This window comes from Actinacidiphila sp. bgisy160 (assembly GCF_057707815.1).
The window spans coordinates 225,188-282,288 of the sequence record NZ_JBYIQW010000001.1 but is presented as its reverse complement, the minus strand read 5'-3'; the positions used below and the strand labels follow the sequence as shown (position 1 = coordinate 282,288).

The 57,101-nt window shown below is 70.2% G+C and carries 52 protein-coding genes, 1 tRNA gene and 1 pseudogene (1 of these 54 cut by a window edge); 22 read left to right on the top strand and 32 right to left on the bottom strand.

The annotated features are described in order from the left end of the window. Positions 1-24: 24 nt before the first annotated feature. The 10 genes and pseudogenes from AC3EUJ_RS01340 to dnaA form a co-directional block, all read right to left on the bottom strand. Positions 25-165, bottom strand: coding sequence for a DLW-39 family protein (locus tag AC3EUJ_RS01340; protein WP_018559211.1), 141 nt, complete (start codon positions 163-165; stop codon positions 25-27). A gap of 155 nt (positions 166-320) precedes the next feature. Further along, positions 321-394: transfer RNA gene (locus tag AC3EUJ_RS01335), tRNA-Ile, on the bottom strand. A 53-nt stretch (positions 395-447) separates the two neighbouring features. Continuing rightward, positions 448-1,104 carry a DUF3566 domain-containing protein gene (locus AC3EUJ_RS01330; RefSeq protein WP_431959219.1) on the bottom strand — a complete coding sequence of 219 codons (657 nt, stop codon included), beginning with the start codon at positions 1,102-1,104 and terminating at the stop codon, positions 448-450. A 60-nt stretch (positions 1,105-1,164) separates the two neighbouring features. Next, positions 1,165-3,750, bottom strand: coding sequence for a DNA gyrase subunit A (gene gyrA / locus AC3EUJ_RS01325; RefSeq protein WP_431958975.1), 2,586 nt, complete (start codon positions 3,748-3,750; stop codon positions 1,165-1,167). Between the two features lie 43 nt (positions 3,751-3,793). Then, positions 3,794-5,836, bottom strand: coding sequence for a DNA topoisomerase (ATP-hydrolyzing) subunit B (gene gyrB, locus AC3EUJ_RS01320; protein ID WP_431958974.1), 2,043 nt, complete (start codon positions 5,834-5,836; stop codon positions 3,794-3,796). A 270-nt stretch (positions 5,837-6,106) separates the two neighbouring features. Next, positions 6,107-6,655: a DciA family protein gene (locus AC3EUJ_RS01315; RefSeq protein WP_431958973.1), complete on the bottom strand. Its 549-nt coding sequence runs from the start codon at positions 6,653-6,655 to the stop codon at positions 6,107-6,109. Then, on the bottom strand, positions 6,652-7,782 hold the full coding sequence (recF, locus tag AC3EUJ_RS01310; RefSeq protein WP_431958972.1) for a DNA replication/repair protein RecF: 1,131 nt from the start codon (positions 7,780-7,782) through the stop codon (positions 6,652-6,654). The genes AC3EUJ_RS01315 and recF overlap by 4 nt, the downstream gene beginning before the upstream one ends. Before the next feature lie 32 nt (positions 7,783-7,814). After that, a pseudogene (gnd, locus tag AC3EUJ_RS01305) lies at positions 7,815-8,696 on the bottom strand (phosphogluconate dehydrogenase (NAD(+)-dependent, decarboxylating)); the annotation flags it as partial. A 79-nt stretch (positions 8,697-8,775) separates the two neighbouring features. Further along, positions 8,776-9,906, bottom strand: a complete 1,131-nt coding sequence (dnaN, locus tag AC3EUJ_RS01300) for a DNA polymerase III subunit beta (protein ID WP_431958971.1) — start codon at positions 9,904-9,906, stop codon at positions 8,776-8,778. An 833-nt stretch (positions 9,907-10,739) separates the two neighbouring features. Then, entirely contained in the window at positions 10,740-12,500 is a 1,761-nt protein-coding gene (gene dnaA / locus AC3EUJ_RS01295; RefSeq protein ID WP_431958970.1) for a chromosomal replication initiator protein DnaA, read from the bottom strand. 386 nt (positions 12,501-12,886) lie between these two features. Between dnaA and rpmH the strand changes: the two genes are divergently transcribed. From rpmH to AC3EUJ_RS01250, 9 genes are all read left to right on the top strand, one after another. Continuing rightward, positions 12,887-13,024 carry a 50S ribosomal protein L34 gene (rpmH, locus tag AC3EUJ_RS01290; RefSeq protein ID WP_003975051.1) on the top strand — a complete coding sequence of 46 codons (138 nt, stop codon included), beginning with the start codon at positions 12,887-12,889 and terminating at the stop codon, positions 13,022-13,024. A gap of 26 nt (positions 13,025-13,050) precedes the next feature. Continuing rightward, the gene (gene rnpA, locus AC3EUJ_RS01285) at positions 13,051-13,425 is read left to right on the top strand and encodes a ribonuclease P protein component (RefSeq protein WP_431958969.1); all 375 of its coding nucleotides are present in this window, start codon (positions 13,051-13,053) and stop codon (positions 13,423-13,425) included. Next, on the top strand, positions 13,422-13,742 hold the full coding sequence (yidD, locus tag AC3EUJ_RS01280) for a membrane protein insertion efficiency factor YidD (RefSeq protein ID WP_431958968.1): 321 nt from the start codon (positions 13,422-13,424) through the stop codon (positions 13,740-13,742). The genes rnpA and yidD overlap by 4 nt, the downstream gene beginning before the upstream one ends. A 2-nt stretch (positions 13,743-13,744) precedes the next feature. Further along, positions 13,745-14,791, top strand: a complete 1,047-nt coding sequence (yidC, locus tag AC3EUJ_RS01275; protein ID WP_431958967.1) for a membrane protein insertase YidC — start codon at positions 13,745-13,747, stop codon at positions 14,789-14,791. Positions 14,792-14,806: 15 nt separating this feature from the next. Beyond that, the gene (locus AC3EUJ_RS01270; RefSeq protein ID WP_431958966.1) at positions 14,807-15,304 is read left to right on the top strand and encodes a Jag family protein; all 498 of its coding nucleotides are present in this window, start codon (positions 14,807-14,809) and stop codon (positions 15,302-15,304) included. A 103-nt stretch (positions 15,305-15,407) separates the two neighbouring features. Beyond that, entirely contained in the window at positions 15,408-16,124 is a 717-nt protein-coding gene (gene rsmG, locus AC3EUJ_RS01265; protein ID WP_431958965.1) for a 16S rRNA (guanine(527)-N(7))-methyltransferase RsmG, read from the top strand. 253 nt (positions 16,125-16,377) lie between these two features. Then, positions 16,378-17,427, top strand: a complete 1,050-nt coding sequence (locus tag AC3EUJ_RS01260) for a ParA family protein (protein ID WP_431958964.1) — start codon at positions 16,378-16,380, stop codon at positions 17,425-17,427. Continuing rightward, entirely contained in the window at positions 17,424-18,533 is a 1,110-nt protein-coding gene (locus AC3EUJ_RS01255) for a ParB/RepB/Spo0J family partition protein (protein WP_431958963.1), read from the top strand. Before AC3EUJ_RS01260 ends, AC3EUJ_RS01255 begins: the two co-directional genes overlap by 4 nt. 300 nt (positions 18,534-18,833) lie before the next feature. Beyond that, positions 18,834-19,451, top strand: coding sequence for a GNAT family N-acetyltransferase (locus tag AC3EUJ_RS01250; protein WP_431958962.1), 618 nt, complete (start codon positions 18,834-18,836; stop codon positions 19,449-19,451). A 59-nt stretch (positions 19,452-19,510) separates the two neighbouring features. Here AC3EUJ_RS01250 and trxA read toward each other — a convergent pair whose 3' ends face one another. From trxA to AC3EUJ_RS01215, 7 genes are all read right to left on the bottom strand, one after another. Continuing rightward, positions 19,511-19,840 carry a thioredoxin gene (trxA, locus tag AC3EUJ_RS01245; protein ID WP_431958961.1) on the bottom strand — a complete coding sequence of 110 codons (330 nt, stop codon included), beginning with the start codon at positions 19,838-19,840 and terminating at the stop codon, positions 19,511-19,513. Positions 19,841-19,888: 48 nt separating this feature from the next. Continuing rightward, positions 19,889-20,875 (bottom strand): thioredoxin-disulfide reductase, encoded by a 987-nt coding sequence (gene trxB, locus AC3EUJ_RS01240; RefSeq protein ID WP_431958960.1) that lies wholly within the window; start codon positions 20,873-20,875, stop codon positions 19,889-19,891. Between the two features lie 109 nt (positions 20,876-20,984). Beyond that, positions 20,985-21,848, bottom strand: a complete 864-nt coding sequence (locus AC3EUJ_RS01235; RefSeq protein ID WP_431958959.1) for an anti-sigma factor — start codon at positions 21,846-21,848, stop codon at positions 20,985-20,987. Further along, the gene (gene sigM / locus AC3EUJ_RS01230) at positions 21,845-22,537 is read right to left on the bottom strand and encodes an RNA polymerase sigma factor SigM (RefSeq protein ID WP_431958958.1); all 693 of its coding nucleotides are present in this window, start codon (positions 22,535-22,537) and stop codon (positions 21,845-21,847) included. Before sigM ends, AC3EUJ_RS01235 begins: the two co-directional genes overlap by 4 nt. Positions 22,538-22,556: 19 nt before the next feature. Next, on the bottom strand, positions 22,557-24,290 hold the full coding sequence (locus AC3EUJ_RS01225) for a protein kinase family protein (protein ID WP_431958957.1): 1,734 nt from the start codon (positions 24,288-24,290) through the stop codon (positions 22,557-22,559). Between the two features lie 121 nt (positions 24,291-24,411). Beyond that, positions 24,412-26,475: a murein biosynthesis integral membrane protein MurJ gene (gene murJ / locus AC3EUJ_RS01220; protein WP_431958956.1), complete on the bottom strand. Its 2,064-nt coding sequence runs from the start codon at positions 26,473-26,475 to the stop codon at positions 24,412-24,414. 33 nt (positions 26,476-26,508) lie between these two features. After that, the gene (locus tag AC3EUJ_RS01215) at positions 26,509-28,935 is read right to left on the bottom strand and encodes a DUF6049 family protein (RefSeq protein ID WP_431958955.1); all 2,427 of its coding nucleotides are present in this window, start codon (positions 28,933-28,935) and stop codon (positions 26,509-26,511) included. A 140-nt stretch (positions 28,936-29,075) separates the two neighbouring features. Between AC3EUJ_RS01215 and AC3EUJ_RS01210 the strand changes: the two genes are divergently transcribed. Next, the gene (locus AC3EUJ_RS01210; RefSeq protein WP_431958954.1) at positions 29,076-30,491 is read left to right on the top strand and encodes a CCA tRNA nucleotidyltransferase; all 1,416 of its coding nucleotides are present in this window, start codon (positions 29,076-29,078) and stop codon (positions 30,489-30,491) included. A gap of 84 nt (positions 30,492-30,575) precedes the next feature. Here AC3EUJ_RS01210 and AC3EUJ_RS01205 read toward each other — a convergent pair whose 3' ends face one another. From AC3EUJ_RS01205 to AC3EUJ_RS01190, 4 genes are all read right to left on the bottom strand, one after another. After that, on the bottom strand, positions 30,576-31,025 hold the full coding sequence (locus tag AC3EUJ_RS01205) for an LppU/SCO3897 family protein (RefSeq protein WP_431958953.1): 450 nt from the start codon (positions 31,023-31,025) through the stop codon (positions 30,576-30,578). A 94-nt stretch (positions 31,026-31,119) separates the two neighbouring features. Then, positions 31,120-32,409, bottom strand: coding sequence for an MFS transporter (locus AC3EUJ_RS01200; protein WP_431958952.1), 1,290 nt, complete (start codon positions 32,407-32,409; stop codon positions 31,120-31,122). Positions 32,410-32,508: 99 nt separating this feature from the next. Further along, the gene (locus AC3EUJ_RS01195) at positions 32,509-33,591 is read right to left on the bottom strand and encodes an inositol-3-phosphate synthase (protein ID WP_431958951.1); all 1,083 of its coding nucleotides are present in this window, start codon (positions 33,589-33,591) and stop codon (positions 32,509-32,511) included. A 23-nt stretch (positions 33,592-33,614) separates the two neighbouring features. After that, a complete protein-coding gene (locus tag AC3EUJ_RS01190; protein ID WP_018558161.1) occupies positions 33,615-34,265 on the bottom strand; it encodes a PadR family transcriptional regulator in 651 nt (216 codons plus the stop codon). Positions 34,266-34,614: 349 nt separating this feature from the next. On the opposite strand from AC3EUJ_RS01190, the gene AC3EUJ_RS01185 reads away from it, so the two are divergent. Together AC3EUJ_RS01185 and AC3EUJ_RS01180 are read left to right on the top strand one after the other, a co-directional pair. Continuing rightward, positions 34,615-37,326 (top strand): transglycosylase domain-containing protein, encoded by a 2,712-nt coding sequence (locus tag AC3EUJ_RS01185; protein ID WP_431958950.1) that lies wholly within the window; start codon positions 34,615-34,617, stop codon positions 37,324-37,326. A gap of 140 nt (positions 37,327-37,466) precedes the next feature. After that, on the top strand, positions 37,467-39,050 hold the full coding sequence (locus AC3EUJ_RS01180; RefSeq protein ID WP_431958949.1) for a glycosyltransferase family 87 protein: 1,584 nt from the start codon (positions 37,467-37,469) through the stop codon (positions 39,048-39,050). 31 nt (positions 39,051-39,081) lie between these two features. Here AC3EUJ_RS01180 and AC3EUJ_RS01175 read toward each other — a convergent pair whose 3' ends face one another. The 3 genes from AC3EUJ_RS01175 to AC3EUJ_RS01165 form a co-directional block, all read right to left on the bottom strand. Next, the gene (locus AC3EUJ_RS01175) at positions 39,082-40,113 is read right to left on the bottom strand and encodes an alanine racemase (protein WP_431958948.1); all 1,032 of its coding nucleotides are present in this window, start codon (positions 40,111-40,113) and stop codon (positions 39,082-39,084) included. Positions 40,114-40,164: 51 nt separating this feature from the next. After that, entirely contained in the window at positions 40,165-41,286 is a 1,122-nt protein-coding gene (locus AC3EUJ_RS01170) for a lipid II:glycine glycyltransferase FemX (protein WP_431958947.1), read from the bottom strand. Positions 41,287-41,428: 142 nt separating this feature from the next. Then, the gene (locus tag AC3EUJ_RS01165; protein ID WP_431958946.1) at positions 41,429-41,764 is read right to left on the bottom strand and encodes a hypothetical protein; all 336 of its coding nucleotides are present in this window, start codon (positions 41,762-41,764) and stop codon (positions 41,429-41,431) included. A 291-nt stretch (positions 41,765-42,055) separates the two neighbouring features. Here AC3EUJ_RS01165 and rpsF point away from each other — a divergent pair, with 291 nt between their 5' ends. The 4 genes from rpsF to rplI all read left to right on the top strand — a co-directional run bounded on the left by rpsF (position 42,056) and on the right by rplI (position 43,734). Further along, positions 42,056-42,346 (top strand): 30S ribosomal protein S6, encoded by a 291-nt coding sequence (gene rpsF, locus AC3EUJ_RS01160; protein ID WP_018558167.1) that lies wholly within the window; start codon positions 42,056-42,058, stop codon positions 42,344-42,346. Positions 42,347-42,407: 61 nt separating this feature from the next. Next, positions 42,408-42,986, top strand: coding sequence for a single-stranded DNA-binding protein (locus AC3EUJ_RS01155; RefSeq protein ID WP_431958945.1), 579 nt, complete (start codon positions 42,408-42,410; stop codon positions 42,984-42,986). A 44-nt stretch (positions 42,987-43,030) separates the two neighbouring features. Then, the gene (gene rpsR, locus AC3EUJ_RS01150) at positions 43,031-43,267 is read left to right on the top strand and encodes a 30S ribosomal protein S18 (RefSeq protein WP_026250812.1); all 237 of its coding nucleotides are present in this window, start codon (positions 43,031-43,033) and stop codon (positions 43,265-43,267) included. A 17-nt stretch (positions 43,268-43,284) separates the two neighbouring features. Then, positions 43,285-43,734, top strand: coding sequence for a 50S ribosomal protein L9 (gene rplI / locus AC3EUJ_RS01145; RefSeq protein ID WP_319161432.1), 450 nt, complete (start codon positions 43,285-43,287; stop codon positions 43,732-43,734). An 84-nt stretch (positions 43,735-43,818) separates the two neighbouring features. Here the strand turns inward: rplI and AC3EUJ_RS01140 are convergent, their stop codons facing one another. Further along, on the bottom strand, positions 43,819-45,162 hold the full coding sequence (locus AC3EUJ_RS01140; RefSeq protein ID WP_431958944.1) for an MATE family efflux transporter: 1,344 nt from the start codon (positions 45,160-45,162) through the stop codon (positions 43,819-43,821). A gap of 439 nt (positions 45,163-45,601) precedes the next feature. On the opposite strand from AC3EUJ_RS01140, the gene dnaB reads away from it, so the two are divergent. After that, a complete protein-coding gene (gene dnaB / locus AC3EUJ_RS01135) occupies positions 45,602-47,077 on the top strand; it encodes a replicative DNA helicase (RefSeq protein ID WP_431958943.1) in 1,476 nt (491 codons plus the stop codon). Between the two features lie 160 nt (positions 47,078-47,237). Here the strand turns inward: dnaB and AC3EUJ_RS01130 are convergent, their stop codons facing one another. Continuing rightward, positions 47,238-48,122 (bottom strand): GNAT family N-acetyltransferase, encoded by an 885-nt coding sequence (locus tag AC3EUJ_RS01130; RefSeq protein WP_431958942.1) that lies wholly within the window; start codon positions 48,120-48,122, stop codon positions 47,238-47,240. A gap of 84 nt (positions 48,123-48,206) precedes the next feature. On the opposite strand from AC3EUJ_RS01130, the gene AC3EUJ_RS01125 reads away from it, so the two are divergent. From AC3EUJ_RS01125 to AC3EUJ_RS01110, 4 genes are all read left to right on the top strand, one after another. Continuing rightward, positions 48,207-49,160 (top strand): LysR family transcriptional regulator, encoded by a 954-nt coding sequence (locus AC3EUJ_RS01125; RefSeq protein WP_431958941.1) that lies wholly within the window; start codon positions 48,207-48,209, stop codon positions 49,158-49,160. After that, complete coding sequence (locus AC3EUJ_RS01120) at positions 49,121-49,753, top strand: HAD family hydrolase (RefSeq protein WP_431958940.1); 633 nt, start codon at positions 49,121-49,123, stop codon at positions 49,751-49,753. The genes AC3EUJ_RS01125 and AC3EUJ_RS01120 overlap by 40 nt, the downstream gene beginning before the upstream one ends. Positions 49,754-50,007: 254 nt before the next feature. Next, positions 50,008-51,447 carry a globin domain-containing protein gene (locus tag AC3EUJ_RS01115; RefSeq protein WP_431958939.1) on the top strand — a complete coding sequence of 480 codons (1,440 nt, stop codon included), beginning with the start codon at positions 50,008-50,010 and terminating at the stop codon, positions 51,445-51,447. Positions 51,448-51,488: 41 nt separating this feature from the next. Next, complete coding sequence (locus AC3EUJ_RS01110; protein WP_431958938.1) at positions 51,489-52,148, top strand: pyridoxamine 5'-phosphate oxidase family protein; 660 nt, start codon at positions 51,489-51,491, stop codon at positions 52,146-52,148. 12 nt (positions 52,149-52,160) lie between these two features. On the opposite strand, the gene AC3EUJ_RS01105 is transcribed toward AC3EUJ_RS01110, so the two are convergent. From AC3EUJ_RS01105 to AC3EUJ_RS01080, 6 genes are all read right to left on the bottom strand, one after another. After that, a complete protein-coding gene (locus AC3EUJ_RS01105; RefSeq protein ID WP_431958937.1) occupies positions 52,161-52,688 on the bottom strand; it encodes an NUDIX domain-containing protein in 528 nt (175 codons plus the stop codon). 103 nt (positions 52,689-52,791) lie between these two features. Next, positions 52,792-53,688 carry a LysR family transcriptional regulator gene (locus AC3EUJ_RS01100; protein WP_431958936.1) on the bottom strand — a complete coding sequence of 299 codons (897 nt, stop codon included), beginning with the start codon at positions 53,686-53,688 and terminating at the stop codon, positions 52,792-52,794. Between the two features lie 226 nt (positions 53,689-53,914). Continuing rightward, entirely contained in the window at positions 53,915-55,051 is a 1,137-nt protein-coding gene (locus tag AC3EUJ_RS01095; protein ID WP_431958935.1) for a cystathionine gamma-lyase, read from the bottom strand. 81 nt (positions 55,052-55,132) lie between these two features. Beyond that, entirely contained in the window at positions 55,133-56,020 is an 888-nt protein-coding gene (locus AC3EUJ_RS01090; RefSeq protein ID WP_431958934.1) for a fructosamine kinase family protein, read from the bottom strand. Continuing rightward, on the bottom strand, positions 56,017-56,550 hold the full coding sequence (locus tag AC3EUJ_RS01085) for a low molecular weight protein-tyrosine-phosphatase (RefSeq protein WP_431958933.1): 534 nt from the start codon (positions 56,548-56,550) through the stop codon (positions 56,017-56,019). The genes AC3EUJ_RS01090 and AC3EUJ_RS01085 overlap by 4 nt, the downstream gene beginning before the upstream one ends. 24 nt (positions 56,551-56,574) lie before the next feature. Next, on the bottom strand, positions 56,575-56,952 hold the full coding sequence (locus tag AC3EUJ_RS01080) for a phage holin family protein (RefSeq protein WP_431958932.1): 378 nt from the start codon (positions 56,950-56,952) through the stop codon (positions 56,575-56,577). Between the two features lie 57 nt (positions 56,953-57,009). Here AC3EUJ_RS01080 and AC3EUJ_RS01075 point away from each other — a divergent pair, with 57 nt between their 5' ends. Continuing rightward, positions 57,010-57,101, top strand: partial view of a cupin domain-containing protein gene (locus AC3EUJ_RS01075; RefSeq protein WP_431958931.1) — the start only. The gene runs 226 nt beyond the window's last position; 92 of the gene's 318 nt are visible here — the first part of the coding sequence; the start codon lies at positions 57,010-57,012; its stop codon lies off the right edge, out of view.

Here is a 57,101-nt window from a genome sequence, read left to right as displayed (position 1 = left end):
ATCCTTTGTCCGGGCTGAGCCGTCTCAGACGCTCGCGCCGGAACCCGCCGGAACAGAGTCCGTGGCCTCCGTCCACAGGTCCTGCTCGGCGCGGTCCGCCTGGATCTGGCGGTACACGAGGAGACCGCCGATGGCGGCCAGTGCGACCAGGAGAAACTTCTTCACCGCGCGACCTCGTCCTTCTTGCGTTGGGGGTCTTCCGACGGGCCCGACTATACACACCGGTCGATATCGAACGGTGACCTGCCACCGGAACCAACTCCGCCGGCGCGCTCAAGGAAACGGCCCGTACGGATCATCCGTACGGGCCGTTCACGCGGTGGGGCTAACAGGACTTGAACCTGTGGCCTCTTCCTTATCAGGGAAGCGCTCTAACCGTCTGAGCTATAGCCCCGCGCTGCGTTGCGTTGAAAGATTAGCGCACACGGGGCCGTGGCCCAAAATCGGTTACTCGTCCTCCGCCAGCGTCAGCTCGATTCCGCCCACCATGCCGGCCGACATGTTGTAGATGAAGGCGCCGAGCGTCGCCAGCGCCGTGGCCAGCACGACGTCGATGACCGCGATGACCGCCGTGAAGGTCAGCACGCGCGACAGCGACAGGAACGACACCAGGTCGAAGCCGCCGTCCGAGCCGGACGAGGTGGCCTCGCTTAGGGTGCCGCCGACCGTGGTGAAGACGCCGATGGCGTCCATCACCATCCACAGCACCGCGACCGCGATGACCGTGCAGATGCCCAGCGCGATGGAGAGCAGGAAGCTGACCTTCATCACCGACCACGGGTCGGCCTTCGCCACCCGCAGCCGCGCCTTGCGCGTGCGCGGCACGGTACGGGCCGCCGGACGCGGCTGGCGGACGCCCGCGGCGGCGGGCGGACCGGCCGGGGGCGCGTACGCCTGGGGCGGCTGGTGCGGGCCCTGGGGCGCCTGCTGCGGCTGCTCGGCGACCGGGCCGCCGGGCACGCCGCCGCCATACGTCTGCTGCTGCACGGCGTGCTGGTGCTGCGATGGACGGGTGTCAGTCACGGTGATTCCCCCCTGGTGCGGGCCGTTGTCCGTACGTGGGCCAGGGGCACCGCCGATCGCGTCCGGAAGGGCGGCCGGCATCGGCTGCCCCCCGTCCGCGCCCGTCCCACCCGCGGCGCCCTTGGCTCCACTCACGGCTGTTTACTCCTCCGACTCGGCGGCCACGGGCTGCTCGCCCTCGGCCTCTTCGGTGGCGACGACCTCTTCGGCCTCCGCCCCCGCCTCGGCATTGCGGGCGACGCCCACGACTGCATCCTTTTTACCGAGGTTGATCAGTTGGACGCCCATGGTGTCACGCCCGGTTTCCCTGATCTCGTTGACACGGGTGCGAATCACACCGCCGCCGAGGGTGATGGCGAGGATCTCGTCGGTCTCCTCCACCACCAGCGCCCCGACCAGGGAGCCCCGGTCCTCGACGATCTTGGCCGCCTTGATGCCGAGTCCGCCGCGCCCCTGAACCCGGTACTCGTCCACACTGGTGCGCTTGGCGTACCCGCCATCGGTGGCGGTGAAGACGAACGTACCCGGTCGCACGACATTCATCGAGAGCAGTTCGTCCCCTTCGCGGAAGCTCATGCCCTTCACGCCCGAGGTCGCACGGCCCATCGGGCGCAGCGACTCGTCCGTCGCGGTGAACCGGATGGACTGCGCCTTGCGGCTGACCAGCAGCAGGTCGTCGGCCGGACCGACCAGCTCGGCGCCGATCAGCAGGTCCTCGCTGCCGTCCTCGGTCTCCCGCAGGTTGATCGCGATGACACCGCCCGAGCGGGGGGAGTCGTAGTCCTTCAGCGGGGTCTTCTTCACCAGGCCCGACCGGGTGGCGAGCACCAGGTAGGGCGCCGCATCGTAGTCGCGGATGGCCAGCACCTGGGCGATCTGCTCGTCCGGCTGGAAGGCCAGCAGATTCGCCACGTGCTGCCCGCGGGCATCGCGGCCGGCGTCCGGCAGCTCGTACGCCTTGGCGCGGTAGACCCGGCCCTTGTTGGTGAAGAACAGCAGCCAGTGGTGGGTGGTGGTGACGAAGAAGTGGTCGACGATGTCGTCTTCCCGCAGCTTCGTGCCGCGCACGCCCTTGCCGCCGCGCTTCTGCGAGCGGTAGTCGTCCGTCTTGGTGCGCTTGACGTAGCCGCCACGGGTGATCGTGACGACGATGTCCTCCTCGGCGATCAGGTCCTCGATGGACATGTCGCCGTCGAAGGGCACCAGCGCCGAGCGCCGGTCGTCGCCGAACTTCTCGACGATCGCCGTGAGTTCCGCGCTGATGATGCCGCGCTGCAGCTCGGGCGAGGCCAGGATCCGGTTGTACTCGTCGATCTTCGCCTGGAGCTCGTCGTGCTCCTGGACGATCTTCTGCCGCTCCAGGGCGGCCAGGCGACGGAGTTGCATCTCCAGGATCGCGTTGGCCTGGATCTCGTCGATCTCCAGCAGGCCCATCAGGCCCTCACGTGCCACATCGACCGTGGCGCTGCGCCGGATCAGGGCGATGACCTCGTCGATCGCGTCCAGGGCCTTCAGCAGACCGCGCAGGATGTGCGCGCGCTCCTCGGCCTTGCGCAGCCGGAAACGGGTCCGGCGGACGATGACCTCGATCTGGTGGGTCACCCACTGCTTGATGAACTGGTCGAGGGAGAGCGTGCGCGGCACGCCGTCGACCAGCGCCAGCATGTTGGCGCCGAAGTTGGTCTGCAGGTCGGTGTGCTTGTAGAGGTTGTTCAGCACGACCTTGGCCACGGCGTCGCGCTTGAGCACGATCACCAGGCGCTGGCCGGTCCGGGAGGAGGTCTCGTCCCGGACGTCGGCGATGCCGCCGATCCGGCCGTCCTTCACCAGGTCGGCGATCTTCTGGGCCAGGTTGTCCGGGTTGACCTGGTACGGCAGCTCGGTGACGACCAGGCACTGCCGGCCCTGGATCTCCTCGACCTCGACCACCGCGCGCATCGTGATGGAGCCGCGGCCGGTCCGGTAGGCCTCCTCGATGCCCTTGCGGCCCACCACCAGGGCGCCGGTCGGGAAGTCGGGGCCCTTGATGCGCTCGATGAGCGCGTCCAGCAGCTCCTCGTTGGTCGCCTCGGGGTTGGCCAGGTACCACTGGGCGCCTTCGGCGACCTCGCGCAGGTTGTGCGGCGGGATGTTGGTCGCCATGCCGACCGCGATGCCGGCGGAGCCGTTGATCAGCAGGTTGGGGAAGCGCGACGGCAGGACCGTCGGCTCCTGGTTGCGGCCGTCGTAGTTGTCCTGGAAGTCGACGGTCTCCTCGTCGATGTCCCGGACCATCTCCATCGACAGCGGCGCCATCTTGCACTCGGTGTACCGCATGGCGGCGGCCGGGTCGTTGCCCGGGGAACCGAAGTTGCCGTTGCTGTCGACCAGCGGCATGCGCATCGACCACGGCTGGGCCAGGCGCACCAGCGCGTCGTAGATCGAGGAGTCGCCGTGCGGATGGTACGTACCCATGACGTCACCGACGACGCGGGCACACTTGTAGAAGCCGCGTTCCGGGCGGTAGCCGCCGTCGTACATCGCGTACAGCACACGGCGGTGGACGGGCTTGAGACCGTCCCGGACGTCGGGCAGCGCGCGGGACACGATGACGGACATCGCGTAGTCCAGGTAGCTGCGCTGCATCTCCGTCTCGAGGCCCACGGCCTCGATCCGCGTCGTGGTGTCCGCCTCGGCGGCGGCGCCCTCCGGGGTGCCGGGCGTGACAGGGGTGTTTTCGTCGGCCATTGCTGGTCAAAGTCCTTTCGGGCGGCGGCTGATGGGGGCCGACTCAGATGTCGAGGAAGCGGACATCCTTGGCGTTGCGCTGGATGAAGGAGCGCCGGGCCTCGACGTCCTCGCCCATCAGCACCGAGAACAGGTCGTCGGCGAGGGCCGCGTCGTCCAGGGTGACCTGGCCGAGCACGCGGTGGTCGACGTCCATCGTGGTGACCCGCAACTCCTCGGCGTTCATCTCGCCGAGGCCCTTGAAGCGCTGGATCGAGTCCTCGCGCACACGCTTGCCGTTCTGGCGGCCCAGTTCGATCAGGGCGTCGCGCTCGGGATCGGAGTACGCGTACTCGAAGTCGTCCCGGCCCCACTTGATCTTGTAGAGCGGCGGACGGGAGAGGTACACGTGGCCCGCCTCGACCAGCGGGCGCATGAAGCGGAACAGGAAGGTGAGCAGCAGGGTGTTGATGTGCTGGCCGTCCACGTCGGCGTCGGCCATCAGGATGATCTTGTGATAGCGCAGCTTGGAGATGTCGAAGTCCTCGTGCACACCGGTGCCGAAGGCCGAGATCAGCGCCTGGATCTCCTGGTTCTGCAGGATCTTGTCGATCCGCGCCTTCTCCACGTTCAGGATCTTGCCGCGGATCGGGAGGATCGCCTGGTACTGCGGGTTGCGGCCGGACTTGGCCGAGCCGCCGGCGGAGTCACCCTCGACGATGAAGATCTCGCACTTGCTCGGGTCGTTGGACTGGCAGTCGCTCAGCTTGCCCGGCAGCGACGCCGTCTCCAGCAGGCCCTTGCGGCGCGTCAGGTCGCGCGCCTTGCGGGCCGCGACACGGGCGGTGGCCGCCTGGATCGACTTGCGGATGATGTCCGCGGCCTCGTTGGGGTTGCGGTCCAGCCAGTCCGTCAGGTGCTCGTGCACGACCTTCTGGACGAAGGTCTTCGCCTCGGTGTTGCCGAGCTTGGTCTTGGTCTGGCCCTCGAACTGCGGCTCGCCCAGCTTGACCGAGATGATGGCGGTCAGGCCCTCGCGGATGTCCTCGCCGGTGAGGTTGTCGTCCTTCTCGCGGAGCAGCTTCTTCTCGCGCGCGTACTTGTTGACCAGCGTGGTCAGCGCGGCGCGGAAGCCCTCCTCGTGAGTACCGCCCTCATGGGTGTGGATGGTGTTGGCGAAGCTGTAGACGCCCTCGCTGTACTGGGTGTTCCACTGCATCGCGACCTCGACGGAGAGCATCCGCTCCTTGTCCTCCGCGTCGATGTCGATCACCGACGGGTGGACCGTCTCGCCCTTGCGCGAGTTCAGGTACTTCACGAAGTCGACGATGCCGCCCTCGTAGTGGTACGTGACCGAGCGCGGCTGGCCCTCGTTCTCCACGTCCGCGTGCTCGGGGCGCTCGTCCGTCAGCGAGATGGTCAGGCCCTTGTTCAGGAAGGCCATCTCCTGGAACCGCCGCGAGAGCGTCTCGAAGGAGTACTCGAGGGTCTCGAAGATGTCCCCGTCGGCCCAGAAGGTGACCGTGGTGCCGGTCTCCGACACCTCGTCGTTCTTCTGCAGCGGGGCGGTCGGGACGCCCATCTTGTAGTCCTGGGTCCAGCGGAAGCCCTCACGCTTGACCTCGACCGCGACCTTCGTCGACAGGGCGTTCACCACGGAGACGCCGACGCCGTGCAGACCGCCGGACACGGCGTAACCGCCGCCGCCGAACTTGCCGCCCGCGTGGAGGACGGTCAGCACGACCTCGACGGCGGGCTTGCCCTCGGACGGCACGATGTCCACGGGGATGCCACGGCCGTTGTCGACGACGCGCACGCCGCCGTCGGCGAGGATCGTGACGTTGATGGTGTCCGCGTGACCGGCCAGCGCCTCGTCGACGGAGTTGTCCACGACCTCGTACACCAGGTGGTGCAGGCCTCGCTCGCCCGTCGAGCCGATGTACATGCCCGGGCGCTTGCGAACAGCGTCCAAGCCCTCCAGGACGGTGATCGCGCTGGCGTCGTACGCCCCGCCGGAGGCGGGCGCGGCGGAGCCGTCAGCTGCGGACGTATTGATCTCGTTGGGGTTGCCGGAATCGGCCACGAAGCGCCCTTTCTGGCACAGCATGAGCCAGGTCCCGCGGAGCGGAACCGGCTTCATCACTCGACATCGTTCTACTGGTCCCGCTGGGGTCCCCCGGTGCCGGAGGCCAGGGGCGGGCGGTACTGCTACCAGTCTACCGGTAGCACCGACATAGATGGGGCTTTGGCGGTACCTGAGTTCCCGTGTACCCGACTGAAGCACCTCCTGCCGACTCCCCACACGCGGGCCGGGTCCCAAAACGGCTCACGCGGGCGCACAGGGCTTCGACCCGATTACGCACAGCAGGTTCCCGACCTATCCGTACGTATCGCCCGGCCCACGGCTCCCGGGAGCACGCAGCCGCCCGTACGAACGCACCGGTCCCCCGGGCCCCAGGACCTTGATCAGCTTCACGGTGCCGTGCCCGAGATCGGCGTTCAGCCTGGCCACGAGCGTGGGGGCGAGCAGCCGCAGCTGCGTCGCCCAGGCCGTGGAATCGCACTGCACGGTGAGGACCCGCTCCTCCTCGTCGTACCGCTGCGGCTGGCAGTGCAGCGCCACGTCGTCGCCCACCAGCTGCGGCCAGCGGCCCATCACGCCGCCCACCGCCGCGGGGGCCTCCCAGCCGCGCTCGGTGATCAGCCGGCTGATCGCGGCGCCCAGGGGCAGCGGGTCCCGCCCGTCCGCCCGCGCACCACTGCGCAGCCCTCCGCGCCGGGCCTGCTTCTTCTGCTGCGCGGCCGCGCCCCTCGCGCGGGCCTGCTCCTTGGCGGCGCGCAGCGCGACCCTGGCCAGGTCGACGCCGGACACCGGCTTGTCCTGTGCGCCCGTCTCCTGCCCCGCGGGCCGCTGCTGGTCCGTCATGCCGGCTCCACGCCGCCGTCCTCCACCGTGTACCGGGCGCCGACCAGCACGTCCGGTACGTCGTCGTCCACCGCCGCCGTCACCAGCACCTGCTCACCGGGGGCCACCAGCTCCGCCAGCCGCGCGCGGCGCCGGGCGTCGAGCTCGGCGAAGACGTCGTCCAGCACCAGCACCGGCTCGCCGCCGTCGGCGCGCAGCAGATCGTACGAGGCCAGGCGCAGCGCCAGCGCGTACGACCAGGACTCGCCGTGGCTCGCGTACCCCTTGGCGGGGAGCTGCCCCAGCTTCAGGGAGAGGTCGTCCCGGTGGGGGCCGACCAGGGTCACCCCGCGCTCGATCTCCTGCCTGCGGGCCTCGCCCAGGGCCTCCAGCAGCAGTCCGTACAACTGTTCACGGCCGGTGGCCCCGGCGATCCGTTCGCCGATCGAACTGCGGTACTCCAGGACGACCGGGCCGCCGCCCGGTGCCAGCTGTTCGTACGCCTTGTCGGCCAGCGGCTGCAGGGCGTGGGTGAGGTCGAGGCGCTGGGCCAGCAGTTCGGCGCCGACCCTGGCCAGGTGCTGGTCCCAGACGTCGAGCGTGGACAGGTCGGCCCCGCGGCCGCCGTGGCGGCGGGCCATGGCGGCGGACTTCAGCAGGGTGTTGCGCTGCTTGAGGACCCGCTCGTAGTCGCTGCGGACACCCGCCAGCCTGGGCGCCCGCGCGGTGAGCAGCTCGTCGAGGAAGCGGCGACGCTCGCCGGGGTCGCCCTTGACCAGGGCCAGGTCCTCGGGGGCGAAGAGCACGGTCCTGACTATCCCCAGCAGGTCGCGCGGGCGGACCTGGGAGGACCGGTTGAGCCGGGCCCGGTTGGAACGGCCCGGATTGATCTCCAGCTCGATCAGCTGCTGCCGCTCGCCCTGCACCACGGAGGCCCGCACGATCGCCCGGTCCGCGCCCATCCGCACCAACGGGGCGTCGTTCGCGACGCGATGGCTGCCGAGGGTCGCCAGGTAGCCGACCGCCTCGACCAGATTGGTCTTGCCCTGGCCGTTGGGGCCGACGAAAGCGGTGACGCCCGGGTCGAGCGGGACCTCGACCCGGGCGTAGGAACGGAAGTCGGCGAGCGACAGATGCGCGACGTGCATGGCTGCGCGCCGCCTCCTTCCCGTGGGTGTGACTAGTGCTTCTCGACGGCGTGGCCGCCGAACTGGTTGCGGAGGGCGGCGATCATCTTCATCTGCGGGGAGTCGTCCTGGCGGGACGCGAAGCGGGCGAAGAGCGACGCGGTGATCGCGGGGAGCGGCACGGCGTTGTCGATGGCCGCCTCGACCGTCCAGCGGCCCTCGCCGGAGTCCTCCGCGAAGCCCTTGAGCTTGTCGAGGTGCTCGTCCTCGTCGAGGGCGTTCACGGCCAGGTCCAGCAGCCAGGAGCGGATGACGGTGCCCTCCTGCCAGGAGCGGAACACCTCGCGCACGTCGGTGACCGAGTGCACCTTCTCCAGCAGCTCCCAGCCCTCGGCGTAGGCCTGCATCATGGCGTACTCGATGCCGTTGTGGACCATCTTGGCGAAGTGGCCGGCGCCGACCTTGCCCGCGTGGACGGAGCCGAAGTTCCCCACCGGCTTGAGGGCGTTGAAAATCGGCTGCACCTTCTCGACGTGCTCGAGCTCGCCGCCGTACATCAGCGCGTAGCCGTTCTCCAGGCCCCAGACACCGCCGGAGACACCGCAGTCGACGAAGCCGATGCCCTTGGCGGCCAGCTCCTCGGCGTGCTTCTCGTCGTCCGTCCAGCGGGAGTTGCCGCCGTCGACGACCACGTCACCAGGGGAGAGCAGCTCACCGAGTTCGTCGATCGTCGACTGGGTCGCCGCGCCGGCCGGCACCATCACCCACACCACACGCGGGGCCGCGAGCTTGTCCACAAGTTCCTGCAGGCTGTGGACATCGGCGAGGTCCGGGTTGCGGTCGTAGCCGATGACATTGTGACCGGCCTGGCGGATGCGCATACGCATGTTCCCGCCCATCTTGCCGAGACCGATGAGACCGAGCTCCATCGTTGATCCTTCGTTCGAAGCCTGCCTGACCTACGTCGAGCCTACGTCCGCCCCTCCAGGACGACGCGACCGGACAGGCCTCGCGTCAGCCGGACAGCCGGACCGGCATGATCAGGTACTTGTACGCGTCGTCGGCCTCGGCGTCGACCGCCGGGCGGCCGCTGAGCAGCGCGGGCTTGGTCGACGTGGTGAACGACAGCTGCGCAACCGGCGAGTCGATCGCGCTCAGACCGTCCAGCAGGAACGTCGGGTTGAAGGCGATCGAGATGTCGTCGCCCTCCAGCTTGGCGTCCACACGCTCCACAGCCTGTGCGTCGTCGCTGGAACCGGCCTCCAGGGTCAGCACGCCCTGCTCGAAGCTCAGCCGGACCGGCGTGTTGCGCTCGGCCACCAGGGCGACGCGCTTGACGGCCTCGACGAACGGGGCGGTCTCGATCACCGCGACGGAGTTGAACTCGGTCGGGAAGAGCGTCCGGTACTTCGGCAGGTCGCCCTCGAGCAGGCGGGTGGTTGTGCGGCGGCCCGCGCCCTCGAAGCCGATCAGGCCCTCGCCCGCACCGGAGCCGGCCAGGGCGATGGCGACCGAGTCACCGTTGGTGAGGGACTTGGCGGTGTCCAGCAGCGTCTTGGCGGGCACCAGGGCGACCGCGGAGAGGTCCGGGGTCTCCGGCTTCCACAGGAACTCGCGGACCGCGAAGCGGTAGCGGTCTGTGGCGGCCAGGGTGACGGTGTCGCCCTCGATCTCGATCCGCACACCGGTGAGCACCGGCAGGGTGTCGTCACGGCCGGCGGCGATGGCGACCTGCGCGGCGGCCGCGGCGAAGACCTCGCCGGGGACGGTGCCGGAGGCGGTCGGCATCGCGGGCAGCGCCGGGTACTCCTCCACAGGCAGGGTGTGGAGTGTGAATCGCGAGCTTCCGCAGACGACGGTCACGCGCACGCCGTCGGTGGAGATCTCCACAGGCCTGTTGGGAAGTGCCCGCGAGATGTCGGCGAGCAGTCGGCCGGAGACCAGGACGGTGCCGTCCTCCTCGACGTCCGCCTCGACGGACACCCGGGCCGAGACCTCGTAGTCGAAGCCGGACAGGCTCAGCTGGCCCTCCTCGGCCTTCAGCAGCAGGCCCGCCAGGACCGGCACCGGGGGACGGGCCGGGAGACTGCGGGCCGCCCAGGCCACTGCCTCCGCGAGTACATCGCGCTCCACCCGGATCTTCACCGGAACCGCCTCCTGCTGTTGCTGGCTGTCTGTGGCCGACTCTCTTGGCCCTGCTGGCCCTCTTGCCGGGAACAGTCTGACAGCCGCCACGGACACGCGGTGCGGGTTGGGGTCAAGCCGGAGGGCGAGGAGGCCGGCGGCCCGCGGCCCGGTTGTGCACAGGACCCACTTCGAAGCAGGTTTCCCGGTAACTATCCCTGGTCGTAGTAATAGGGGGTGTGGAAACCGTGGATAAGTGGTTCCTACGCAGGTCAGGCCCTGTTTTTTGTCCACCGGGCCTGTGGGCGGAGCCGGTGGACAACCCGGACGATCTGTGGACGGCCGGAAGTTGTGCACACGCGATTCACAGGAGTGCCCCGGTTCTCCCCAGGGCTGTCCCCAGGAATACCCAGGTTCTCCCCAGCCCAACCCACCACGTCGGTGTGACGCGGTTCACTCCGATCGGTGAGCGGGTGTGCTCCGTTGCCGAACAGTGGACAGGACTGTGGAGAAGCGGCCCCCGACTGGGGACAACCAGCCCTCGCCTGTGGGCGGCTGGTGGACAACCGGAACGGCGGGCCTGTGGACCGCCGGAGCGTCCACAGTCTGTGGATCCGGGTTGCCCACAAATCCACACCGCTCCGAGCAGCCCGAATGATTATCCCGTGGTCCCGCCTGTGGATACGTTTGGGACAACCCGGGCATCCCCAGGCTGTGGACGGGGGAAAACCGCCCCATCCTGTGGAGAGACGTTCCTGTCCCCAGGTCGCGGCGGGCGCAATCGAACAACGAGAAGCGCCCCGGGGGTTCCCGGGGCGCTGTGGAGGGACGGGTGGCCCGCGCAGGGCTCCGCTTCAGCTCTTGATGCGGTTGGTGAGCTCGGTGACCTGGTTGTAGATGGACCGCCGCTCGGCCATAAGAGAGCGGATCTTGCGGTCCGCGTGCATGACGGTGGTGTGGTCCCGGCCGCCGAACAGGGCGCCGATCTTGGGCAGCGACAGGTCCGTGAGCTCACGGCACAGGTACATGGCGATCTGCCGGGCCGTGACGAGCACCCGGCTGCGGGAGGAGCCGGAGAGGTCCTCCACGTCCAGACCGAAGTAGGAGGCCGTCTCCGCCATGATCGCCTGCCCGCTGATCTCGGGGACGGAGTCCTCCCCGCCCGGGATCAGGTCCTTCAGCACGATCTCGGTGAGCTGCAGGTCCACCGGCTGCCGGTTGAGGCTGGCGAAGGCGGTCACGCGGATCAGCGCACCCTCCAGCTCACGGATGTTCCGCGAGATCCGGGAGGCGATGAACTCCAGCACCTCCGGCGGGGCGTTGAGCTGCTCCTGCACCGCCTTCTTGCGGAGGATCGCGATCCGGGTCTCCAGCTCGGGCGGCTGGACGTCGGTGATCAGACCCCACTCGAAGCGGTTGCGCAGCCGGTCCTCCAGGGTCACCAGCTGCTTGGGCGGCCGGTCCGAGGAGAGCACGATCTGCTTGTTGGCGTTGTGCAGGGTGTTGAAGGTGTGGAAGAACTCCTCCTGCGTCGACTCCTTGCTCGCCAGGAACTGGATGTCGTCGACCAGCAGGATGTCCATGTCGCGGTAGCGCTTGCGGAACGCGTCCGCCTTGCCGTCGCGGATGGAGTTGATGAACTCGTTGGTGAACTCCTCGGAGCTCACGTAGCGCACCCGCGTGCCCGGGTAGAGGCTGCGGGCATAGTGCCCGATCGCGTGCAGCAGGTGCGTCTTGCCCAGGCCGGACTCGCCGTAGATGAACAGCGGGTTGTACGCCTTGGCAGGCGCCTCCGCGACGGCGACCGCGGCGGCGTGCGCGAAGCGGTTGGAGGCGCCGATGACGAAGGTGTCGAAGAGGTACTTGGGGTTCAGCCGCGCGGTGGGTTCGGCCGGGCCCCCGGATCCGCCGGAACCGCTCGCCCCCGCCCCGGCGCCCGCGGGGGAACCGGCACCACTGCCACCACCGGTGCGCGGCGTCGGCATGGTCGGCATCGGCGGCGGCACCGGCTCCGGGCGTGCCGCGGGCTGGTGGGGCGAGGGGACCTCGTAGCGGGACGCGGGCGGCTGGTACGGCTCGCGTTCCTGGTAGTCCCCGAAGCGCTGTTGCTGCCAGCGGTCCTCGGGCTCGTGGGGCGGCCAGCCGCCTGCCCCGCCGGTGAGGCCGACAGCGTGCTCGGGGTAGGCCGGGCGCATCCTCGGGACCTCGCCGTAGCCGTGCGGCCGCTCCCCGTACCGGGGGGGCTCCGCACCGTACCCGGGCGGCTGCGGCTGCATCTGGACCTGGGGCTGTGGCCCGGCGTCGGCCGGGGCCGGCGGCGCGGGGGCGGGGGACGCCTCCTGTTCGCCGCCCGAGGCGACGGCGATGGCGATGCCCACGGGGTGACCGAACTCACGGCTGAGCACATCGGTGATCAGCGGGAGGAGCCGTCCCTCCAGCACGCTCTTGGCGAACTCATTGGGGGCCGACAGCACGGCCGTGCCCGCGACGAGCGCGAGCGGCTGCGTCCGCTGAAGCCACTCCGCGTCCTTCGGCTTGAGGTCGTCGCTCTCGGCGAGCAGTTTCTGCAGGACCCCGGGCCACACTGAGGCAAGATCGGCAGTTACGTCAGCCACAGTGCACGCTCTCTCGGTCGCTGGTTGGTGCCGATGGGTCCCACGAAGGTGTGGTCCTTGGGACGGACGGGAAGGTTTCGGAGTTCAGCCACGGTAGTCAGCGCGGCCTGCCTGGTTCAAGTCGTTGTCCACAGGGTGTGCAAAACCACGTCCGGACGGCGGCGCCCACGGCCGTCGGCGGGGCTGGTTTGACCTGACGCCGCGGCCCCGCGTACCGTAACCAGGTCGAGTTGTCGATGGCTGCTGCCGCCTGCCTACCGATGGGCGAGGATCACCGAGGTGATCGTCAAGCGGTGCACACCTGGATGTTCCGCGAGTTTCTCGTGGGCGCACGGTGACAGCCAGGCGACGCCCCGCCAACACACGATTCATCCTGGAGCCCCCGAGTGAGCAAGCGCACCTTCCAGCCGAACAACCGTCGTCGCGCCAAGACCCACGGCTTCCGGCTGCGTATGCGTACGCGTGCCGGCCGCGCCATTCTCGCGACCCGCCGCAGCAAGGGCCGCGCCCGCCTGTCCGCCTGATCGCACCGAAGCGCGAGGTGTGAGTCGTGCTGCCCACCGAGAATCGGCTGAGGCGGCGGCAGGACTTCGCGATCGCGGTGCGTCGAGGACGCCGGGCCGGACGTCCACTTCTGGTCGTCCACCTGCGCACCGACAGTGAGACAAGGGACCCGCACGCAGCGGGGGGGAGTGCCTCCCCGGCGCGTGCGGGTTTCGTCGTGAGCAAGGCTGTCGGTGGCGCGGTGACCCGGAACCTGGTCAAGCGTCGGCTTCGTCACCTTGTTCGCGAACGTCTGTCCGTGCTGCCCCCCGGTAGCCTGGTAGTCGTACGAGCGCTGCCCGGTGCGGGTGACGCAGACCATGCACAGCTGGCCCGAGACCTGGACGCCGCCCTCGGGAGGCTCCTGGGGGTGGCGCTATGAAGTACCCGTTGCTGGCCTTGATCAAGATTTACCAGTGGACCATCAGCCCGTTGCTCGGTCCGGTCTGCAAGTACTACCCCTCGTGCTCGCACTACGGGTATACGGCGATCGATCGGCACGGCGCGATCAAGGGCACTGCCCTGACCGCGTGGCGGATCCTGCGTTGCAACCCGTGGTCGCTGGGCGGTGTGGACCATGTCCCGCCGCGCAAGCGCCCGCCGTGGCACGCTCGCCTGCGCGACGCCCTCCGGGGTGACGCGCCAGGCGGGTCCGTTACTCCCGAGCCCGTCGAGACGCCTCATGCCCAAGGAGCCTGACCGTGGGGATCTTGAACCCCCTCTACGATGCCGTTTCGTGGATCATTGTCCAGTTCCACTCGCTGTACAGCCTTGTCTTTGACAAGGACAGCGGTTGGGCCTGGGGCCTGTCGATCGTCTCTCTGGTGGTCCTGATCCGGATCTGCCTGATCCCGCTCTTCGTGAAGCAGATCAAGTCGACCCGGAACATGCAGGCGCTCCAGCCGAAGATGAAGGCCATCCAGGAGCGCTACAAGAACGACCGGCAGCGCCAGTCCGAAGAGATGATGAAGCTCTACAAGGAGACGGGCACCAACCCGCTCTCCTCGTGCCTTCCCATCCTGGCGCAGTCCCCCTTCTTCTTCGCGCTGTACCACGTCCTGAGCTACATCGCGCAGGGCAAGCAGGTCGGCGTGATGAGCCAGGACCTCGTCAACAGCGCCCAGCACGCCCACATCTTCGGCGCGCCGATCGCGGCGAAGTTCACCGACAGTGCCGCCAAGCTCTCGGAGCTGGGCGCGACGCTCGTGGACGTCCGCGTGGTCACGGTCATCATGATCGTCCTGATGTCGGCCTCGCAGTTCTACACGCAGCGCCAGCTGATGACCAAGAACGTCGACATGACGGTGAAGACGCCGTTCATGCAGCAGCAGAAGATGCTGATGTACGTCTTCCCGATCATGTTCGCCGTCTTCGGCATCAACTTCCCCGTCGGTGTCCTCGTCTACTGGCTGACCACCAACGTGTGGACCATGGGGCAGCAGATGTTCGTCATCCGCCGGAACCCCACGCCCGGCAGTCTCGCCTTCAAGCAGCGCCAGGAGCGGCTGAAGGCCAAGGGCAAGCTGAAGGACGAGCCCGCCGCCGACAAGGAGCCGCAGGGCGCGGCGGCGCCGGTGAAGCGCACCCAGCCCAAGCGCCAGACCAAGTCCCAGCGCCAGACGGGCGGTCCCGCGCAGCCGAGTGCCGCCGGCGGGACCAAGCCCAAGCCGAGCAGCGGCGCGACCGCGGGAACCAAGGCCAAGCCGAGCAGCGGCGCGGACAAGCCGAACCTGTCGAAGAAGAAGTAGTAGAGGAGTCCTGCCGTGACGGACGGCAACACCACCGACGCGCTCACTCGCCTCGAGCAGGAGGGCGAGATCGCGGCCGACTACCTCGAGGGGCTGCTGGACATCGCCGACCTCGACGGTGACATCGACATGGACGTCGAGGGGGACCGCGCCTCGGTCTCCATCGTCGGCGACTCGTCGAGCCGTGACCTCAACAAGCTCGTCGGCCGCGACGGCGAGGTGCTGGAGGCGCTCCAGGAGCTGACCCGGCTCGCGGTCCACCGGGAGACCGGCGACCGCAGCCGGCTGATGCTGGACATCGCCGGGTTCCGCGCGCGGAAGCGGGCCGAGCTGACCGAGCTGGGCGAGAAGGCGGCCGAGGAGGTCAAGGGCTCCGGCCAGCCGGTCAAGCTGAAGCCGATGACGCCCTTCGAGCGCAAGGTCGTGCACGACGCCGTGGCCGCCGCGGGGCTGCGCAGCGAGTCCGAGGGCGAGGAGCCCGAGCGCCGGGTGGTCGTGCTCCCGGCTTCCTGACCTCCCCCGGTCTCAGCGGTACTCACTCGGCCCCGTCTGTTCGCAGGCGGGGCCGAATCTTGTCAGCCTGGTGAAGGCCCGTAACAACGGAAGGACGGTTCTCGTGACGGAGGCAGCGGCGGAGCTTCCCCCGGCGCCGGAAGCGGCACGCGAGGTGTTCGGGGAGCGCTTCGCGGACGCGGTGCGATACGCGGAACTGCTGGCCGACGCGGGCGTGCGCCGGGGGCTGATCGGTCCCCGTGAGGTGCCCCGGCTGTGGGAGCGCCACCTGCTGAACTGCGCGGTGCTCGCCGAGGTCATCCCGCAGGGCGTCTCGGTGTGCGACGTGGGTTCGGGCGCGGGGCTGCCGGGGATTCCGCTGGCACTGACCCGGCCGGATCTCAGTATCACCTTGCTGGAGCCACTGCTGCGCCGGACCACCTTCCTCGAGGAGGCCGTGCGGCTGCTGGGGTTGTCCAACGTCGTGGTGGTGCGTGGCCGGGCCGAGGAGATGGTGGGCAAGGTACCCCCGGTGGACGTGGTGACCGCGCGCGCGGTGGCCCCGCTGGACCGGCTCGCCGGCTGGGGACTTCCCCTGCTCCGTCCGCACGGGGAGATGGCCGTCCTCAAGGGCGACACGGCCGAGGAGGAGCTGAAGACGGCACGTGCCGCGCTGAGCCGTCTCGGGGCCGTGGAGACCTCCGTGGTGCAGGTCGGCGAGGGGATCGTGGATCCGCTGTCGACCGTGGTGCGGGTGCTCGCGGGGGAGAGCCCCGGCGGTGTCCGCGCGGCGACCCGTAGGGCCAAGGCGGCCCGGGCGAGCCGTCGGCGTCAGCGCTGACCAGGGGCCCGGTCGTGTGCTCCATACAAACGGCCATACGTACATGATCCGGAGTGTCGGGTAGGAAACGGTCGCCGCGCTGCGCATCGTGTTTCACGTGAAACGGCGCTCTCTGCTTCCAGGAATCCTCGGCCGCGCTCGTGCCGCGGCCGGTTCGCTCTCTCATCGGGCCGTCGAGGTGACCCATTCGGCGACTCAACCGGTGGATTCATCCACAGGAGAACGGCCCTCACTGGTTCGCGACCCCGAAAGCATGGCAGGCTCTGTTCATTGCGAGCATGTAGTCGAGGAGAGTGAATCCTTGCGGTCCGACGCCAACATCGCGGGACCGATGGCCGATCCGGTCCCCGGTCCCCGTACCGAACCGTTCGGGGATGATGTTTCACGTGAAACACCGCCCCCGATGGACGACACCCCCATCGGCCGCGCCGCCCAACTGGCCGTGCAGGCACTGGGGCGGGCCGGTGAAGGACTCCCCCGTCCACCCCAGACCAGAGTGATCGTGGTCGCCAACCAGAAGGGCGGGGTGGGCAAGACCACCACCACGGTCAACATGGCCGCCTCCCTGGCCCTCCACGGGGCCCGCGTGCTGGTCGTCGACCTCGACCCCCAGGGCAACGCCTCCACCGCCCTGGGGATCGACCACCACTCCGAAGTCCCCTCCATCTACGACGTCCTGGTGGAGAGCAAGCCGCTCTCCGATGTCGTCCAGCCGGTGCCGGACGTCGAGGGCCTCTTCTGCGCCCCCGCCACGATCGACCTGGCCGGCGCCGAGATCGAGCTGGTCTCCCTGGTGGCCCGGGAGAGCCGGCTGCAGCGGGCCATCGAGTCCTATGAGCAGCCGCTGGACTACATCCTCATCGACTGCCCGCCCTCGCTCGGTCTGCTGACCGTCAACGCCCTGGTGGCCGGCGCCGAGGTCCTCATCCCGATCCAGTGCGAGTACTACGCCCTGGAAGGACTCGGGCAACTGCTCCGCAACGTGGAGCTGGTGCGGGGCCACCTCAACCCCAAGCTCCATGTCTCCACCATCCTGCTGACCATGTACGACGGCCGGACCCGGCTCGCCTCACAGGTCGCCGAGGAGGTGCGCACCCACTTCGGCAAGGAGGTGCTGCGCACCAGCATCCCGCGCTCGGTCCGTATCTCGGAGGCCCCCAGCTACGGCCAGACGGTGCTGACCTACGATCCGGGTTCGAGTGGCGCGCTGTCGTACCTCGAGGCGGCACGCGAGATGGCCCTGCGGGGGCTGGGACACACCCAAGAGTTCAATGAGCAGAACACGTCGGAGGGGATCCAGTGAGTGAGCGACGCAGAGGACTCGGCCGTGGTCTCGGCGCGCTGATTCCCGCCGCACCGAACGGTGCGGACGCGGCAGCCGCGACCGCGGTGGCGACGGCGGCGAACGCCGCGCCCGTCCTGGCGCCGGAACGAGGTGTCGCCGTCGCCAAGGTGGCGGCGCTGGTGGAACAGCAGGGGCGAGAGGGCACCGCCGCGATTCCGGTTTCACGTGAAACACCGGAAGCCATCGCTGCCCAGGAGCCGTCGATGGTGGCGGGGGCGTACTTCGCCGAGCTGCCGCTGGACGTGATCGTCCCCAACCCGCGTCAGCCGCGTGAGGTCTTCGACGAGGACGCGCTGGCCGAACTGGTCACCTCCATCAAGGAGGTCGGCCTCCTGCAGCCGGTAGTGGTCCGTCAGGTCGGGCCGGAGCGCTACGAGCTCATCATGGGTGAGCGGCGCTGGCGGGCCAGCCGTGAGGCCGGCCTGGAGGCCATCCCGGCGATCGTACGGGCCACCGAGGACGAGAAGCTCCTTCTGGACGCCCTGCTGGAGAACTTGCACCGTGCCCAGCTGAACCCACTGGAGGAGGCGGCCGCCTACGATCAGCTCCTCAAGGACTTCGCCTGCACGCACGAGCAGCTCGCCGACCGCATCGGCCGCTCCCGCTCCCAGGTCTCCAACACCCTGCGCCTGCTGAAGCTCTCCGCACCCGTACAGCGCCGTGTGGCGGCCGGTGTGCTCTCCGCCGGGCACGCACGCTCCCTGCTCGCGCTGGAGGACGTGGAGGACCAGGACCGGCTCGCCAGCCGGATCGTGGCCGAGGGGCTCTCGGTGCGCGCGGTCGAGGAGATCGTGCATGTGATGAACTCCGAGTCCCAGCCGACGAGGAAGGCTCCCGCACCTCGAACCGGCAAGCGGATGTCCCCCGCGCTGACCGACCTGGCGTTGCGGCTCTCCGACCGCTTCGAGACCCGGGTGAAGGTCGACCTCGGGCAGAAGCGCGGGAAGATCGTCGTGGAGTTCGCTTCGATAGAGGATCTGGAGCGCATCCTCGGCTCGATGGCCCCGGGTGAGGGCAAGGTCCTCGAGCGGTCGCTCACCGAGGAGACCGACGAGGCGGAGTGAGTTCCTTCCCCGTCCTGTGACACGGTCCGCAACTTCTGGGCGGGTCACACCCCGAGAGGGATGTGACCCGCTTTTTGCTGGGCCGTTCGCGTTGCTCCGGTGTCGGACTTGTCCGCTCACGGATACGATGCGTACGGGATGGAGCACTACCTCCGAGGAGGGGCCCATGCGATCGGTGCGGCGCGTCGGAGTGGAGCACGATTGGCAGAAGGCCGCCCTCCTCGCAGCGGGGCTTGGGCTGGGCGCCGTGGGTGGCTTCGTCGGCAGTTGGGTCCACGACAGAAACGAGGGTCAGACCTCATGGGGCGTCGGCTCGTTCCGCTCACGCTGGACAACCTCCCGGATCTCCCCAACCGCTGCCGCGCGTGCGTCTTCTGGGAACTCGATCCGGTAAGCGGGGAGGCCGCCGTCCAGGCCGGCAAGCCCGAGCTGGAGAAGGAGGCCTGGATCTCCGCGGCGCTGCTGGAGTGGGGATCCTGCGGCCGTGTGGTTTACGTGGACGAGGTGCCCGCCGGCTTCGTGCTCTACGCCCCGCCGGCTTACGTGCCGCGCTCGACGGCCTTCCCCACGAGTCCCGTCTCCCCCGACGCGGTCCAGTTGATGACCGCCCGCGTCCTTCCGGGCTTCCAGGGGCAGGGGCTGGGCCGGGTCCTGGTGCAGTCCGTGGCGAAGGACCTGGTGCGGCGGGGCTTCCGGGCGATCGAGGCCTTCGGGGACGCGCGCTGGGAGGAGCCCGCCTGCGTCCTCCCCGCCGAGCACCTGCTGGCCGTCGGGTTCAAGACCGTGCGGCCGCACCCGCGCTTTCCCCGGCTGAGACTGGAGCTGAGGACGACGATCTCCTGGAAGGAGGACGTCGAGATGGCGATCGACCGGCTGCTCGGCGCCGTGCAGAAGGAACCGGCGCTACGGCCCCTGTGACGGACGCGAAAGGGCCCGCTCCTCACGGGGGCGGGCCCTTTCGCGTCCGTCTGCGGTGCTCAGCCGATGAAGTCGGAGAGGTCGCGCTCGATGGCGGCCTTCGGCTTGGCGCCGACGATGGTCTTCACGACCTCACCGCCCTTGTAGACGTTGAGGGTCGGGATCGACATGACGCCGTACTTGGCGGCGGTGACCGGGTTCTCGTCGATGTTCAGCTTGACGATGGTGATCTGGTCGCCGTGCTCCGCGGCGATCGCCTCCAGGGAGGGGGCGATCTGGCGGCACGGACCGCACCACTCGGCCCAGAAGTCGACGAGCACGGGCTTGTCGCTGGACAGGACCTCCTCGTCGAAGGTCGCATCGGTCACGGTCTTGGTGTTGCCGGCCACGGCTGTCTCCTCGGTGTGTAGGACGGGTACTCGGGTTGTTCGGTGCGGTCAGACGACCGCGGCGGCGGTCTGCTCGGGCTCGCGGGTGTGCTCGGTGTCCGTGTCGGCCAGAGCGGCGAGGTAGCGCTCGGCGTCCAGGGCGGCGGAGCAGCCGGTGCCCGCGGCGGTGATCGCCTGGCGGTAGGTGTGGTCCACGACGTCACCCGCGGCGAAGACACCGGGGATCTTCGTACGGGTACTGGGCGACTCGACCTTGAGGTAGCCCTCCTCGTCCAGGTCGAGGATGCCCTTGAACAGTTCGGTCCGCGGGTCGTGGCCGATCGCGATGAAGAGTCCGGTGACCGGGAGCTCGGAGGTCTCACCGGACTTGGTGTTCCGCAGGACCAGGCCGGAGAGCTTGCCGTCGCCGTTGATCTCGGCGACCTCGTTGTCCCAGACGAACGAGATCTTCGGGTCGGCGAAGGCACGCTCCTGCATGGCCTTGGAAGCGCGGAGGGTGTCCCGGCGGTGGACGACCTTCACGCTCTTGGCGAAGCGCGAGAGGAAGGTCGCCTCCTCCAGGGCGGTGTCGCCACCACCGATGACGGCGATCTCGTGGTCCTTGAAGAAGAAGCCGTCACAGGTGGCGCACCACGAGACACCGCGACCGGAGAGCTGGTCCTCGTTGGGCAGACCGAGCTTGCGGTGCTGGGAACCGGTGGCGATGATGACGGCCTTCGCCCGGTGGACGGTGCCCGCGGAGTCGGTGACGGTCTTGATGTCACCCTGGAGGTCGACCGCCACGATGTCGTCCGGGATCAGTTCGGCACCGAACCGCTCGGCCTGGGCCCGCATGTTCTCCATGAGGTCGGGGCCCATGATGCCGTCGCGGAAGCCAGGGAAGTTCTCCACCTCGGTGGTGGTCATCAGAGCACCGCCGGCCGTGACCGCCCCTTCGAAGACCAGGGGCTTGAGGGAGGCGCGGGCGGTGTAGAGCGCGGCTGTGTATCCCGCCGGCCCGGAACCGATGATGATCACGTTTCGGACGTCGCTCACGGGTGCTTCCTCGTCTCTGCTGTGCCGACTCGCCGGGTGCCTCGGCGGCGGGACCATTGTCATCCCGCCTAACGGATCCTACGGTCCGGGCATTCCCGTCGGCGTGGCGCTAGCGAGGGTATGTCTCCTCACGGAGGAGGGTGCCCGTGGCAGGGGGCTGCGCGGTGACGCACGAGGCGTCCACGACGTACGCGTCGACCAGCGCGGAGTCTCCCTTGTGCGGCAGCACGACCAGATAGGAGTCCACACCCTCGTACCTGCCCCGTTGAACGGCGAGCGGGGTCTCCTGGCGGTCCAGTGCCGTCAGGACGCAGGACGGCGTCGCACTGTCCGTACTGACCATCGGGGACTGCCCCGAGGGCTTGCTCTCCTGGAGCCTGCCCGTGCCGCCTGTCAGCAGATCGTGTACCTGCACGCCGAGCGTGTCGGCGTCAGCCTTGGTGTCCGCGCCGGAGGCTGTCGAGGACTGGCTGTCGGCGCTTCCGCCGGCCTCCCAGGTGGACTGGGCGAGGACGGCCCCGAAGCCGAGCACGGCGGCCACGGAGGCGGTGACGAGAATCCCCTTCCCCCAGCGCCGACGAGACCCGGTGCCGGGGCGGCCGGGCCCACTGGGGCCGATGCCGCGGCCGGAGGGCCTTCCATCGACCGCTGCCGATGTTTCACGTGAAACACGGGGCGGCTTCGTGGTCTCTGTTTCACGTGAAACATCGGCACCGCTCGAGGCGAGCAGTGCCTCGGCGGCGAGCGCGGCGTCGATCCGGCCCGCGATATCGGCGGGCATCCGGGGCGGGCCGGGCAGGGTGCCCAGCAGTCCGCGGATCCCGTCCAGCGAGGCGCGGACGTCGGCGCAGAGCGCACAGCCGTCGATGTGCCCGCGGACGTCGGCCGAGCGCTCGGGCGGGAGGATGCCCTCGGTGAGCGCGGAGATCTCGGCGACCTCGGGGTGCTCGTCCGTACCCGTCGTCGGCGTCATGGGTGTCCACCTCCGCCCTTCGTGAAGCCGTGGCCCGGCCGGGCCTCCGTCTCTGGGACGGATGCGTTCTCCGTCCGGTTCCTTCCCCCTGCCTGATCACTGCTACTCCCCCGAGCGTCCCGTAGATGGGAGAGGAGCGGCAGCAGTCGTGCCCTGCCCCGGGCGCATCTGCTCTTGACCGTCCCGGCCGGTACGTCGAGGACGGCGGCGGCCTCGGCCACGGGATAGCCCTGCATGTCGACCAGGACCAGGGCGGCCCGCTGCTCCACGGGGAGCTTCGCCAGCGCCCGCAACAGTTCCTGGTGCAGCTCACCCCGCTCGGCCGGGGCTGCGGCGGACTCGTGCGGTTCGAGGAGTTCCTCGAACTGTTTCTCGTCGGTGACCGGAGCGGTGCGGCGTGAGGCGGCCTTGCGTGCCCGGTCCAGGCAGGCGTTCACGGTGATGCGGTGCAGCCAGGTGGTGACGGCCGACTGTCCGCGGAAGGTGTGGGCGGAGCGGAAGGCCGAGACGAGTGCGTCCTGCACGGCGTCGGCGGCTTCCTCGCGGTCCCCCAGGGTCCGCAGCGCCACCGCCCAGAGCCGGTCACGGTGCCGGCGGACGAGTTCCCCGAAGGCGTTCGGGTCCCCCGCGACATGACGGGCGAGGAGGTCGCCGTCGCCGACCTCCCCGCCCGTACCCTGCGTGCTCACCGTCCCCCTCCCCGCGGGGCTACTGCCCCTCGAACCTCACATTGGTGATGGCCTGCTTGTGGCCGGCTCCGGAGTACCCGTCGGCTTCTGAGTAGGGAAGGGCGGTCAGCCAGACGACGACATAGCGCGTCTCCACGGGCGCCTTGAGGGAGAGCGTCGCCACCTTGTCCTTGGTCGTGACGGTGGCCAGCGGCTTCAGCTGGCTCGGTTTGGCCGTGCTCTCCAGTGAGTCGGCCGCGTAGAGAGTGACCGTCGTGTGGTCGCCGCCGTAATAGAGGTCTATCGAAGCCTGGCTGAGTTTCCTCGCCGCTCCCAGGTCGTAGGCGATGCCGACGCCCTTCTTGACGGAGGGAGCGAATTCGGGACCGTCGGAGAAGCTGTTCGTGCGCCAGTACGTGGACGTCTTGCTGTCATACGTGGCGTTGACATCGTTCGGGTGCTGGGCTCCGCCGTAGGGCGCGTACTCGGCCGCGCCTTGAATCGGAAGCGGATTCAGGGTGACGTTGCTCGTCTCGTTGTCGGTGCCGCCGTCGCCGCCCGAGGTGTGCGAGGAGGCGGTGCCACCGGACTTGGCCTGGTTCTCGCGGTCCATCAGGGTTTCCGCGAGCTGCCAGCTGCCGAGACCGAGGGCGACGATGAGGAGGGCCGAGACGGACCACTTGAGGGCCTTGCCGGTGCGGCCGGGCAGCGTTGGGGGCGGGGTGGGGGCGAGGGTCGCCGTGGCGCCGGGGGACGCGGGGCCCGCCGGGGGCTGGCGGTAGGAGCCCTGCTGGTAGGTCGTGCGCGAGTAGGGCCCCGTCGTCGGCTCGGGCGGCCGGATCTTGGGGATCGCGGTAACGGCCTTGGCCAGCTCCTCGGGGGTGGTGCAGGGTCCCGGCTGGCGAGAGGCCGTCGCCCCGTCGTTGACCAGGGCGCGCATGGCGAGCTCCGACAGTCCCCGGTGGACTCCCGCCCGCACCTGGTCGGGCGCGACGAGGCCGACGTCCTTGGGGAGGCCGGTGAGCCCGTGGTCGTCCTCCGGGTACGGCCAGCGCTGGGTGAGCGAGGCGTACAGGAGGGCTCCGATCGCCTCGGTGTCCTCGCGCTGCGGGCGCTCGGAGGAGATGCCGCGCAGCGCGGCCGCGACGGCCAGACCGCGGATGCGGTACTGGCCGGCCTCGGTACGCAGGACGGAATCGGGACCGAGCCGCAGATGAGCCAGGCCCTCACGGTGAGCGGCCGCCATGGCCTGGGAGATCTGGCTGACCATCTGGTGGGCCTCGTGCGGCTCCAGGGGGTCGGCGGTGATCAGGGCCGTCAGTTCGCGCGCGTCCGGGAGCCACTCGTGGATGACGTAGACGAGGTCGTTCTCCTCGACCGCGTCGAGGACCTGGACGAAACGGGGGTCACCGAGCAGGGCGGCGGAGCGGGCGGCGGCCAGCACCGAACGGGCCCGGCTGTGGTCCGCGGGCAGGAGGTGGATGCCCACGGCCCGGCGCAGTTTCTCGTCCACCGCCCTCCAGCTGCTGAAGCCCTCGGCACGGGTGAGGCACTCCTCCAGGCGGTAGCGCCCGGCGAGCTTGTGGCCGCTGTGGAGCTCCGGCGGTTCGGAAGGGGTCGGTGTTGTCTCCTCGGGGATGGTCTGCTGTGGCGCGTCCTGCTCTTCGCTCCGGTCCGTCGCCTCGTCGGCCGTGGCACTGTCCGCATGGGCGGCGATCTTCTTCTCGCCGCTCTCGTTGGCCACTCCGACGGCAGCCGTGCTCCGTTCCGCCACCGTCGTTCCTGCCTCCCCATCCGTTGCAAGATCTGACAACACAGCCGAGGACAATTGTGCCAACAGTCCACCGCTATGCACGACACACGACGGCCCACGAAGGTTGCGCAGTGGAACGCCGTCAGCGGCCCAGCCGGCCCCTGACCATGCCGACCATGGCCGTCATCTCCTCGACGCGCATCCGTTTGGCGGCGATGAAGAAAATCCCGCCCAGCACGAGAGCGCCGAGTACCAGCGACAGCAACGATGCGGCAGCGCCGTGGCCCAGCGAGTGCGAGACACCGTAGACGACGGCGCCGGCGCCCGCCGCGGCGGGGATGCACGCACCGAACAGCCTGGCGTACGTGCGCACCACGCGCTTGCCGTCGATGTCGCCGCCGAGGCGCCTGCGCAGCCGCTTGACCGCCACTCCGACGCCGATCGTGTAGGCCAGTCCGTACCCGGCGGCCATGCCCACCACGGCCCAGCGGGCGGGGAGGACGAAGTAGCAGACGGCGGCCGCGACGGCGTTGCAGGCGGCGACGATGACCGTGTTGTAGAAGGGGGTGCGGGTGTCCTCGTACGCGTAGAAGCCGCGCAGGACGATGTACTGCACCGAGAACGGGATCAGCCCGAGACCGAAGGCCATCAGGATGTAGCCGATGTTCAGCGCGCCCTCGCCGGAGCTGCTGTAGAGCAGGGTGGCCATGGGGAGGCCGAGGGCGAGGAAGGCGAACGCGGCGGGCACGATGGCCACGCCCGAGGTCCGCAGGCCGTAGGAAAGGTCGTCACGGACGGCGGCGGCGTCACCGTCGGCCGCCGCGCGGGAGATCCGCGGCAGCACGGCGGTCATCACCGAGACGGTGATGATGGCCTGGGGCATCTGCCACAGGAGCAGCGCGTAGTTGAAGCCGGTGATGCCGGCACCCTCGTGGCCCGTCTTCTCGGCCGCCGCGCCCGCCGCCGTGGCGAACTGGGTGAGGACGATCATGCCGACCTGGTTGGCGAGGACGAAGAAGAAGGTCCACTTGGCCAGCTTCGCCGCGTGGCCGAGGCCGTGGCCGCGCCAGTCGAAGCGCGGCCGGATCCGGAAGCCGGCGTCGCGCAGGTAGGGGAGCATCGCCAGCGCCTGGACCGCCAGGCCCAGCAGGGTGCCGAGGCCCAGCAGCCGGACCCCGTCGGGGGTGATGGTCCCGGAGGTGACACGGGTGCCGGTGAAGGAGCCGAAGGCCCAGATGAAGGCGCCGAAGGTGGCGATGATGACGATGTTGTTGAGGACCGGGGTCCACATCATCGCGCCGAAGCGACCGCGGGCATTGAGGATCTGCCCGAGCACGACGTGCAGCCCCATGAAGAACATGGTGGGGATGCAGTAGCGGGCGAAGGCGACCGCGACCTCGAACCTGACCGGGTCGGAGGCGATGTCGTGGGACATCGCCTGGATGAAGACCGGTGCGGCGATCACGCAGACGGCGGTGACGGCCGCCAGGCCGACGACGACCAGGGTGAGCAGGCGGTTGGCGTACGCCTCGCCGCCGTCCTCGTCGTTCTTCATGGCCCGCACGAGCTGCGGGATGAAGACCGCGTTGAGGGCGCCGCCGCCGACCAGGATGTAGATCATGGTGGGCAGGGTGTTGGCGACCTGGTAGCCGTCGTTCAGCGTGCCGACGCCGATCGCGGCGGCCATGACCAGGGTGCGCAGGAAGCCGGTGACCCGTGAGACGAGGGTGCCGGCCGCCATGAGTGCGCTGGACTTGAGGATGCTGCCGGCCCGCCCGCCGGGCTTCCCGGCCACGGGCGCCGCCGCGGGCTCGGGCTCCGCGGGGGCCGCCTGTGCGGGCTCTTCACGGAAGAGGTGGACGTACTCGTCCGCCGGCGCCGGCCTCCCGTCCTCGTCCGGGGCGTTGGAGACGAGCTCGTCCACACCGACGTACCGTGTGTTGGCGTTGTCGGCGTACGGCATCCGGTACGGCTCCTGGTGGGCGTACGGCGGTCCGTAGGCATGGGGCTGGGCCGGCGGGTGCGCGGTGCGGTCGTAGAGCACCTCGCCCACCGGGTCCTGCGCAGTCGGATCCTGTCGCCGGTACGGATCGTGGGCGTAGGTGTCCTGCAGGTACGGGTCGGGCGCGGCAGGGTGTTGCCCGGGCTGCTCGGGGAACCTCTCCCCGGCTTCCCGTTCGCGCTCACCGTCGTACGGTGCGTTCATCTCTGCCCCACCTCATCGGCCATGGCTCGCTGGCTATCGGTCCACCTTCTCACCCGTCCCGGACGGGTCCGTACTTTCCGGGGAGGTGTCCGGCGCCAGGTCACCCGGCTGCTCGTCCAGGACGCCGTCCCGGTCACCCATGGTGCCCTCTGCGGCGTCGTCCTCGTCCTCGCCGGTGTCCCCGTCACCGGACGGGTCGGCGTCGTCCTCGGCGTCGTCCTCGGAGGGGTCCGGGTCGCCGTCCTCGCCGTCGGCGGCCGCGCGGCGCTTGCGCTGGTGGTACATCCGGACGCCTGCCAGCACGAGCAGCAGGAGCCCCGCGGCGATCACCAGCATGACAGTGGATGTGATGGAGGTGACATCCACCTGGAAGGTGATGGGGTAACCGAACTTGGCGCCGTCCGCCGTGTAGAGCTGGGCGGTGACGGTGTTCAGGCCGTTGCGGGCAGCGGTGCCCTCGAACTTCAGGGAGCGGGTGTGGCCGCCCTCCACGGTCACCGGCTGTGCGTCGCCCGGGTTGAGGCTGTTGCCCTGGCTGGAGGTGAGGCGCAGCTCCAGGCCCTGCACCGTCTGGCCGAGCTCGTTCTTCACGGTCACCGGGATGGTGCCGCTGCGGCCGGACAGCGTGAGTGTCCCGGTCTTGGGGAGCAGGTAGACCAGGCTCATCAGGTCGGACAGGTAGTCGGAGATGGCCATGCGGTAGGCGGCGGACCTCCGGGGGGAACCGCGCCACTCGGTGGACATCGAGCGCATCAGCGCGTTGCCGAAGGGGGTCCGCACCCGGTCGGGCTTGCTCAGGAGGGCCATGAAGTCGTCGAGCTTGCCCTGGGTCCCCTGGATCTCACGGAAGGACGAGGTGCTCAGCTCCTGCTTGCGCAGGCGCTTGGGGTAGGAGCCGGCACCGGGCACCTTGCGGTTCGCCCGGGGGTCGGGGGTGGCCCTGGCCGCCGCGGAGAAGTCCACGGTCTCGGCCCAGCCGCTCCGGGCGACCTCCGTAATGGCCTGGGCCATGGCCTGGGCCTGAGAGGCCTTGGCCATGCGTTGCGGGGCGACGACGACGCTGCGCTGCCGGTCGGGCGCCTGCATCGTGATCATGAGGGTCTGCGCCAGGTACTTCTGGACCGCGAGGGCCGAGGGCCCGGCCTTCGTCATGTCGCCCTGGAAGGCCTTGGAGAGCCCGGCATCGGCGACGACCGCGGTGGTGCCGCCGCCGATGGGCCGCGCCGAGGTGGGGGTGTAGTGGAGGTCGTCCGACTCGCCGAGGCTGTCGCTGCGGGCGATCACCTTGTCGGCGCCGGCCGAGGTGGCCACGTCGACGATGGAGGAGTCCACGGCGCCCTCCACGGGCCAGGAGACGTCCGTGTCGGGGGTGACGCCCAGGATGGGTTCGACTGTGGCGGTCGCGAGCTCCGTGGCGGTCTTGAGGTGGTTCAGGGTGCCGGGGACATCCTTGCCGTGGTGGGCGATGGAGGCGATGTCGGGGTCGGCGAAGGGCAACGCGACGACCTCCTCGCCGGCCACGGCCTCCTTGAGGCTGTTCAGCCAGCGCTTCGCGTCCTCGGTGCCGGTCCCCGACGTGGTGTGATCGAGATCACCCCCGGGTCCCGCGACCTGGTACCGGCGCGTCATCGCGTCGACCGTGGCGAGCAGATCCGGGTCGACGACCCAGGTGACGGGGAGGTCCCGGCCGAGCGCCACCATCTGCTGCAGACGACCGCCGGGCGCCAGGTCCTTGGCGAGGTCGTCGTTGAGGAAGATCGGGCTCTGCTGGTCGTCGCCCTCGCTGCGCACGGCGAGGTGCGGGCGGTCGACCAGTGGCCACAGGAAGGTGTAGCGGGTCGGCTTGGCGTCCCCGTCCGGGTACCAGGGGAGGAAGGTCCGCTCGATACCGAGGTACTCGTCGTAGCCGCGGTTCCTGGTCTGCCCGGTCAGGGAGACCCCGAGCTGGTAGACGCCGTCCGGGCCCAGATCCAGGTCCTCGACCGGGATCTCCAGGGTGAAGCTGCGGGTGATGCCCGCCGGCAGGTCGTCCACGGGCACGGTGTGCCCGGGGACCTCCTCGCCGTCGGTCGGGCTGTGGGGCGCGCCGGTGGACACGTCGCCGATGGCGCTGCGGCTGCTCAGCGGGCCCTGAGGGGCGATCTCCACGCCCACGTGGGCGCCGCTGACGGCGTGCTTGCTCTTGTTGGTGACGGTCCCGGTCACCGTGAGGGCGTCGCCCTTGGCGGGGACGGTGGGGGACAGCGAGTTCACCGACACGTCCACGACCCGGCCGTCGGGGGTGTCCGCGTACGCCGGGGGGGCCGTACGGGCCTGGACCAGGCCGGAGAAGAGGGTGGCGCCCACGAGCAGCGCCGTGGCCCGGCGCAGCCTCGAACGGGCCGGAGTTCCTCCGGGGTGCTGTGCCGCCTCGCCCACGCGCTGGCCGTCCTCGTCGTCATCGGATGTGCGTCCTGGCATGGTAACGATGCTTGATGACCCGAAGTGCTGTGAGTGGGCCACAAGATCGATACAGTCCGGGGCGCGGAGGCGTCGGGATGATCGCCGGCGCCGGTAAACCGGTCCGCCGCGGGGCGCATGGGCACGTACCCTTTTCTGTTGTGCCGAATGCCAACAACGCCCCCCAGACCCTGAAGACCGCGCCCATGATCGCGCCGGTGGCCGAGGACCTCGGCCGTCGCTTCCGGGACGCCGGATTCCGGCTTGCCCTCGTCGGCGGCTCGGTCCGCGACACCCTGCTCGGCAGGCTCGGCAACGACCTCGACTTCACCACCGACGCCCGGCCCGATCAGGTGCTGAGGATCATCCGCGGATGGGCGGAGGCCGTCTGGGAGGTGGGCATCGCCTTCGGCACGGTCGGGTGCCGCAAGGACGGCTACCAGATCGAGGTGACCACCTACCGCTCCGAGGCCTACGACCGCACCTCGCGCAAGCCGGAGGTCTCCTACGGGGAGTCGATCGAGGAGGACCTGGTCCGCCGGGACTTCACCGTCAACGCGATGGCGGTCTCCTTGCCGGAGGCGGAGTTCGTCGACCCGTACGGCGGGCTCGGCGACCTCGCCCAGCGGGTGCTGCGCACTCCCGGCACCCCGGAGGACTCCTTCTCCGACGACCCGCTGCGGATGATGCGTGCCGCGCGCTTCGCCGCCCAGCTGGACTTCGAAGTGGCGCCCGAGGTCGTGAGGGCGATGACGGAGATGGCCGACCGCATCGAGATCGTCTCCGCCGAGCGCATCCGGGACGAGCTCAGCAAGCTGGTCGTCTCCGAGCACCCCGGCAAGGGTCTGCAGCTGCTGGTGGAGACCGGCCTGGCCGCACGGATCCTCCCGGAGTTGCCGGCGCTGCGACTGGAGCGCGACGAGCACCACCGGCACAAGGACGTCTACGAGCACACGCTGACCGTCCTGGAACAGGCGATGGCACTGGAGACGGAGGGGCCGGACCTGATCCTGCGCCTCGCGGCGCTGCTGCACGACATCGGCAAGCCGCGGACCCGGCGCTTCGAGTCCGACGGGCGGGTCTCCTTCCACCACCATGAGGTGGTCGGGGCCAAGATGACCAAGGGGCGGCTGACCAGACTCAAGTACCCGAACGACATCGTCAAGGACGTCGCCCGGCTGGTCGAGCTGCATCTGCGCTTCCACGGCTACGGGACCGGGGCATGGACCGACTCCGCTGTCCGGCGCTACGTCCGGGACGCCGGACCGCTGCTCGAGCGGCTGCACAAGCTGACCCGCTCCGACTGCACGACCCGCAACAAGCGCAAGGCCGCGGCCCTGTCCCGCACCTACGACGGGCTCGAGGAGCGCATCGCGCAGCTGAAGGAGCAGGAGGAGCTGGACGCGATCCGGCCGGACCTGGACGGCAACCAGATCATGGAGATCCTGGGCACCCCCCCGGGCCCCCAGGTCGGCAAGGCGTACAACCACCTGCTGGAGCTGCGCCTGGAGAACGGCCCGCTGGGTGAGGAGGCCGCCGTGGCCGCGCTGAAGGAGTGGTGGGCCGCGCAGGGCTGAGCGCACCCCGTCCGGGTACCGGACGAACCGAGGGGGTCGTGTTTCACGTGAAACACGACCCCCTCTGCCTTAACGGCGACCCCATCACTTGGTGATGCTCTGCAGGCAGAGCACGACATTGTTGAAGTCGGTCCCGGACTGGGTGTAGTAGACGTCCGACTCCGTGACGGACTCACACTGCTTCTGGTCAGTCGAGTCGTCGAACTTCTTGACGATCTTGAACTGGGCGTCGCCGGAGGAGCAGTCGACGTCCACCAGGTCCGGGCTCTTGTCGGTGCCCTTGTTGTGGAGGCAGCCGCCGACCTTCGACGTCTCGGCGTCGGTCTGGTCGAACTGGGAGAAGGCGAACCGCACGCCGATGATGACCACGATGGTGACGATCACGCCGATGATGCGCTTGCCGATGTTCCTGCCGCGCCGCGGCGGCGCGGCAGGCGGCGGGAAGGCGCCGGGCTGGCCCTGCGGAGGCGGGAAGGCGCCGGGCTGACCTTGCGGGGTCGGGCTGTGGGTGTCATGAGGTGGCGGAGTCGCCATGATGGTTCCCCTCCCTGGGATGAACCTGTCAGTTCCTGTGAACGCGCGAACGTTACTGGACGGGTCGGACAGGCCCCCCGCCGGGGCGGCTGTTTCACGTGAAACGACGTGGGGTCCTGGCGGTGCCGAACGCCACCGCGGCGTAGACAGCGGAGAGCCCGAGAAGGAGCCCCGCGGAGCGGCCGTCCGGGGGGAGGACCAGTGCGCAGATGGCCGCGGCGCCAACGAAGGCGACATTGAACAGCACGTCGTAGATCGAGAAGATCCGCCCCCGGTAGGCGTCGTCGATCGAGGACTGGACCACCGTGTCTGTGGCGATCTTCGCCCCCTGGGTGGCCAGCCCCAGCACGAAGGCCGCCGCCAGTACGGGGGCCGGCTCGAAGGGGAGGCCCAGTCCGGGAAGCAGGACGGCGGCCGAACCCGCGCAGACCGTGATCCAGCCGAAGGTGCCGAAGTGGCCGGTGGCCCAGGGGGTGACGGCGGCCGCCGTGAAGAAGCCCGCACCCGAGACGGCGACCGCCAGGCCGAGCAGCGCCAGTCCGTCCGCCGTGCCATGGTGGGCCCCCTCGGATCCCGACCAGGCGTAGCGGCAGAGCATCAGCACCGTCACCGTGAGTCCGCCGTAGCAGAAGCGCATCGCCGTCATCGCGGCCAGGGCGCGTGCGGCGCGCGGCCGCCGGCGCAGATGTCCCAGGCCGTGCACCAGACCGCGGAAGGTGCTGAGCAGCGCCTCGCGCACCCGCGGCTGGATACGGGACGGGTCCGGCCCCAGCAGGTCCCGCCCCAGGGTGAGCGCGGCGAGCCCGGCACAGAGGTAGAGGACGGCGCCCAGGACCACGACCAGGAGGTCGGAGCGGGTGCCCTCGGCTACCACCAGGTGCACCAGGAAGGCCGCCCCGCCGCCCGCGGTGGCCGCGAGCGTGCCGGCGGTCGGGGACAGCGCGTTCGCCATGACCAGGCGTTCCCCGTCCACGACGCGGGGCAGGGCGGCCGAAAGGCCGGCGAGTACGAAGCGGTTGATGCCGGTGACCGAGAGGGCGGACAGGTAGAAGAGCCAGTCCGGGACGCGCAGCAGCATCAGTACGGCCGTGCCGAGGGAGAGCACCGCCCGCAGCAGGTTGCAGTAGAGAAGGACCTGCCGGCGTCGCCAGCGGTCCAGCAGGACGCCCGTGAACGGCCCGAGGAGCGAGTACGGCAGCAGCAGGACCGCCATCGCGGAGGCGATGGCGGCCGGCGAGGTCTGCTTCTCCGGGGAGAAGACCACGTAGGCAGCCAGCGCCACCTGGAAGACCCCGTCGGAGAGCTGGGACAGCAGCCGAACCGTCAGCAGCCGGCGGAAGTCCCGGAAGCGCAGCAGCACACGGAGATCACGGACAACGGGCATGCGCACAGCCTCACATGACGCACAAACCCCCGGGTGCCATACCCGGGGGCCTGCGCGGTCGCGTCGTACGACGAGCGGTGACGGGGGTTAAGCCGCTGTTCAGCGCTCGACCTCGCCGCGGATGAACTTCTCCACGTTCTCGCGGGCCTCGTCGTCGAAGTACTGCACCGGCGGGGACTTCATGAAGTAGGAGGACGCCGACAGGATCGGGCCGCCGATGCCGCGGTCCTTGGCGATCTTCGCCGCGCGCAGCGCGTCGATGATGACACCCGCGGAGTTCGGGGAGTCCCAGACCTCGAGCTTGTACTCCAGGTTCAGCGGCACGTCGCCGAAGGCGCGGCCCTCGAGGCGGACGTACGCCCACTTGCGGTCGTCCAGCCAGGCCACGTAGTCCGAGGGGCCGATGTGGACGTTCTTCTCACCCAGGTCGCGGTCGGGGATCTGGGAGGTGACGGCCTGCGTCTTGGAGATCTTCTTGGACTCCAGGCGCTCTCGCTCGAGCATGTTCTTGAAGTCCATGTTGCCGCCGACGTTCAGCTGCATGGTGCGCTCGACGATGACACCGCGGTCCTCGAAGAGCTTGGTCAGCACGCGGTGCGTGATAGTGGCACCGACCTGCGACTTGATGTCGTCACCGACGATCGGCACACCGGCCTCGGTGAACTTGTCCGCCCACTCCTTGGTGCCGGCGATGAAGACCGGCAGGGCGTTGACGAAGGCGACCTTGGCGTCGATGGCGCACTGGGCGTAGAACTTCGCCGCGTCCTCGGAACCCACGGGCAGGTAGCAGACGAGCACGTCGACCTGGCGGTCCTTGAGGACCTGCACGACGTCCACCGGCTCCTCGGCGGACTCCTCGATGGTCTCGCGGTAGTACTTGCCGAGACCGTCCAGGGTGTGGCCGCGCTGGACGGTCACGCCCTTCTGCGGCACGTCGCAGATCTTGATGGTGTTGTTCTCGCTGGCACCGATGGCGTCCGCGAGGTCGAGGCCGACCTTCTTGGCGTCCACGTCGAAGGCAGCGACGAACTCTACGTCACGCACGTGGTAGTCGCCGAACTGCACGTGCATGAGGCCAGGCACGCGACTGCCCGAATCGGCGTCCTTGTAGTACTCGACACCCTGCACCAGCGATGCGGCGCAGTTGCCCACGCCAACGATGGCTACGCGAACCGAACCCATTCCGGTTGCTCCCTGTGTAATCGTCACGCGGGTCCCCGGCGCGTGCCGGGTCCGCCGTTTTCCTGTTGGTTGTCCTGCTCGGCATCGGCGGACGGAGCGGCCGGGGGCTGCTTGCCACGCCCTGCCCGCTCGGTCTCGATCAGCTCGTTCAGCCAGCGGACCTCTCGCTCCACCGACTCCATGCCGTGCCGCTGCAGCTCGAGCGTGTAGTCGTCGAGCCGCTCACGGGTACGCGCGAGGGACGCGCGCATCTTCTCCAGGCGCTCCTCGAGGCGGCTGCGCCGCCCCTCGAGGACACGCATCCGTACGTCCCTGGACGTCTGGCCGAAGAAGGCGAAACGAGCCGCGAAGTGCTCGTCCTCCCACGCGTCAGGGCCGGAGTGGGCGAGGAGCTCTTCGAAGTGCTCCTTGCCGGCCGCCGTCAACCGGTACACGATCTTGGCCCGTCGGCCGGCCAGCGGCGCGGCGAGCGGATCTGGCTCAGGGCCGGTCTCCTCGACCAGATAACCCTGGGTGACCAGTGTCTTGAGGCAGGGGTAGAGGCTGCCGTAGCTGAACGCGCGGAACACACCGAGCGAGGTGTTGAGCCGTTTGCGCAGCTCGTAACCGTGCATCGGGGATTCGCGCAGCAGGCCCAGGACGGCGAACTCGAGGATGCCGGAGCGCTTGCTCATGTCCTCGTTTCCCTCCCGTCCGGGCTGTCGTCGCCTCTTATCTCGCCGTGATGTATCGGCTCGATACATCGCGACGATAGAACGACTTCTCCCGGTAGGGCAAGACGGCCCACCGTGACCGGCGTCACATCGCGAGATCCGTCCACCGTCAACCGTCCGTAATGTGATGAACATCTGGCTAGAACCTCTTTTGACCGTGCGTACTCTGTTCGCCATGCAGAGCATCGGGAACCGAGTGACGTCAGTCAGCGTCCTTGTCCCTGGTGCAGTGCGGCCATCGCACGCCGGGGGGACCGGAAAACCAACTGCCGCTTTCAGGCGATTCCGCCTGTCCTAGGAGTAGCTGTTCATGAGCGAGCACCGTCGCAAGCCGCCGCAGTCGCCCGGCGACGGCCGGGCCGCCGCCCGGCGCGGCGCGCAGCAGCAGCCCCCGCCGCCTGGCGGCCGGCGGGCCGCTGGGCCGCCGAGGCCGCAGCCGTACGGCCCGCACGGAACCGGTTCGGGGCAGGGCCACGGCCCGCGCCAGGGCATGGGACAACAACCCCCCCGTCAGGGTGCGGGTGCGGGCGCGGGGGGCCGCGCGGGGACCGGTGGCCGGGCCCACGGGGCCGAGCCGCCCTACCAGGGGCGGGCAGCCGCGCGCCGTGCCGCCCAGTCCACGCAGAAGGGCGGCCGTCGCCGTGCCGCCACGGCCGCGCAGGGCGGGCGTGGCGGTGGCCAGCCGCCCAAGAAGCGCATCATCGATTACCCCCGTTGGGGGAAGGACGGATGGCGCCGCTGGATGCCGTCCTGGAAGCTCGTCTCCGGGCTGTGCCTGTTCTTCTTCGGCAGCATGGTCACCGTCGCGGGCGTCGGATACGCGATGGTGGGCATCCCCAACGAGAACGACGCCGCCAAGTCGCAGAACAACGTCTACTACTGGGCGGACAACACCCGCATGGTGGCGACCGGCTCCGGTGCCAACCGGCAGAACGTGACGCTCGCCGACATCCCCAAGGAGATGCAGCAGGCGGTCATCTCGGCGGAGAACAAGACCTTCTACAAAGACTCCGGTGTCGACCCCATGGGCGTCGGCCGGGCGCTGTTCAACATGGCCAGAGGCGGTGACGCGCAGGGCGGTTCGACGATCACCCAGCAGTACGTCAAGAACACCTACCTGAGCCAGGACCAGACGGTCAGCCGCAAGTTCAAGGAGCTCTTCATCTCCATAAAGGTGGGGACGAAGCTCGACAAGCGCGAGATCCTGCAGGGCTACCTGAACACCTCGTACTACGGGCGTGGTGCCTATGGCATCCAGGCGGCCGCGCAGACCTACTACGGAGTGGACGCCAAGGACCTCAACGCGAGCCAGTGCGCCTTCCTGGCCGCGCTGCTCAAGGGCCCGACGTACTACGACCCGGCCGGGGCCACGAACATCGACCCCATCGCGACGCCCAAGGCGAACCGGAAGAACTCCGAGGAACGCTGGAAGTGGATCCTCGGCGAGATGTACAAGGACAAGGGCCTCACCAAGGCCGAGTACGACAAGGCCGTGGCCAAGTACCCCGAACCGCAGGGCCTCAAGGCGACCGCCGGCATGAGCGGTCAGATCAGCTACCTGGTCGACATCGCCAAGAGCTATGTGCTGAGCCACACCGACATCAGCCAGAGCCAGCTGGACAAGGGCGGCTACGAGATCCACACGACCTTCGAGAAGGCGAAGGTCGAGTCGCTCAAGAAGGCCGTCGACGAGGTCCGCAAGAAGAACATAGACCCCAAGAAGCGCGAGGCTGACAAGTTCGTCCAGTTCGGCGCGGCGTCCGTGGTGCCGGGCGACGGCAGGATCGTCGCCCTGTACGGCGGAGAGGGTTTCGAGCACGGCCAGTTCAACAACAACGCCAACACCACGGGTGTCCCCGTCGGCTCCACCTGGAAGCCGTTCGTGCTGGCCGCGGCAATGCAGTACGGCACCAACCAGACCAACGGTGTCGGGCTGTCACCGCAGAGCAAGTACAACGGCAACGACCTGCTCAAGATCAAGGACCACGAGGGCAACTACGTCCTGAGGAAGGACGGCAGCGTCTTCAAGCAGAAGAACGAGAGCGGGTACCCCTGGGGCTACATCACGCTGCGCAAGGCGATGGAGCAGTCCATCAACACCCCCTTCGTGCAGCTCGGTGAGGACGTCGGGCTGCCCAAGGTGGCCGAGATGGCGAAGAACGCGGGCGTGCTGGAGTCGAGCTTCGAGTCCCTGAACGCCTCGTTCTCGATCGGCACGTCCAAGCCGTCCGCCATCCGCATGGCCGACGCCTACGCGACGTTCGCCGCGTCGGGCACCCAGGCCGAGCCCTACTCCGTCACCAAGGTGGTCAAGGACGGCAGTGTCGTGCCGGGCTTCGGCAAGCCGAAGATCAAGCGGGACGCGATCGACAGCAACGTCGCCAACAACGTCACCGACGTGCTGGAGAACGTGGTCAAGAACGGCACCGGCAAGAAGGCCCTGACGGTGGGCCGCACGGTCGCGGGCAAGACGGGTACCACGGACAGCGAGAAGGGAACCAGGTCCGCCTGGTTCGTCGGGTACACCAAGCAGCTCTCGACCTCGGTGGTCCTGTTCCGCGAGAACCCCAAGAAGCCCGGTCTGATCGGCATGGCGGGCACCGCGGGGCTCGCGTCGGCGCACGGTGGTGACATGCCCGCGGAGGTCTGGGCGAAGTACATGTCCCAGGCGCTCAAGGGCAAGGAAGACACCGGCTTCCCCGACCCCGAGAAGATCGGCCAGGTCAAGGACCAGCTCGGCGCCCCGTCGGCGAGCCCCTCGGTCTCGGCCACCCCGAGCGAGTCTCCGACCACCAACCCGACCCCCACCGAGTCGCGGCCGCAGGGCAGGCCGACCCCGACCGACTCCGGGGCCTGCAAGCCCTGGCAGTGGGGTTGCCAGGACGGCAGCGGTGGCAACGGCGGCGGAGCCACGGACGGTGGCACCAGCGGGACCCCGACGTCGACCCCGACGTCCAGTAGCACCGGCAAGAACAACGGAGGCAACGGCAACGGCGGACTCATCGCGGGTACGGGCGGTTGACCGCCCCGCGTTGCGCAGAGCAGTGATCCGCGGCCGTGGAGGGCAGTACGCCCTCCGCGGCCGCGGCCGTTCCCGGCGGGTGGCGGGCGGCATGGGGATCCGACGCTCCGCACGCTGCGATGTAGGGCAGGATGTGGCCCATGACGATCGTGCGCGAAGACCCCCACCACGAGGCCTCGGAGGCCGAGGCGGTCGTGCCCCCGACCCGTGAGGACCCGGTCGCCGTGGCCGGGAGCGAGGTCATCGGCGGCCCGCTCGGCCGCTTCGCGGCCGTGGGGCGGCGGGGCTGGTGGAACCCCCTGCGCGTGGTCGTGCTGATCGCCATCGGGATGTTCGCGCTGGGCATGGTGCAGAAGCTGCCGTGCTACGACAGCGGCTGGTTCTTCGGGGCGAACGCCCAGTACAGCCACGCCTGCTACTCCGACATCCCGCACCTGTACTACGGCCGGGGCTTCGCGGACGACCTCGTCCCGTACTTCGACCACATCCCGGACACGGTCTCCGGCGGCATGGGCTACCTGGAATACCCGGTCCTGACCGGGCTCTTCATGGAGGTCGCCTCCTGGCTCACCCCGCACGGGGGCACGATCCAGCACCGGGAACAGATCTACTGGCTGGTCAACGCCGGGATGCTGCTGGTCTGCACCGCCGTCATCGCGGTCTGTGTCGCCCGGACCAACCGGCGCCGCCCCTGGGACGCACTGCTGGTCGCGCTGGCGCCCGCGTTCGCGCTGACCGCGACCATCAACTGGGACCTCTTCGCGGTCGCCCTCGCGGCGGCCGGGATGATGCTGTGGTCGCGCGGCCGTCCGGCGGCCGCGGGCATCCTGATCGGGCTGGCGACGGCCGCCAAGCTCTACCCGGTGCTGATGTTGGGGCCGCTGTTCCTGCTGTGTCTGCGGGCCGGGAAGCTGAGGGCCTGGAGCGCGGCGGTGGGCGGTGCCGTGGCGTCCTGGCTGGTGGTGAACCTTCCGGTGATGCTGCTCGCCCGGGACGGCTGGGCGAAGTTCTACACCTTCAGCCAGGAGCGGGGCGTCGACTACGGCTCTGTCTGGCTGATCATCTCCCAGCAGACCGGCAAGTCGATCGACGGCGCCAACTTCTACGCCAGCGCGCTCATGCTGCTGTTCTGCGCCGGCATGGCCGCGCTGGCGCTGTACGCGCCACGGCGCCCGCGCTTCGCGCAGCTGGCCTTCCTCGTCGTGGCGGCCTTCATCCTGACCAACAAGGTCTACTCGCCGCAGTACGTGCTGTGGCTGGTGCCGCTGGCGGCGCTCGCCCGGCCGCGCTGGCGGGACTTCCTGATCTGGCAGGCCGCCGAGGTCATGTACTTCCTGGGGATCTGGTCGTACCTGGCGTACACGACGGGCGGCAACAGCAAGGGCCTGCCGCAGGACGGCTACCACCTGGCCATCGCGGCGCACCTGATCGGGACGCTGTACCTGTGCGCGGTCGTCGTCCGGGACATCGCCTTCCCCGAGCGCGACGCGGTGCGCCAGGACGGCTCGGACGACCCCTCCGGGGGCGTGCTGGACGGGGCGGAGGACGTGTTCGTGCTGGGGCGGTCCTCGCACCGGCCGCGGCACGCGGCGCCGCTGCAGGGCGGGCCCGAGGACGGCTATGGCTATGGCTACGGCTACGAGCATGGGTACGGCGAGCCGCGCCCGGTGGTGCAGTGGGGCGTGGACCCGGCGCCGCCTGTCCCGCCTGCCCCGCCCCACTGAGGGCGGGGGACGCCCCGGGTGCCCGGGGCGTTCAGCGGTCGACGACGCGGTCGAACTGCGTCGTCGTGTGCCGCAGGTGCGCCACCAGCTCGTCCCCGACCGCCGGGGGCGCCACGTCGCCCGGCAGGAAGAGGATCGACACCTGCATGTGCGGGGGCTCGGCGAACCAGCGCTGCTTGCCCGCCCACACGAAGGGCGACAGGTTGCGGTTGATGGTGGCCAGGCCGGCCCTCGCGACGCCCTTGGCGCGCGGCATGACGCCGTGCATGGCCTTGGGGGCCTCAAGGCCCACCCCGTGCGACGTACCGCCCGCCACGACGACCAGGTGGCCGTCCTCGGAGGCCTTGTTCTGGCGGTAGCCGAAGCGCTCGCCCTTGGCGATGCGCGTGACGTCCAGGACGGCGCCCCGGTACTCGGTGGCCTCGTGGTCGCCGAGCCACAGCCGGGTGCCGATCCGGGCGCGGAAGCGGGTCTGCGGGAACTGGTTGCGCAGCTGGGTCAGCTCGCCGGCCTTGAGGTGGCTGACGAACATGGTGTGCAGCGGCAGCCGGGCCGCGCGCAGCCGCTCCATCCAGCCGAAGACCTCCTCCACGCCGTCGGAGCCGTCGGTGCGGTCCAGCGGCAGGTGGATGGCGAAGCCCTCCAGGCGGACGTCGTCTATGGCCGAGTGCAGTTTGACCAGGTCGTCCTCGCTGACGCCGTGCCGCCTCATGCTGCTCATGACCTCGATGACGACCCGCGCGCCGACCAGGCCGCGCACGCCCTCCACGGAGGACACGGAGCGGATGGCGCGGTCCGGCAGCGGTACCGGCTCCTCGCCCAGCCGGTACGGGGTCAGCACCAGCAGGTCCCCGCCGAACCAGTCCTTGATCCGGGCGGCCTCGTACGTCGTGCCCACGGCGAGGATGTCCGAGCCGAGACGGATCGCCTCCTCGGCCAGGCGCTCGTGGCCGAAGCCGTACCCGTTGCCCTTGCAGACGGGGACCAGTCCGGGGAACTGCTCCGCCACGGACTGCTGGTGCGCACGCCAGCGCGCGGTGTCGACGTACAGGGTGAGCGCCATGGCCGGAACGAGGACCTTTCTGCGGTGTCTGCGGTCAGTCGGGCACGCGGGTCAGCGGCGGGACATGTAGATGTCGAGAGCCTTGTGCAGCAGCTTGTTGAGCGGGAAGTCCCACTCGCCCAAGTATTCGGCAGCCTGCCCGCCAGTGCCCACCTTGAACTGGATGAGACCGAAGAGGTGGTCGCTCTCGTCCAGCGAGTCGCTGATGCCGCGCAGGTCGTACACGCTCGCGCCGAGCGCGTAGGCGTCCCGCAGCATCCGCCACTGCATGGCGTTGCTCGGCCGCACCTCGCGCTTGTGGTTGGCCGAGGCCCCGTACGAGTACCAGACGTGCCGGCCGACGACGAGCATCGTCGCGGCGGCGACCGCCTCGCCCTCGTGCTTGGCGAAGTACAGCCGCATGCGGTTGGGGTCCTCCGAGTTGAGGACCTGCCACATGCGCTGGAAGTAGGAAAGGGGCCGCGGGCGGAAGTGGTCGCGCTCGGCGGTGACCTCGTACAGCTGCTGCCACACGGGCAGGTCGTCATAGGCGCCCTGGACGACCTCGACGCCGGCCTTCTCGGCCTTCTTGATGTTGCGCCGCCACAGCTGGTTGAAGCCCTTCTGGACGTCGTCCAGGCTGCGGTTCTCCAGCGGGACCTGGAAGACGTAGCGGGGCTGCACGTCGCCGAAGCCGGCGCCGCCGTCCTCGCCCTGCTGCCAGCCCATGCGGCGCAGCCGGTCGGCCACCTCGAAGGCACGGGGTTCGATGAAGGTCGCCTCGACGTCGCGCAGGCGCTTGACGTCGGGGTCGGCGATGCCGGCCTTGATGGCGGCCGCGTCCCAGCGGCGGATGACGACCGGCGGGCCCATCTTGACGGAGAACGCGCCCTGCTGCTTCAGGTGCGCCAGCATCGGGCGCAGCCACTCCTCCAGGTTGGGCGCGTACCAGTTGATCACCGGGCCCTCGGGGAGGTAGGCGAGGTAGCGCTTCACCTTGGGCAACTGCCGGTAGAGAACCAGGCCGGCGCCGACCAGCTCACCGGTCTTGTCGTCGAACCAGCCGAGGTTCTCCGAGCGCCACTCGGTCTTGACGTCGGCCCAGGCGGGAACCTGGCAGTGGCTTGCCGAGGGCAGGCTCTGGATGTACGCCAGGTGCTGTTCCCGACTGATGGTCCTCAGGGTCAAGCTCATGCGGGGCGCTCCCCATCGCTGCGGCTACGGCATTGCTGACTGCATTACTGCGCCGAAGCCTACTGCGAACGGCGAACGCCCCCACGAGGGCTGTGGACAACTAGGCCCGCGGCTTCGTCCGGCGGGGGCCGGGAACGGTCGGTCAGGACACCACGCCGCCGAAGAGCCCGCCGTGCGCCATGCCGAGGTAGAAGCCGATCGCGGCCAGCCCCATGCCGATGATGAAGAAGAAGCGCTCGGCCGTGGTGGCGGAGCGGTACTGCCCGAAGGCGCCGACGAGGATGCCGGCCAGGCCCGCCCAGGAGCTGAGCAGGTGCAGGCTGTCCCAGAAGGCCGCGATGGCGGAGACCAGGCCGAGCACGACGGTCACGACGGCCAGGGTGTTCTCCACCGGATGGGGCCTGCCGTCGGAGTTGAGGGTGCTGAGTACTCGCTGGTAGAGACGGCTGCCGGTAGTGGGTCGCACTGCCTGTGCCATGAGGCACCTCCGTGATGGAGAGGTGGCGCATCGTAGCGCCGGACACACCCGATGTGTACAGATTGCGGGCTTCCGGGGCCGGATTTCAACCGGAAGCCACGAGGCGGGTAGTGTGTACCGTCTGCACCGGTGTCTGTGCAGGCCCACACGACGGCCCCGCAGGGCCTTCGGGGAGCGATCCCCGGAACGCTCCGGGCGTTGTCAGTGGGCCGCGATACCGTTGCGACGCGATGCAAACCCTCCTGCCACGGAAACGCCGTGGCCGCTGAGTCCAAAGGAGGTGGGTTCCACATGCGTCACTACGAGGTGATGGTGATCCTCGACCCCGATCTCGAGGAGCGTGCTGTCTCCCCGCTGATCGAGAACTTCCTCGGCGTCGTCCGCAACGCGGGCGGCAAGGTCGAGAAGGTCGACACCTGGGGCCGTCGTCGTCTTTCGTACGAGATCAAGAAGAAGCCCGAGGGCATCTACTCGGTCATCGACCTCAACGCCACTCCTGAGGTCGTCAAGGAGCTCGACCGTCAGATGAACCTGAACGAGTCGGTCCTCCGGACCAAGGTCCTCCGTCCCGAGACCCACTGAGCCTGCGGGCTCAGGCAGTCGGGAAACCGAGAAGCCAAGCAACGCCGAGAGGTCACTCACCATGGCAGGCGAGACCGTCATCACGGTCGTCGGCAATCTCGTCGACGACCCCGAGCTGCGCTTCACCCCCTCGGGTGCGGCGGTCGCGAAGTTCCGTGTCGCGTCCACTCCCCGCACCTTCGACCGGCAGACCAACGAGTGGAAGGACGGCGAAAGCCTCTTCCTCACGTGCTCGGTCTGGCGGCAGGCGGCGGAGAACGTGGCCGAGTCGCTCCAGAAGGGCATGCGCGTCATCGTGCAGGGCCGTCTGAAGCAGCGCTCGTACGACGACCGCGAGGGCGTCAAGCGGACGGTCTACGAGCTGGACGTCGACGAGGTCGGCGCCAGCCTGCGCAGCGCGACCGCCAAGATCACCCGGGCCAGCGGTGGCGGCGGCGCCTCGCGCGGCGGCCAGGGCGGTTACGGCGGCGGTGGCGGCCAGGGCGGCGGCTGGGGCGGTGGCCCCGGTGGCGGCCAGGGCGGCGCGCCCGACGCCGACCCGTGGGCGACCGGCGCTCCGGCCGGTGGCGGCCAGGGCGGCGGCGGCTGGGGCGGTGGCTCCGGCGGCGGCGGCGGTTTCTCGGACGAGCCGCCCTTCTAAGGGCGGCAGCGCACCAAACTTCTTGATCACACTGGAGAGAGACAATGGCGAAGCCGCCTGCTCGCAAGCCTAAGAAGAAGGTTTGCGTGTTCTGCAAGGACAAGATCACGTACGTCGACTACAAGGACACGAACCTGCTGCGGAAGTTCATTTCCGACCGCGGCAAGATCCGTGCCCGTCGGGTCACCGGCAACTGCACCCAGCACCAGCGCGACGTCGCCACGGCCGTGAAGAACAGCCGTGAGATGGCGCTGCTGCCCTACACCTCGACCGCTCGCTAAGGAAGGGTGACTGAGCAATGGCGAAGATCATCCTCACCAACGAGGTCAGCGGCCTCGGCGCCGCCGGCGACGTCGTCGAGGTCAAGAGCGGCTACGCCCGCAACTACCTGATCCCGCGCGGTTTCGCGATCGCGTGGACCAAGGGTGGCGAGAAGGACGTCGAGCAGATCCGCCGCGCGCGCCGGATCCGTGAGATCGCGACCGTCGAGCAGGCCAACTCCTTCAAGGCCCAGCTCGAGGGCGTCAAGGTCAAGCTGTCGACCCGCGCGGGCGACGCCGGCCGGCTGTTCGGCTCGGTGACCCCGGCCGACATCGCCGCCGCCGTCAAGGCCGCGGGTGGTCCGGACGTGGACAAGCGCCGGATCGAGATCGGTTCCCCGATCAAGACGCTGGGCTCCCACAAGGTGTCGGTGCGCCTGCACCCCGAGGTCGAGGCCGCTCTCGACGTCGAGGTCGTCGCCGCCTGACCCGCACGCACCGCGTGAACGCCGGGCCCGGAACCGCGAGGTTCCGGGCCCGGCGTCTTGCCGCTCACGGGAGGGGCCGCGGTGTCAGGCGCGCACGGCGCCGGTGACGGCCCACTTCCCCGAGCGGGCGCGCCAGTGGAGGCCGGCCAGCCGGGTGAGCATCATCAGCCCCATCGCCCACCACAGGGCGGTGAGGCCCCAGCCCAGGGCGGGTACGGCAAGCGCGGCCGGGGCGAAGACGGCGAGGGTGACGATCATCGACCAGGCCAGGTAGGCGCCGTCGCCGGCGCCGATCAGGATCCCGTCCAGCACGAAGACCACGCCGCAGACCGGCTGGGAGAGCGCCGCCACCAGCAGGACGGTCATCAGCTCGGAGCGCACGGCCGGGTCCGAGGTGAACAGCGGGGTGATCAGCGGCCGGGAGACGGCCAGGACCAGACCGATCAGCACGCCCGAGGCGATACCCCACTGCACCATGCGGCGGCTCGCGGCCCGGGCCCCGGCCACGTCGTCAGCGCCGAGGTAGCGGCCGATGATGGCCTGGCCCGCGATGGCGATGGCGTCCAGGGCGAAGGCGGCCAGCGACCAGAGGGTGGTGGTGATCTGGTGGGCGGCGATCGAGGCGTCCCCGAGCCGGGCCGCCACCGCGGTGGCGAGCAGCAGGACGGCGCGCAGGCTCAGCGTGCGGATCAGCAGGGGCGTCCCGGCCTGGGCGCAGGCGCGGATCCCGGCGAGGTCGGGCCGGAGCGAGGCACCGTACCGGCGGGCACCGCGGACCACGACGCCGAGGTAGACGGCCGCCATCGCGTTCTGGGAGATGACCGTGCCCCAGGCGGATCCGGCGATGCCGAGCCCGGCGCCGTACACCAGCACCACGTTGAGCACGGCGTTCAGGGCGAAGCCGCCGACGGCGACGTAGAGCGGGGTGCGGGTGTCCTGCAGCCCGCGCAACACACCGGTGGCCGCCAGGACGACGAGCATCGCGGGGATGCCGAGGGCGCTGATCCGCAGATAGGTGACGGCGTACGGCGCCGCGGTGCCGGAGGCCCCGAAGACGTCGGCGAGGGCGGGTGCCGCGGGGACGGCGACGGCGACCGCGGCGGCGCTGATGAGGAGGGCGAGCCAGATGCCGTCCATGCCCTGGCGGATGGCCGCGGGCAGGTCGCCCGCGCCGACCCGGCGGGCGACGGCGGCGGTGGTGGCGTACGCGAGGAAGACGAAGACGCCGACGAGGGTGGTGAGCAGGGCGCCCGCGACGCCGAGGCCGGCGAGCTGCGACGTGCCGAGGTGGCCCACGATCGCGCTGTCGGCCATGAGGAAGAGCGGTTCGGCGACGAGGGCGCCGAAGGCGGGCAGCGCGAGGGCGATGATCTCGCGGTCGTGGCGGCGTACGGCCTGCTGGGGGGAGACTTCGGCGACCTGGGGCACCCGGCCAGGGTAATCATCCACATGTAAGGGACGCAAGGAGATGCTGCCTCTTACCTCTTGCTGTGTGGGGTGATCACCTCCGTGCCGTTTGTCGTGATCTTGGGCCGAGCGGGCAAGTTTTTCTTTTCCACAGTGGGTGGACGAAGAAAGTGCAGGTCAGCGACGTGATCATTGGGTGATTGTGTGCTTGTCCACCGCGCTGTCCCCCGCCCTGTACACAGCTGGAGCGGGCTTCTCCACAGGTAGGGGCGGTTCTTCAACAGGTCGTCCCCAGCCCCTGTGGATAACCGTCTTGGCTGTGAGCCCCGTGGACCCCTACCGTGGGGCGTCGCCCGACGTGCCACAGGTGTGTCCGGGCGTCTCGATTGTCAGAGCCGTGGCGTAGGAAAAGGGACACGACGCGGCGGTCCGCGCCGGACGGGAAGGAGGTGGCAGGGGGGTGAGCCAGCCCGAACCCGCGGACGACCACTGGGGGAGCGAGCCGCCGTTCCCGCCGGACGGTCCCGGCGACCGCCTGCCCGTCTCCCGCTTCCGCCGCAGGGACGAGCGGGACCGCGACCGGGACCGCGGCGACGACCGCGGAGCGGCCGGCTTCGAGCGCGTACCGCCGCAGGACCTGGACGCCGAGATGTCGGTGCTCGGCGGCATGCTGCTGTCCAAGGACGCCATCGCCGACGTCGTCGAGGTGCTGAAGGGTGCCGACTTCTACCGGCCCGCCCACGAGACCGTCTACGCCGCGATCCTCGACCTCTACGCCCGCGGCGAACCCGCCGACCCCATCACCGTAGCCGCCGAGCTCACCAAGCGCGGCGAGCTCGTGCGCGTCGGCGGCGCCCCTTACCTGCACAGCCTCGTCAACGCGGTGCCCACCGCGGCCAACGCCGAGTACTACGCGGAGATCGTGCACGAGCGCGCGGTCCTGCGCCGGCTCGTCGAGGCGGGCACACGCATCACACAGATGGGGTACGCCGCCGACGGCGACGTCGACGAGATCGTCAACTCCGCGCAGGCCGAGATCTACGCCGTCACGGAGCAGCGCACCAGCGAGGACTACCTCCCGCTCTCCGAGATCATGGAGGGGGCCCTCGACGAGATCGAGGCCATCGGTTCGCGCAGCGGCCAGATGTCCGGGGTGCCCACCGGCTTCGCCGACCTGGACTCCCTCACCAACGGACTGCACCCCGGTCAGATGATCGTCATCGCCGCCCGTCCCGCGATGGGCAAGTCCACGCTCGCGCTGGACTTCGCCCGTGCCTGCTCGGTCACCAACGGCATGCCCAGCGTCTTCTTCTCCCTCGAAATGGGGCGCAACGAGATCGCGATGCGCCTGCTGTCCGCCGAGGCGCGGGTCGCCCTGCACCACATGCGCTCCGGCAACATGACCGACGACGACTGGACGCGGCTGGCCCGCCGGATGCCCGACGTCTCGGCCGCCCCGCTCTACATCGACGACTCGCCGAACCTGTCGATGATGGAGATCCGCGCCAAGTGCCGCCGGCTCAAACAGCGCAACGACCTCCGCCTGGTGGTCATCGACTACCTCCAGCTGATGCAGGCCGGCGGCTCGCGCCGCCCCGAGAGCCGCCAGCAGGAGGTCTCCGACATGTCCCGCAACCTCAAGCTCCTGGCGAAGGAGCTCGAGGTGCCGGTCATCGCGCTCTCCCAGCTGAACCGTGGTCCCGAGCAGCGCACCGACAAGAAGCCGATGGTCAGCGACCTGCGTGAGTCGGGCTCCATCGAGCAGGACGCGGACATGGTGATCCTGCTGCACCGCGAGGACGCCTACGAGAAGGAGTCCCCGCGCGCGGGCGAGGCCGACCTGATCGTCGCCAAGCACCGAAACGGCCCGACGGCCACCATCACCGTGGCCTTCCAGGGCCACTACTCGCGATTCGTGGACATGGCCCAGACCTGAGCCGGGGACGCCGCGATCCGCCGTGCGCCGTTCGTCCGTGCTGCGCGGCACCAACGGCGGTCCCCCGGTCACGAACGCCAGAGTGACACCGCTCGCGACGTCTGCCTCGAGGGCGACTCCGCCTACGGCCGGGTGTTCTCGCGGTAGCGCCCGCCAGGGCTCAGCCCAGGGCCACCATCAGCGGTGCGTGGCGGCGGTGTTCGTCGCCGGGCAGGTCGCGATGGCCCAGCACCATCAGGGTGTTGGGGAAGACGGGGGTCACGCCGTGTGCCGCGGCCCAGCCGTCGAGGGCACCGGGGGCGCCGGTGCGCAGGTCGAGGCGGACGGGGGTGCCCGCGTCCCGGGCGACAGCGGTGATCAGCCGCCGGGCCCCGGCCGCGTTCGCCGCGACGACGGGGCCCACGACCAGGGTGTCCGCGTTGCGCCAGGCCGAGGCGTAACCGGTCAGGACACCGTCCTCCTCGGCGACCAGGACCCGCTCGGCGAACCGGGGCAGGTCGCGCAGGAGGGGGGAGCGGTCCGCGCCGAACACCTCGGCGTCGAGGGCGAGCAGGGCCGGCAGGTCGGCCTCGGTGAAGGGACGCGGCTCCGCGGCGCCGGGCCCGCCCGGCCCGTCCGCCCCGGCGGGCTCGGCCGGGGCGAAGCGGCCGCGGTGCGTGACGACGGTGCCGACCGCCCGGAAGCCGAGCTTCTCGTACAGGGGCCGACCGCGGTCGGTGGCGTGCAGCGTGACGGTGTCGTCACCCGCCTCGGCCAGGACGTGGGTCATGATGCGCCGTCCGAGTCCCCGCCCCTCGTAGCGGGCGGCGACCAGGACCATGCTGACCGCCGCCAGGCCGCCCGCGTAGCGCGTGAGGACGGTGGTGGCGGCCAGGCCGTCGCCGTCGGGGGCGTCGATGCCGTAACCGGTGCCGTGAGTGAGCAGGAAGCGCCACTTGTGCTCCTCGGCGCCCCAGTCGCGGCTGATGGCCAGCGCGCTGCAGGCGGGGAGGTCGGCAGAGGTGAGACGGCGTACGGGGGCCGTGGCGGCCGTGGGGGATGTCATGCGGGCAGCGTGCCGTGGCGGCGGCGGGCGGTGCCCATAGTTTTTCCCTATGACCATCGGTCGGTGCCGGGCTATCCTCCGGGGGTGACGCTGACCTTGCCCGGCCTGCGGGCGTTCGTGGCGGTGGCGCGCACGGGCTCGTTCTCGGCGGCCGCGCGGCAGCTGGACGTACGGCAGCCGACGGTGAGCGAGTCGGTGCGCCGGCTGGAGGCCGCCGCGGGGCGGCCGTTGCTGGTCCGCAACCGCGAACGGGCCGAACTGACCGACCTGGGAAGGCGGATCCTGGCCCACGCGGTGGCGGCGGTGGACGCCGCTGACGAGCTCGAGGGGCTGCTGGACGGGGCGTCCCGGTCGTTGACCGTGGGCTTCCTGGGCGAGGCGGCGGCCGGCCGCACCCGGGAGCTGCTGGACCTGGTCCAGGCCCGCGCCCCCGGCGACGTCCGGCTGCGCCGCTACGACTTCGACGACCCCTCCTGCGGGCTGCTGGACGGACACTCCGATCTGGCCATCGTGTGGCCCCCGTTGGACGCCCCGGGACTGGGGATGGTGACGGTCTCCAGCGACCGGCGCTGTGTCGCGCTGCCCGCGACGGACCCGCTGGCCCGCCGGACCGAGGTCGCGCCCGGTGAACTGGGCGGCAGGACCTGGGTGGTGCCGCGAACCGGGGACGCGGCCTACGCCGGGTTCCGCCACCCGTCGGCCGTGGGCGTCGTCCACGTGGCCGGGACGGTGGCGTCGGGGTCGTTGGAGGAGACGCTCGAACTCGTGGCGGCGGGCCGGGGATGCGCGCTGGCGAGCACGTCGACCGACGAGCACTACGCGCGGTCGAACGTGGTGATCGTGCCGCTGGCCGGGGACGTGCGCTGCACGGTCGCCCTGGCCTGGCGGGCGGCGGACCGCCGGCCCGCGGTCCGCGGGGCGGCGGAGGACGCCGCCCGGCTGTTCGGAGGGACGCCGCCGGGGATTGGCCGGGCGGTGGGGAACGAGGGAGGGACCGCGTGGGACGGCTGCACATCTTCGACATGGACGGGACGCTGATGCACGGCTCCTCGGCGAGCATGGAACTCGCCCGGGAACTGGGGCTGGTGGCGGAGTTCCGCGAGCTGGAACACGCGCTCGGGCGGGGCGTGCTCGATCCTCCGGGTTACGCGGAGCGGGCGTACGAGCTGTGGCGGGCGCTCACCCCGGCGCAGGTGGCGGCGGCGTTCGAGGGCGCCCCGTGGCTGACCGGGATACGGGAGGTGTGGGCGGACATCGCGGCCCGCGGGGAGCACTGCGCCGTGGTGTCGCTCTCCCCGGACTTCTTCGTGCGCAGGCTGCTGGAGTGGGGGGCGCACGCGGTCCGGGCGTCGGTCTTCCCGGAGCTCCCGTTCGGGCCGGCGGCCGGGCTGGACCTGGCGGGGATCCTGCTGCCGGAGACGAAGGTGGCGGCCGCGGACGAGCTGTGCGCCCGCTACGGGGTCAGCCGCGCGGAGTGCGTGGCGTACGGCGACTCGCTGTCGGACACGGCGCTGTTCGCGGCGGTGCCGGTGTCGGTCGCGGTCAACGGGGACCACCACGTGAGCGGGCTGGCGAGCCATGCGTACACGGGGCGTGATCTGCGCGAAGCGTACGCACTGGTCGCGGAGTGAACAAGTGACGATTCAACGGTGGTGATCGTCACGGGAATTGAGTGGCGAATGTGAAAGCGGTGACTCGGGGCGCGGTCGGCGGGCTTCCGCGACAGCGGGGTCTCACATTCGGCTGAGCTTAACGGGATCGGTATCGCGTTTCCCGTACTTCCGGCTATTCGGCCGCGCGGCGTGAAGCCCTGGCAGGCTTTCCGCGCAGGACATGTGGCCGACGTACGGACACCGACCGGGAGAAGCTCGAGGCGAAGCTGACCATGGACGCTCTGACCACGAACGCGGCCGAACCGGGAAAGGGTGCCGGGGCTGACTCCTCCGGATGGTTCACGCCGCACACACCACCTGACGGGCCGAGGCCCCATCACGAGGGCGAGGACGGCGCCGCGCCGAGCCGCCCGGTACGGCCGATAAGGCCGGTGGGCACGGGAGCCGGGCGAAACGCCGACCCCGGTCCGGTGCCGCCGCGGCCCGGCCCCCCGCGGGACGCGCCGGGACCGCGGCACCAATCGGAGCCGCCGGCCCCGCAGCCCCCGCCCCGCGCGCAGGCCCGGCCGCGGTCGTGGCAGCCGAGCGCGGATGCCCTGCTGATCCGGCGCACGATGGAGGAGGTCGCGCCGGTCGCTGACAAGACGACGTCGTATTTCTATGCACTTTTGTTCACACGGCATCCGGAGTTGCGCGAACTCTTTCCAGCCGCGATGGACGCGCAGCGCGACCGATTGTTGAAAGCACTCCTCATCGCGGCGGAACACATGGACGACGCCGAGATACTCACCGAATACCTCTCCCAGCTGGGTCGCGGCCACCGCAAATACGGCACGCGTCCCGAGCACTATCCGGCCGTGGGTGAATGCCTGATCGGGGCGCTGACCCGGTACGCTTCGGCCGTCTGGAACGACGAGGTCGAGGGCGCCTGGGTGCGCGCCTACACGCTGATCTCGCAGATCATGATCGACGCGGCGGCGGCCGACGAGAAGCACGCGCCGCCCTGGTGGCACGGGGAGATCGTCAGCCACGAACCGCGCACCTCCGACATAGCGGTGGTCAGCGTCCGCCCCGACCAGCCCTACCCCTTCCTCGCGGGTCAGTACACGACGCTGGAGACGCCCTGGTGGCCCCGGGTCTGGCGGCACTACTCCTTCGCCAGTGCCCCCCGCTCCGACGGCCTGCTGGTCTTCCACGTGAAGGCCGTACCGGCCGGCTGGGTCAGCGGGGCGCTGGTCCACCGCGCCCGGCCCGGCGACGTCCTGCGGCTCGGCCCGCCGGGCGGCTCCATGGTCGTGGACCACAGCACCGACAACGGGCTGCTCTGTCTGGGCGGCGGCACGGGCATCGCCCCCATCAAGGCCCTGGTCGAGGACGTCGCCGAGCACGGTCGCCGCCGGGCCATGGACGTCTTCTACGGCGCCCGCAGCGACCACGACCTGTACGACCTGGACACTCTGCTGGGGTTCGCGCGGCGCCACCCCTGGCTCTCGGTGCGCCCCGTGGTCTCCCACGGCCGCGGCGACGGCGGCCTGCACGGCCCGCTCCCCGAGATCGTGCAGCAGTACGGCCCCTGGCCCGAGTACGACGCGTACCTCAGCGGGCCGCCCGGGATGATCCGCAGCGGCGTCGACACCCTCGTGCGCGGCGGCATGCCCTCCCAGCGCATCCGGCACGACCTGATCGAGGGCCTGGTCGCGGCCGTCGACTGATTCCGCTTTCCGTCCCTCCCACGCCCCCACGAGGAGAAACGTTGCCGCAGGAACGTCCCGGCAGTGCGGGAGAGCACCGCCTCCAGGAGGAGATGGGCACGGCCGACCGCGCGGACCGCTTCTACGCCCAGCAGGTGCTGGACCACCTCAACCCGTCGATGCGGGAGTTCACCGAGCGGCAGGAGATGTTCTTCCTGTCCACGGCGGACGCCCGGGGTGAGTGCGACAGCACCTTCAGGGCGGGGCCGCCCGGCTTCCTGACCGTCCTGGACGAGCGGACCCTGGTCTACCCCGAGTACCGGGGGAACGGCGTGATGGCCTCGCTCGGCAACATGCGCGAGAACCCGCACGTCGGCATCCTGATGCTCGACTTCACCAGGGACCGGATCGGACTGCACGTCAACGGTCGCGCGTGGATGATCCCCGACGGCACGATGCGCGCCCTGCACCCCGCGCTTCCGTTGGACGCGGTGCCCGGACGCAGGCCGCAGTTGTGGGTCCGGGTGAGCGTCGAGGAGGCGTACGTCCACTGCTCGAAGCACATCCCGCGGATGGCGAAGGCGCCCTCGCGGGACGGCCGGGCCTGGGGCACCGACGACGTGCGGCGCAAGGGCGGGGACTACTTCGGGGCGGCCGCCGGCGCCGCGCACGCCCGCACGGGGCGGCCCCGCGGCGCGCCCCCGGACTGCTTCGGCGCCTGAGGCCGCCCGGGGTCAGCCGAGGTCGTCGGAGAGCAGGCCGAGCACCCCTTCGATGTTGCCGTCCAGGTAGTGCCGCAGGGTCAGCGGAACGATCTCCACCGAGGCGAGCCCGACCCGGCTGAAGGGCACACGGACCACGTCGTAGGTGCCCGAGGGCTCGTCCACTTCCGGGCCGTGCCGCCGGGAGGGGTCCATGGAGGCCAGCCGGCACACGAAGAAGTGCTGCACCTTCACACCGTGCGAGCCGTCCTCGCCGATGTGCTCGACGGTGTCGACGAAGGCCGGGACGACATCGGTGACCTTGGCGCCGAGTTCCTCGTCCAGCTCTCTGTGGAGCGCCTCGACGATGGTGGCGTCCTCGGCCTCGACCCCACCGCCGGGCGTGACCCAGTACGGGTTGAGCCCGGGCTTGGTGCGCTTGATGAGCACGAGGGAGTCGCCGTCGAGCAGGATGGCACGGGCGGTGCGCTTGACCACCGGCCGGGTGGCCGGGGCGGTCGGTGCACCGGGTGTGGCAGGTGCTTCGATGTCCGGGGGCATGCCTGAGATCTGCCGCGGCGCGGGAGGCGGCAAACGCCCCCGGGACGGCGAATCGGAACGTCCCGTTCTGGCGGAGGTCACCCGCCGTACGCCGGGCGCGCGGTCACCAGGTCGCGGAGGAGCGCATCAGCGCCTCGTGCACCCGGGCGATGTGCGGCAGGGCGAGCGTCCCGGCGCGCACCGAGACGAAGTACGTGCGCAGGGGCGGCACCGGCGGCTCCAGCAGCGCCCGGGCGGTGCCCGCGCTGATCGCCTCGCAGCACAGGTAGCGCGGCAGGACGGCCATGCCGACCCCGGCGACCACGCACTCCAGGACGGCCCTCAGGTCGGGCACGACCACGGCGGGGACGACGGCGGGGGTGGCGTCGAAGACCGCCGACCAGTAGTGGTCGATCAGCGGCATGCCCTCGTCGTAGGAGATCACGGGGATGTCGTCGAGGACCCGTGCCCCGTGGGTGCGCACCGCCAGCGGGCCGCCGATCCGCTCCTGCCAGGCGGGGGCGGCCACGAGTATCTGCTCCTCGTCCCACAGGGCGGTGGCGGTCAGCAGCCGGTCGCGTGGCCGGACGGTGCCGATGGACAGATCGTGGTGGCCCGCGGCGAGGCCGGCGAGCGCCTCGTCCTCGCCGGCCAGCGCGATCCGCAGCTTCAGGCCCTCGGCGACCAGCGGGGCGAGGGCGGGCAGGGCACGCAGGGAGGTGAAGGTGGGCGGCCCGGCGAGGTGCAGGGTTCGGTGGCCGGACTCCTCGTCGAGGTCCGCCTCGGTTATCTCCAGGAGGGCGTCGAGGTGCGGGGCCACCCGGTGGGCCAGGTGGTCGCCGACGGGGGTCGGGGCGACGCCGCGCGGCAGGCGCAGGAACAGCGGGCGGCCGACCTGGCGTTCCAGGCTGCGGATCTGGCTGGTGACGGCGGGCTGCGACAGTCCCAGCAGTTGAGCGGCCCTGGTGAAGGAACCGGCCCGGTGCACGGTGACGAACGTTCGCAGCAGCGCCAGATCCATGGAACCGCTCCCTTCTGGCCACCGGTACGACCGCAACATATAAATATATCGATAGGTCTGTATCGCAACTGTGATTGGACACTGACGCAGAGTCAACTAGCCTTGTTCGGACGGGTCTCCGCGCGTAAAGCCAGGGTGGTCCGAGCCACGAGGGGGGAGGCTCGGACCACCCATTCTGCGTAGAGCCCTCTACGTAGATATATCTGTTCGAGGTGAACGTACGGGGTCAGCGCGCCGCGGCGTCCAGGGCCTGCGTCACGTCCCGCACGATGTCGGCCGCGTCCTCCACCCCGACCGAGAAGCGGATGAAGCCCTCGGGGACCGCGTCCCCGCCCCAGCGCGCCCGGCGCTCCGCGGTGCTGGTCACACTCCCGAAACTGGTGGCCTCCGTCGTCAGCAGCAGCGCGGACAGGAAGCGCTCGGCATGCTCCTTGTCGGGCAGCGTGAAGGACACGACACTGCCGAACCGGGTCATCTGCGCGGTGGCGACCAAGTGCGCCGGATCGCCGGCCAGGCCCGGGTGACGCACGTCGGTCACCTCGGGCCGCCGGCGCAGCTCGGCGGCCAGCTCCAGGGCGTTGGCGGCCTGCCTGTCCACCCGCAGCGCGAGCGTGGACAGCGAACGGTGCGCCAGCCAGGCCTCCATGGGGCCGGGGATCGCGCCGACGGTCTTGCGCCACAGCCGCACCCCGGCCGCGAGTTCGGGCCGACGGGTGGTCACATAGCCCAGCAGCAGGTCGCCGTGGCCGGACAGCGCCTTGGTGCCGCTCGCCACCGAGAAGTCCGCGCCCAGGTCCAGCGGGCGCTGGCCGAGCGGGGTGGCGAGGGTGTTGTCGACCGCCACGAGCGCGCCCGCGGCGTGCGCGGCGTCGGCGAGCCGGCGGATGTCGCACACGTCCAGGCCGGGGTTGGACGGCGTCTCGATCCACAGCATCCGGGCGCCCTCCAGCGCCTCCAGCTGGGCGTCGCCCGCGGTGGGCGCCAGGCGCACCGAGACCCCGTAGTCCTCCAGACGGCTCTGGAGGGTGCGGGTGGCCTGGTAGCAGTCGGAGGGCAGCACCACGGTGTCGCCGGAACGCACCTGCGAGAACAGCACGGAGGAGATGGCGCCCATGCCGGAGGAGAAGGCCAGCGTCTGCGCGGGGACGTCCGGGGACTCCAGGGCGGAGATCGCCTCCTCCAGCCGGGTCCAGGTGGGGTTCTCGTCACGGCCGTAGGTGTACGGGCCGGTGACGTCGCCCGGCAGGTGGAAGTGCGCGGCGAACACCGGGCCGGGCAACGCCGGCTCGTGGGGCCGGGCCGGCGGGCGGCCCGCGTGCACGCTGCGGGTGCTGTCCCCGGGCCTGCTCTCGTACTCCGTCATCGCCCTCTCCTCGCTCTCCCCGTCTTCGCGAACGTACAGGCGGAAGATACCGGTGTACGTTCCAACGAACACGGCCGTCCGCTAGGCGGACGCGAGGGCCGCGCGGGCGGCGCGACCTGCGGCGGCCCCATAACCCGCGCCGAACAGGACGGCGTGTACCAGCAGGGGGTGCAACTGGTGCAGAGGCACCCGTTCCGCTCGGCCGGGCAGCGGCCGGACCTCCTCGTACGCGGCGAGCACCCGCTCCAGGTGCGGGCAGCCGAACAGCTCCAGCATCGCCAGGTCGGCCTCGGGATGCCCGCCCTGCGCCGCCGGGTCGACGACGCGGGCCCGGCCGTCGGCGGTGAACAGGACGTTGCCGGACCACAGGTCGCCGTGGATCACCGCGGGCGGCTGCCCGGGGCCGCCGATCCGCGGCAGCAGCTCGCAGACCCGCTCGACCGCGCGGACGTCGGCCGGTGCCATGGCCCCGCTGTCGGCGGCCTGCCGCAGGAAGGGCAACAGCCGGTGGGCGGCGTGGAAGGCGGGCCAGTCCCCCAGGGAGCCGGACGTCTGCCCGGGGCTGGACGAGGGCAGGGGGAGCGAACCGATGAACGCGGGGTGCGCCGTCCCGTACGCCGGGGCGGGGACCCGGTGGAGCGCGGCGAGTTCACGGCCGAGGCGCTCGGCGGCGGCCGGGGTGGCCGGGCCGGGCTCTACCCACTCCAGCACGAGGGTGCGGTCGTCGGCGGCGAGCACCTCCGGTACGGCCACCGTGCCGGTGCCGCCCAGCAGCCGCAGGCCGGCGGCCTCGGCGGCGAAGAAGCCCGGCGGCGCGTCCGCGAGGGTCTTGGCGAAGACCGCGCCGCCCGAGCGGCGCCGCAGCCGCACGGCCCGGCAGATCGAGCCCCCGCCCACCGGGCCCAGCTGGGTCACCGGCTCGCCCAGCAGGGCGGCGACCCGGTCCGCGAGCCCGGCCGGAGGGGTCACGGCGCCGGCGCGGGCTCGCCGAGGGCGTCGCGTACGGCGTCCAGCAGGCCCTCGGCGGCGGCCTCGCACATCTCCAGGCATTCCTCGAAGCCGCTGATGTCCCCGTAGTAGGGGTCGGGCACGTCCAGGCCGCGGCCGTCCGCCCCGGCCTCCGCGGCGGGGTCGTAGGAGCGCAGCAGCCGCACCTTGGCGGCGTCCTCGGGGGTGGGCGCCAGCCGGCGCAGGTCCCGCAGATGGCCGGAGTCGAGGGCGATCACCAAGTCGAGCCCGGCGAACCACTCGGGCTGGAACTGGCGCGCGATGTGCTCGTGCTCGTACCCGGCCGCGCGGAGCACGGCCACGGTGCGGTGGTCGGCGCCGTCGCCTTCGTGCCAGGAGCCGGTCCCCGAGCTGTCGACGGCGACCAGGCCGCCGAGCCCGGCCTCCTCCACACGGGTGCGGAAGACGGACTCGGCCATCGGCGAACGGCAGATGTTGCCGGTGCAGACGAAGCACACCCGCAGCGGGGTGCGGGAGGACGGAGCGCTCATGGGCTCCATGATGCAGTGCCGGGCTCAGTCGTTGTCCGGGAGGACCATGTTCAGCGCCCAGGAGACGATGCTGATGATCAGGCCGCCGAGGAACGCCGCCCAGAAGCCCTCGACGTGGAAGTCCAGGTCCAGCCTGCCGGAGATCCAGGACGTGAGCAGCAGCATCAGGGCGTTCACGACCAGCGTGAACAAGCCGAGGGTCAGCACGAGCAGGGGCAGCGACAGCAGCTTCACCAGCGGCTTCACCAGCCAGTTCACCACGCCGAAGACCAGGGCGACGAGGATGAGGGTGAGGGCCTTGTGCCCGGTGTCGTCACCGGTGAGCGTGATGTTGCCCACGAGCCAGATGGCCACCAGCAGGGCTCCGGCATTCGCGAGCGTCTTGACGACGAAGTTCATCATGGCTGAGATCGTCGCAGAAGTGATCGCACAGGCACAGAGGTGAGAGGGAGCGGCCACGTGAAGGTGTTCCGGCTGGACGACCTGGAGGCCGAGCGGGCCGCCAACGAGGGCGCGTACCTCAGCTTCCTGCGCGAGCGGAACATGTCCGC

Coding starts and splice junctions, on each gene's coding strand:
- rpsR (WP_026250812.1), top strand. CDS start 43,031: ATGGCGAAGCCGCCTGCTCGCAAGCCTAAGAAGAAGGTTTGCGTGTTC.
- AC3EUJ_RS01155 (WP_431958945.1), top strand. CDS start 42,408: ATGGCAGGCGAGACCGTCATCACGGTCGTCGGCAATCTCGTCGACGAC.
- AC3EUJ_RS01115 (WP_431958939.1), top strand. CDS start 50,008: ATGGACGCTCTGACCACGAACGCGGCCGAACCGGGAAAGGGTGCCGGG.
- AC3EUJ_RS01100 (WP_431958936.1), bottom strand. CDS start 53,688: ATGGATCTGGCGCTGCTGCGAACGTTCGTCACCGTGCACCGGGCCGGT.
- AC3EUJ_RS01235 (WP_431958959.1), bottom strand. CDS start 21,848: ATGACGCCGACGACGGGTACGGACGAGCACCCCGAGGTCGCCGAGATC.
- AC3EUJ_RS01330 (WP_431959219.1), bottom strand. CDS start 1,104: ATGCCGGCCGCCCTTCCGGACGCGATCGGCGGTGCCCCTGGCCCACGT.
- AC3EUJ_RS01215 (WP_431958955.1), bottom strand. CDS start 28,935: ATGCCAGGACGCACATCCGATGACGACGAGGACGGCCAGCGCGTGGGC.
- murJ (WP_431958956.1), bottom strand. CDS start 26,475: ATGAACGCACCGTACGACGGTGAGCGCGAACGGGAAGCCGGGGAGAGG.
- AC3EUJ_RS01195 (WP_431958951.1), bottom strand. CDS start 33,591: ATGGGTTCGGTTCGCGTAGCCATCGTTGGCGTGGGCAACTGCGCCGCA.
- gyrA (WP_431958975.1), bottom strand. CDS start 3,750: ATGGCCGACGAAAACACCCCTGTCACGCCCGGCACCCCGGAGGGCGCC.
- AC3EUJ_RS01200 (WP_431958952.1), bottom strand. CDS start 32,409: ATGCCCGTTGTCCGTGATCTCCGTGTGCTGCTGCGCTTCCGGGACTTC.
- AC3EUJ_RS01105 (WP_431958937.1), bottom strand. CDS start 52,688: ATGCCCCCGGACATCGAAGCACCTGCCACACCCGGTGCACCGACCGCC.
- AC3EUJ_RS01130 (WP_431958942.1), bottom strand. CDS start 48,122: ATGACATCCCCCACGGCCGCCACGGCCCCCGTACGCCGTCTCACCTCT.
- AC3EUJ_RS01315 (WP_431958973.1), bottom strand. CDS start 6,655: ATGACGGACCAGCAGCGGCCCGCGGGGCAGGAGACGGGCGCACAGGAC.
- AC3EUJ_RS01095 (WP_431958935.1), bottom strand. CDS start 55,051: ATGACGGAGTACGAGAGCAGGCCCGGGGACAGCACCCGCAGCGTGCAC.
- rplI (WP_319161432.1), top strand. CDS start 43,285: ATGGCGAAGATCATCCTCACCAACGAGGTCAGCGGCCTCGGCGCCGCC.
- AC3EUJ_RS01180 (WP_431958949.1), top strand. CDS start 37,467: ATGACGATCGTGCGCGAAGACCCCCACCACGAGGCCTCGGAGGCCGAG.
- AC3EUJ_RS01080 (WP_431958932.1), bottom strand. CDS start 56,952: ATGATGAACTTCGTCGTCAAGACGCTCGCGAATGCCGGAGCCCTGCTG.
- AC3EUJ_RS01165 (WP_431958946.1), bottom strand. CDS start 41,764: ATGGCACAGGCAGTGCGACCCACTACCGGCAGCCGTCTCTACCAGCGA.
- AC3EUJ_RS01260 (WP_431958964.1), top strand. CDS start 16,378: ATGGCAGGCTCTGTTCATTGCGAGCATGTAGTCGAGGAGAGTGAATCC.
- gyrB (WP_431958974.1), bottom strand. CDS start 5,836: ATGCTGTGCCAGAAAGGGCGCTTCGTGGCCGATTCCGGCAACCCCAAC.
- AC3EUJ_RS01250 (WP_431958962.1), top strand. CDS start 18,834: ATGGGGCGTCGGCTCGTTCCGCTCACGCTGGACAACCTCCCGGATCTC.
- AC3EUJ_RS01175 (WP_431958948.1), bottom strand. CDS start 40,113: ATGGCGCTCACCCTGTACGTCGACACCGCGCGCTGGCGTGCGCACCAG.
- AC3EUJ_RS01205 (WP_431958953.1), bottom strand. CDS start 31,025: ATGGCGACTCCGCCACCTCATGACACCCACAGCCCGACCCCGCAAGGT.
- rpsF (WP_018558167.1), top strand. CDS start 42,056: ATGCGTCACTACGAGGTGATGGTGATCCTCGACCCCGATCTCGAGGAG.
- AC3EUJ_RS01185 (WP_431958950.1), top strand. CDS start 34,615: ATGAGCGAGCACCGTCGCAAGCCGCCGCAGTCGCCCGGCGACGGCCGG.
- AC3EUJ_RS01085 (WP_431958933.1), bottom strand. CDS start 56,550: ATGAGCGCTCCGTCCTCCCGCACCCCGCTGCGGGTGTGCTTCGTCTGC.
- recF (WP_431958972.1), bottom strand. CDS start 7,782: ATGCACGTCGCGCATCTGTCGCTCGCCGACTTCCGTTCCTACGCCCGG.
- AC3EUJ_RS01170 (WP_431958947.1), bottom strand. CDS start 41,286: ATGAGCTTGACCCTGAGGACCATCAGTCGGGAACAGCACCTGGCGTAC.
- yidD (WP_431958968.1), top strand. CDS start 13,422: ATGAAGTACCCGTTGCTGGCCTTGATCAAGATTTACCAGTGGACCATC.
- AC3EUJ_RS01190 (WP_018558161.1), bottom strand. CDS start 34,265: ATGAGCAAGCGCTCCGGCATCCTCGAGTTCGCCGTCCTGGGCCTGCTG.